This window comes from Pseudomonas sp. Eth.TT006 (assembly GCF_054456575.1).
In genome coordinates, this window is the sequence record NZ_JBTJEN010000001.1 from 227,327 (window position 1) to 284,799 (window position 57,473).

General features: G+C 61.1%; 51 protein-coding genes (2 of these 51 running past the window's edge). 39 read left to right on the forward strand and 12 right to left on the reverse strand.

Annotated features, from left to right (window positions below; all coding sequences use genetic code 11):
* From ACXR0M_RS01050 to aspA, 4 genes are all read right to left on the reverse strand, one after another.
* A protein-coding gene (locus ACXR0M_RS01050; protein WP_458829119.1) for an AraC family transcriptional regulator crosses the window boundary here: on the reverse strand, positions 1-794 show its 5' portion. It extends 199 nt beyond the left edge of the window; the window shows 794 of its 993 coding nt (coding positions 1-794); it begins with the start codon at positions 792-794; the stop codon falls past the left edge of the window.
* 160 nt (positions 795-954) lie between these two features.
* The gene (locus ACXR0M_RS01055) at positions 955-1,959 is read right to left on the reverse strand and encodes an asparaginase (RefSeq protein ID WP_458829121.1); all 1,005 of its coding nucleotides are present in this window, start codon (positions 1,957-1,959) and stop codon (positions 955-957) included.
* Between the two features lie 168 nt (positions 1,960-2,127).
* Entirely contained in the window at positions 2,128-3,573 is a 1,446-nt protein-coding gene (locus ACXR0M_RS01060; protein ID WP_458829123.1) for an alanine/glycine:cation symporter family protein, read from the reverse strand.
* Positions 3,574-4,180: 607 nt separating this feature from the next.
* Positions 4,181-5,605 carry an aspartate ammonia-lyase gene (gene aspA / locus ACXR0M_RS01065; RefSeq protein ID WP_458829125.1) on the reverse strand — a complete coding sequence of 475 codons (1,425 nt, stop codon included), beginning with the start codon at positions 5,603-5,605 and terminating at the stop codon, positions 4,181-4,183.
* A 179-nt stretch (positions 5,606-5,784) separates the two neighbouring features.
* On the opposite strand from aspA, the gene ACXR0M_RS01070 reads away from it, so the two are divergent.
* The 5 genes from ACXR0M_RS01070 (at position 5,785) to ACXR0M_RS01090 (ending at position 9,571) form a co-directional block, all read left to right on the forward strand.
* The gene (locus tag ACXR0M_RS01070) at positions 5,785-6,693 is read left to right on the forward strand and encodes a LysR substrate-binding domain-containing protein (protein WP_458829127.1); all 909 of its coding nucleotides are present in this window, start codon (positions 5,785-5,787) and stop codon (positions 6,691-6,693) included.
* Positions 6,694-6,983: 290 nt separating this feature from the next.
* The gene (gene purE / locus ACXR0M_RS01075; protein WP_019694319.1) at positions 6,984-7,475 is read left to right on the forward strand and encodes a 5-(carboxyamino)imidazole ribonucleotide mutase; all 492 of its coding nucleotides are present in this window, start codon (positions 6,984-6,986) and stop codon (positions 7,473-7,475) included.
* Between the two features lie 10 nt (positions 7,476-7,485).
* The gene (locus ACXR0M_RS01080) at positions 7,486-8,568 is read left to right on the forward strand and encodes a 5-(carboxyamino)imidazole ribonucleotide synthase (RefSeq protein ID WP_458829130.1); all 1,083 of its coding nucleotides are present in this window, start codon (positions 7,486-7,488) and stop codon (positions 8,566-8,568) included.
* 117 nt (positions 8,569-8,685) lie between these two features.
* Positions 8,686-8,931, forward strand: coding sequence for a GlsB/YeaQ/YmgE family stress response membrane protein (locus tag ACXR0M_RS01085; RefSeq protein WP_003229635.1), 246 nt, complete (start codon positions 8,686-8,688; stop codon positions 8,929-8,931).
* Between the two features lie 103 nt (positions 8,932-9,034).
* Positions 9,035-9,571, forward strand: coding sequence for a DUF3299 domain-containing protein (locus tag ACXR0M_RS01090; protein WP_064379774.1), 537 nt, complete (start codon positions 9,035-9,037; stop codon positions 9,569-9,571).
* Positions 9,572-9,696: 125 nt separating this feature from the next.
* On the opposite strand, the gene ACXR0M_RS01095 is transcribed toward ACXR0M_RS01090, so the two are convergent.
* Positions 9,697-10,596 carry a D-hexose-6-phosphate mutarotase gene (locus ACXR0M_RS01095; protein WP_458829133.1) on the reverse strand — a complete coding sequence of 300 codons (900 nt, stop codon included), beginning with the start codon at positions 10,594-10,596 and terminating at the stop codon, positions 9,697-9,699.
* A gap of 58 nt (positions 10,597-10,654) precedes the next feature.
* Complete coding sequence (locus ACXR0M_RS01100; protein WP_003229628.1) at positions 10,655-11,059, reverse strand: acyl-CoA thioesterase; 405 nt, start codon at positions 11,057-11,059, stop codon at positions 10,655-10,657.
* A 374-nt stretch (positions 11,060-11,433) separates the two neighbouring features.
* On the opposite strand from ACXR0M_RS01100, the gene ACXR0M_RS01105 reads away from it, so the two are divergent.
* From ACXR0M_RS01105 to ACXR0M_RS01140, 8 genes are all read left to right on the forward strand, one after another.
* Positions 11,434-12,732: an MFS transporter gene (locus ACXR0M_RS01105; protein ID WP_458829136.1), complete on the forward strand. Its 1,299-nt coding sequence runs from the start codon at positions 11,434-11,436 to the stop codon at positions 12,730-12,732.
* 234 nt (positions 12,733-12,966) lie between these two features.
* A complete protein-coding gene (locus ACXR0M_RS01110) occupies positions 12,967-13,968 on the forward strand; it encodes a phosphate ABC transporter substrate-binding protein PstS (protein ID WP_034152107.1) in 1,002 nt (333 codons plus the stop codon).
* Positions 13,969-14,450: 482 nt separating this feature from the next.
* The gene (locus ACXR0M_RS01115; protein WP_458829838.1) at positions 14,451-16,484 is read left to right on the forward strand and encodes an ABC transporter permease subunit; all 2,034 of its coding nucleotides are present in this window, start codon (positions 14,451-14,453) and stop codon (positions 16,482-16,484) included.
* A gap of 15 nt (positions 16,485-16,499) precedes the next feature.
* On the forward strand, positions 16,500-18,170 hold the full coding sequence (gene pstA, locus ACXR0M_RS01120; protein WP_458829138.1) for a phosphate ABC transporter permease PstA: 1,671 nt from the start codon (positions 16,500-16,502) through the stop codon (positions 18,168-18,170).
* A gap of 185 nt (positions 18,171-18,355) precedes the next feature.
* Complete coding sequence (pstB, locus tag ACXR0M_RS01125) at positions 18,356-19,189, forward strand: phosphate ABC transporter ATP-binding protein PstB (protein ID WP_458829140.1); 834 nt, start codon at positions 18,356-18,358, stop codon at positions 19,187-19,189.
* A gap of 115 nt (positions 19,190-19,304) precedes the next feature.
* Positions 19,305-20,066, forward strand: coding sequence for a phosphate signaling complex protein PhoU (gene phoU, locus ACXR0M_RS01130; protein WP_458829142.1), 762 nt, complete (start codon positions 19,305-19,307; stop codon positions 20,064-20,066).
* Between the two features lie 179 nt (positions 20,067-20,245).
* A complete protein-coding gene (locus ACXR0M_RS01135; RefSeq protein WP_458829144.1) occupies positions 20,246-21,202 on the forward strand; it encodes a response regulator in 957 nt (318 codons plus the stop codon).
* A 183-nt stretch (positions 21,203-21,385) separates the two neighbouring features.
* On the forward strand, positions 21,386-22,282 hold the full coding sequence (locus ACXR0M_RS01140) for a peptidoglycan DD-metalloendopeptidase family protein (RefSeq protein ID WP_458829146.1): 897 nt from the start codon (positions 21,386-21,388) through the stop codon (positions 22,280-22,282).
* A 186-nt stretch (positions 22,283-22,468) separates the two neighbouring features.
* Here ACXR0M_RS01140 and ACXR0M_RS01145 read toward each other — a convergent pair whose 3' ends face one another.
* The 3 genes from ACXR0M_RS01145 to phoB all read right to left on the reverse strand — a co-directional run bounded on the left by ACXR0M_RS01145 (position 22,469) and on the right by phoB (position 26,046).
* Positions 22,469-23,809 (reverse strand): hemolysin family protein, encoded by a 1,341-nt coding sequence (locus ACXR0M_RS01145; protein ID WP_458829148.1) that lies wholly within the window; start codon positions 23,807-23,809, stop codon positions 22,469-22,471.
* Positions 23,810-23,932: 123 nt separating this feature from the next.
* On the reverse strand, positions 23,933-25,219 hold the full coding sequence (phoR, locus tag ACXR0M_RS01150) for a phosphate regulon sensor histidine kinase PhoR (protein WP_458829840.1): 1,287 nt from the start codon (positions 25,217-25,219) through the stop codon (positions 23,933-23,935).
* 137 nt (positions 25,220-25,356) lie between these two features.
* Entirely contained in the window at positions 25,357-26,046 is a 690-nt protein-coding gene (phoB, locus tag ACXR0M_RS01155; protein WP_003229608.1) for a phosphate regulon transcriptional regulator PhoB, read from the reverse strand.
* Between the two features lie 151 nt (positions 26,047-26,197).
* Between phoB and ACXR0M_RS01160 the strand changes: the two genes are divergently transcribed.
* Entirely contained in the window at positions 26,198-26,581 is a 384-nt protein-coding gene (locus ACXR0M_RS01160) for a COG4315 family predicted lipoprotein (RefSeq protein ID WP_096817176.1), read from the forward strand.
* A 111-nt stretch (positions 26,582-26,692) separates the two neighbouring features.
* Here the strand turns inward: ACXR0M_RS01160 and ubiA are convergent, their stop codons facing one another.
* Complete coding sequence (gene ubiA / locus ACXR0M_RS01165; RefSeq protein ID WP_458829151.1) at positions 26,693-27,583, reverse strand: 4-hydroxybenzoate octaprenyltransferase; 891 nt, start codon at positions 27,581-27,583, stop codon at positions 26,693-26,695.
* The gene (locus ACXR0M_RS01170; protein ID WP_458829153.1) at positions 27,583-28,143 is read right to left on the reverse strand and encodes a chorismate--pyruvate lyase family protein; all 561 of its coding nucleotides are present in this window, start codon (positions 28,141-28,143) and stop codon (positions 27,583-27,585) included. The genes ubiA and ACXR0M_RS01170 overlap by 1 nt, the downstream gene beginning before the upstream one ends.
* Before the next feature lie 199 nt (positions 28,144-28,342).
* Between ACXR0M_RS01170 and ACXR0M_RS01175 the strand changes: the two genes are divergently transcribed.
* The 3 genes from ACXR0M_RS01175 (at position 28,343) to ACXR0M_RS01185 (ending at position 30,145) form a co-directional block, all read left to right on the forward strand.
* On the forward strand, positions 28,343-28,510 hold the full coding sequence (locus ACXR0M_RS01175) for a rubredoxin (protein ID WP_458829155.1): 168 nt from the start codon (positions 28,343-28,345) through the stop codon (positions 28,508-28,510).
* Positions 28,511-28,530: 20 nt separating this feature from the next.
* On the forward strand, positions 28,531-29,679 hold the full coding sequence (locus ACXR0M_RS01180; RefSeq protein ID WP_458829157.1) for an NAD(P)/FAD-dependent oxidoreductase: 1,149 nt from the start codon (positions 28,531-28,533) through the stop codon (positions 29,677-29,679).
* Positions 29,680-29,869: 190 nt separating this feature from the next.
* Positions 29,870-30,145, forward strand: coding sequence for an HU family DNA-binding protein (locus tag ACXR0M_RS01185; RefSeq protein ID WP_003213368.1), 276 nt, complete (start codon positions 29,870-29,872; stop codon positions 30,143-30,145).
* A 94-nt stretch (positions 30,146-30,239) separates the two neighbouring features.
* On the opposite strand, the gene ACXR0M_RS01190 is transcribed toward ACXR0M_RS01185, so the two are convergent.
* Complete coding sequence (locus tag ACXR0M_RS01190) at positions 30,240-30,596, reverse strand: hypothetical protein (protein ID WP_458829159.1); 357 nt, start codon at positions 30,594-30,596, stop codon at positions 30,240-30,242.
* 809 nt (positions 30,597-31,405) lie between these two features.
* Here ACXR0M_RS01190 and tssA point away from each other — a divergent pair.
* The 22 genes from tssA to ACXR0M_RS01300 form a co-directional block, all read left to right on the forward strand.
* Positions 31,406-32,968 (forward strand): type VI secretion system protein TssA, encoded by a 1,563-nt coding sequence (gene tssA / locus ACXR0M_RS01195; protein ID WP_458829161.1) that lies wholly within the window; start codon positions 31,406-31,408, stop codon positions 32,966-32,968.
* Positions 32,969-33,000: 32 nt separating this feature from the next.
* Entirely contained in the window at positions 33,001-33,504 is a 504-nt protein-coding gene (gene tssB, locus ACXR0M_RS01200) for a type VI secretion system contractile sheath small subunit (protein ID WP_003229587.1), read from the forward strand.
* 25 nt (positions 33,505-33,529) lie between these two features.
* A complete protein-coding gene (tssC, locus tag ACXR0M_RS01205) occupies positions 33,530-35,005 on the forward strand; it encodes a type VI secretion system contractile sheath large subunit (protein WP_064589845.1) in 1,476 nt (491 codons plus the stop codon).
* 9 nt (positions 35,006-35,014) lie between these two features.
* Positions 35,015-35,422 (forward strand): type VI secretion system baseplate subunit TssE, encoded by a 408-nt coding sequence (gene tssE / locus ACXR0M_RS01210; RefSeq protein WP_458829164.1) that lies wholly within the window; start codon positions 35,015-35,017, stop codon positions 35,420-35,422.
* An 11-nt stretch (positions 35,423-35,433) separates the two neighbouring features.
* Entirely contained in the window at positions 35,434-35,958 is a 525-nt protein-coding gene (locus tag ACXR0M_RS01215; RefSeq protein ID WP_458829166.1) for a PAAR domain-containing protein, read from the forward strand.
* 61 nt (positions 35,959-36,019) lie between these two features.
* On the forward strand, positions 36,020-36,958 hold the full coding sequence (locus ACXR0M_RS01220) for a DUF6402 family protein (RefSeq protein WP_458829168.1): 939 nt from the start codon (positions 36,020-36,022) through the stop codon (positions 36,956-36,958).
* Positions 36,958-37,371 carry a hypothetical protein gene (locus tag ACXR0M_RS01225; RefSeq protein WP_458829170.1) on the forward strand — a complete coding sequence of 138 codons (414 nt, stop codon included), beginning with the start codon at positions 36,958-36,960 and terminating at the stop codon, positions 37,369-37,371. The genes ACXR0M_RS01220 and ACXR0M_RS01225 overlap by 1 nt, the downstream gene beginning before the upstream one ends.
* Positions 37,372-37,463: 92 nt before the next feature.
* Positions 37,464-39,251, forward strand: a complete 1,788-nt coding sequence (gene tssF, locus ACXR0M_RS01230; protein WP_458829172.1) for a type VI secretion system baseplate subunit TssF — start codon at positions 37,464-37,466, stop codon at positions 39,249-39,251.
* Positions 39,215-40,222, forward strand: coding sequence for a type VI secretion system baseplate subunit TssG (gene tssG / locus ACXR0M_RS01235; protein WP_458829174.1), 1,008 nt, complete (start codon positions 39,215-39,217; stop codon positions 40,220-40,222). Before tssF ends, tssG begins: the two co-directional genes overlap by 37 nt.
* Positions 40,223-40,233: 11 nt before the next feature.
* Positions 40,234-42,891 (forward strand): type VI secretion system ATPase TssH, encoded by a 2,658-nt coding sequence (tssH, locus tag ACXR0M_RS01240; protein ID WP_458829176.1) that lies wholly within the window; start codon positions 40,234-40,236, stop codon positions 42,889-42,891.
* Between the two features lie 10 nt (positions 42,892-42,901).
* Positions 42,902-44,422, forward strand: coding sequence for a sigma-54 interaction domain-containing protein (locus ACXR0M_RS01245; protein ID WP_458829178.1), 1,521 nt, complete (start codon positions 42,902-42,904; stop codon positions 44,420-44,422).
* Positions 44,423-44,719: 297 nt separating this feature from the next.
* Complete coding sequence (locus tag ACXR0M_RS01250; protein ID WP_003229566.1) at positions 44,720-44,860, forward strand: hypothetical protein; 141 nt, start codon at positions 44,720-44,722, stop codon at positions 44,858-44,860.
* A gap of 18 nt (positions 44,861-44,878) precedes the next feature.
* Positions 44,879-46,072 (forward strand): type VI secretion system-associated FHA domain protein TagH, encoded by a 1,194-nt coding sequence (tagH, locus tag ACXR0M_RS01255; RefSeq protein ID WP_458829180.1) that lies wholly within the window; start codon positions 44,879-44,881, stop codon positions 46,070-46,072.
* Between the two features lie 5 nt (positions 46,073-46,077).
* Positions 46,078-46,578, forward strand: a complete 501-nt coding sequence (gene tssJ, locus ACXR0M_RS01260; protein WP_458829182.1) for a type VI secretion system lipoprotein TssJ — start codon at positions 46,078-46,080, stop codon at positions 46,576-46,578.
* Between the two features lie 2 nt (positions 46,579-46,580).
* Positions 46,581-47,912, forward strand: coding sequence for a type VI secretion system baseplate subunit TssK (tssK, locus tag ACXR0M_RS01265; protein WP_458829184.1), 1,332 nt, complete (start codon positions 46,581-46,583; stop codon positions 47,910-47,912).
* A gap of 5 nt (positions 47,913-47,917) precedes the next feature.
* The gene (icmH, locus tag ACXR0M_RS01270) at positions 47,918-48,793 is read left to right on the forward strand and encodes a type IVB secretion system protein IcmH/DotU (RefSeq protein WP_458829186.1); all 876 of its coding nucleotides are present in this window, start codon (positions 47,918-47,920) and stop codon (positions 48,791-48,793) included.
* A gap of 12 nt (positions 48,794-48,805) precedes the next feature.
* Positions 48,806-52,345, forward strand: a complete 3,540-nt coding sequence (gene tssM / locus ACXR0M_RS01275; RefSeq protein WP_458829187.1) for a type VI secretion system membrane subunit TssM — start codon at positions 48,806-48,808, stop codon at positions 52,343-52,345.
* Positions 52,345-53,073, forward strand: a complete 729-nt coding sequence (locus tag ACXR0M_RS01280; RefSeq protein WP_458829189.1) for a PP2C family protein-serine/threonine phosphatase — start codon at positions 52,345-52,347, stop codon at positions 53,071-53,073. Before tssM ends, ACXR0M_RS01280 begins: the two co-directional genes overlap by 1 nt.
* The gene (locus tag ACXR0M_RS01285) at positions 53,070-54,071 is read left to right on the forward strand and encodes a serine/threonine-protein kinase (protein WP_458829191.1); all 1,002 of its coding nucleotides are present in this window, start codon (positions 53,070-53,072) and stop codon (positions 54,069-54,071) included. The genes ACXR0M_RS01280 and ACXR0M_RS01285 overlap by 4 nt, the downstream gene beginning before the upstream one ends.
* Positions 54,072-54,099: 28 nt before the next feature.
* Positions 54,100-56,148 carry a type VI secretion system Vgr family protein gene (locus ACXR0M_RS01290; protein WP_458829193.1) on the forward strand — a complete coding sequence of 683 codons (2,049 nt, stop codon included), beginning with the start codon at positions 54,100-54,102 and terminating at the stop codon, positions 56,146-56,148.
* An 11-nt stretch (positions 56,149-56,159) separates the two neighbouring features.
* On the forward strand, positions 56,160-57,188 hold the full coding sequence (locus ACXR0M_RS01295) for an SEL1-like repeat protein (protein ID WP_458829195.1): 1,029 nt from the start codon (positions 56,160-56,162) through the stop codon (positions 57,186-57,188).
* Positions 57,188-57,473: the 5' portion of a pesticin C-terminus-like muramidase gene (locus ACXR0M_RS01300; protein WP_458829197.1), read on the forward strand. Its footprint extends 2,732 nt past the window's final position; 286 of the gene's 3,018 nt are visible here — the first part of the coding sequence; the start codon lies at positions 57,188-57,190; its stop codon lies off the right edge, out of view. Before ACXR0M_RS01295 ends, ACXR0M_RS01300 begins: the two co-directional genes overlap by 1 nt.

Genomic DNA, 57,473 nt, shown 5'->3' on the forward strand with positions numbered 1-57,473 from the left:
CGCAAGGTGCGCGGCGAGCATTTCATCTGTTGCGCCAGACCCTCCAGCCCCGGCGCGGCGTTTAGCTGGGCGCCGAGCAACTGGCGAATCCGCCCGAGCCACGCCTGTCGCCCGGTGAACTCGGTGTTCAGTTTGCGGCAGCGTTCGGCCATGGCCTGATGAGTAATGATGTCGGCCAGCGGCAACGGTTGATCGAGCCAGTGCCTGTCGAAGGCAAAGGCGTTGTTCTTGGCGCCGAAGTGCAGCGGGCTGGCAAAGTGTTCGGCGTAGCTGGCGCGGTAATCCGGCGCGGCGTGTTCGAACCGTGTGGCGCGCAGGGGCAGCGGATGACCGAGCAGGTCGTCGCAAATGACTTTAAGCGACACCAGGCAGAACTCGGCGTTGAACACTGCCATTGCCGGGCTTTCGCGATAGTCGGCGGCGACGAACCAGACGCGCTCGCCATCGTCTTCCAGGCTCAATTCGAAAAGTGTTCCCAACAGCGCCGGATAGCGGATCGCCAGGCGCAAAGCGTCACCGAAGGTGGCACAGGTCAGCAGCGCGTAACCAAGGATGCCGTAGCAGGAGACGTGCATGCGCCGCCCCAGTTCTAGGCCGATATCGTGCTTGAGCGCGACCGCGTTGGCGCAGACCTGCATTTCCTGGTTGGTGGTGATGCGGGTGTCGGCGCGGTTCAGATCGGCGGCACGGATGCCGCTGCCAGCCAGCAACGCATCATCGGCAAGGCCCTCGCTTTTGAACGTGTTGAGAATCAGCGAGACGGCATTGAGGGTGGTGAGGTGGGAGTGCAGCATGGGATCTTCCAGCCTTGAGATGCTGGAAATAGGAGCAAGTTGTGTGCCTATCACCCTACTGTAGGAGCTGCCGAAGGCTGCGATCTTTTGATCCTGAAAAACAAAAGATCGTCCGATCGCGGCCCGAGCCTTCGGCAGCTCCTACAAAAGATATGTGGTGTCAGATCAGCTCGCCACACAGGTCGAGTTCGATCAGCCGGCGCACTTCAGCCGATTCCAGCCCCGCACCGAGCAACGCCTGCAACTTGCCGAACGCCGCTTCGCGGGTCATGCCGCCACCGGAGAGCACGCCGACGCCACGCAGCCGGCTGCCGGCCTCGTACACGTCCAGCTCCACCCCACCTTCATGGCACTGGGTGACCGCGACCACCACCACGCCGTTGTCTCTGGCCCGGCCGAGGCTGGCGAGAAACTCCGGGTTGTCACTCGGGCCGGTGCCGCTGCCGTAGCATTCCAGCACCAGACCTTGAATGCCGCCATCGAGCAAACCGTCGACAATTCCGGCATTGATCCCGGGGAACAGCGGCAGCACGGCGACATTCGCCAATTGCTTGGGCTGGTTGTAGTGCAACGCTGCGGGAATCGCCGTGGCTTTCACGCCGCCGCCCTGACGCTCCAGGCGCTTGAACGGATGGCGGCCGAAGCTGCGCACTTTCGCGCAGTGGGTCGGGTCGAGCCGTTCGCCGTGGAAGTACAGGTGCACGCCCGGCGCCAGGCCCTGGCCGAGGGCAACCAGCGCGCCGCCGAGGTTTTCCCAGGCATCGCTGTCAGCCACGCCCGCCGGCAGCATGGAGCCGGTGAAACACACACGGGCCTGCAGACCGAGCAACTGGAAACTCATCGCCGCCGCGCTATAGGCCAGGGTGTCGGTACCGTGCAGGATCAGCACGCTGTCGCAGCCTTGTACGTCCACGGCGTCGACCACTGCTTCACGCAGTTGCTGCCAATAGGCCGGGGTCATGTTGGCGCTGTCGATCAGCGGCGCCATTTCCCGGAAACGCCACTGTGGCACCACGAGGTCAGGCTGGCTGTGCAGGTAATCGCGCATGCGCGCTTCGAAACCGGACGCCGGGGCCAGGCCGTTGGTGCTGGCCTGCATGCCGATGGTGCCACCGGTGTAGAGGACCATGACGTGTTGGGCGGCGGGGTAGGTCGACGAATTCATCAGGACTCTCCGAAAGGATGGGGACCTGGGGGAGCGGGCTTGCTCGCGAAAGCGCAGTGTCAGTCAGCGTATGTATCAACTGAAAGACTGCATTCGCGAGCAAGCCCGCTCCCACAGTTTTCCGAACTGTAACTGACGGGCGCAGGGGATGCGCCCGTCATTCACCTGTCAGCGTTGCGCTGCAGGGACGCCTTGCGGCGCGGCTTCGCTGTTGCCGGCGGCTGGCGCCTCGGTCGGCCAGGCCTTCAGGTCCAGATCCAGGTCGGCAAACTTGCTCGAGTCGAACACTGGCTGGCTGATACCGGCACGGCGCTGCTCGTCGTAGTCGCGCATCACACGCAGACCGACCTTGAACAACATGGCCAGGGCCATCAGGTTGACGAAGGCCAGGCAAGTCATGGTGATGTCAGCGAAGGCGAACACGGTCGAAAGGTCTTGCGTCGAACCCCACACCACCAGTGCCAGGACCAGACCGCGGAAGATCATCAGCACGGCGCGGTTGCGGCTGAGGAACTGCAGGCTGTTTTCGCCCAGGTAGTAGTTGTAGAGGATGCAGGTAAAGACGAACAGCGACAGCGCGACGCTGACGAAGATCCGGCCCCAGTCACCCACCACGGCAGCCAGCGAGTTCTGGGTCAGGACGATGCCGTCACCTTCGAAGCCCGGGGTGTAGAAGCCCGACAGCAGGATCAGCAGCGCGGTGCAGGTGCAGATCACGAAGGTGTCGAGGAACACGCTGAACGCCTGAACCACGCCCTGTGCGCCCGGGTGTTTCACCGAAGCCACGGCAGCGACGTTGGGTGCACTGCCCAGGCCCGCTTCGTTGGCGAACACGCCACGCTTGACGCCCATGACGATGGCGCTGCCGAGCAGGCCGCCGAAGGCCGGGTCGAGACCGAAGGCGCTCTTGAAGATGGTTTCCAGCATGGCTGGCACGTGTTCGATCTGGGTGCCGATCACGTACAGGGTCACGCCGATGTAGGCCAAGGTCTTGACCGGTACCAGCAGGTCGGACACCGCGGCGATGCGCTTGATGCCACCGATGAAGGTGATGGCCAGCAGCACTGCCAGGACGATACCGGTGTGGCGCGGATCGAAGGCGAAGGCGTTCTGCAGCGAGTGGGTCACGGTGTACGACTGCAGGCCGATGAAGGCAAAGCCGTAGGTGACCAGCAGCAGGATCGAGAACACCACGGCCATGCCTTTGAGTTTCAGGCCGTGCTGAATGTAGTACGCCGGGCCGCCACGGTACATGCCGTCACCGTCGGCGCGCTTGTAGACCTGCGCCAGGGTGCATTCGAAGAAGCTGCTGGACATGCCGACCAGAGCGGTCACCCACATCCAGAACACCGCACCTGGCCCGCCGAGGGTCACGGCGATGCCGACACCGGCGATGTTGCCTGCACCGACACGGCCGGCAAGGCTGAGCATCAGGGCCTGGAACGAACTGAGTTGGCCGCCGCTGCTTTTCAGGCTGTCGCGGAACACCGCGAACATGTGGAGAAAGTGGCGCAATTGAACGAAACGCGAGCGAATCGTGAAGTAGCTACCGAGCCCGACAATGAGCGCGATCAGTACTTTCCCTGAGAGGAAGTCGTTGATGACTTCGAGCATGGATTTTTCCTCGCTGTTTTTTGTGTGAGCAAATACTGGATGGTCGGAAATATCGTGTTACACCGGCTTGCACGCGGCAGTGCAGGTGAGGCGAAGATTTCGTCCCGGATCCATTTCGCGGGTTTGTTATTAGTTCGGGTTTCGCATGGGTTATGGCCTCGTTACCGACGACCGCTCACGCGAAGAGGGGCGGCACTATACCGATCAGTGCGGCGCCCGTCTGCACGCTCGTGGTGCAAGCGACGAAACGAAGCGGTGAAACACCCGGCGTTACCGGCGCCGGGCTTGTGCAGGGACTGCATTTCTGTTGCTGCAAACCGTGTGGCGAGGGGATTCATCCCCGATGGGTCGCGAAGCGGCCCCGAAACCTGCAAGTGCGATGTGTCAGGCACACCGAGTGCAATGATTTTGCGACTGCTTCGCAGCCGATCGGGGATGAATCCCCTCACCACAGGGCTCACCTCTACATTTGATCAGTCCCCAGACATACGGGTCTCAGGGTCAAACAGTTAAAAAAAAGGGCTCGAGGACAAATCCCCAAGCCCTCAAAAGGTGAGAGGTGTCTAGTCCCTCGACCTGGTGAGTGGTGCTACAAGTACGCGTCGGCTCAGGCTTTGAGCGGAACCAGACGTGGAGCGATCATGTTTTCCGGGCGCAGGATGTCGGCGAGCATGGCTTCGTCGAGCAGACCTTCTTCGCGCACCAGTTCCAGCACGCCGCGGCCGCTTTCAAGGGCGATACGGGCGATGCGGGTGGCGTTTTTGTAGCCGATGTACGGGTTCAGCGCGGTGACCAGACCGATCGAGTGTTCGACCAGTTCACGGCAGCGGGCTTCGTTGGCGGTGATGCCGACGATGCAGTGCTCGCGCAGCATGTCCATGGCGCGTTGCAGCAGGCGGATCGAGTCGAGGATCTTGAAGGCGATCAGCGGCTCCATCACGTTCAGTTGCAGTTGGCCGCCTTCGGCTGCCATGGTCAGCGCCAGATCGTTACCGATCACCTGGAACGCCACTTGGTTGACCGCTTCCGGGATCACCGGGTTGACCTTGCCGGGCATGATCGAGCTGCCTGGCTGACGCGCCGGCAGGTTGATCTCGTTGATGCCGGTGCGTGGGCCGCTGGACAGCAGACGCAGGTCGTTGCAGATCTTCGACAGCTTGACCGCGGTGCGCTTGAGCATGCCGGAGAACAGCACGAAGGCGCCCATGTCGGAGGTGGCTTCGATCAGGTCGGCAGCTGGCACCAGCGGCTGACCGCTGATCAGCGCCAGGCGTTGTACGGCCAGGGCCTGATAGCGCGGGTCGGCGTTGATGCCGGTACCGATCGCGGTGCCGCCCAGGTTCACTTCGGTCAGCAGTTCCGGGGCCAGCGACTTCAGGCGGGCCAGGTCTTCGCCCATGGTGGTGGCGAAGGCACGGAATTCTTGACCCAGAGTCATCGGCACGGCGTCCTGCAGCTGGGTACGCCCCATCTTCAGCACGTGGTTGAATTCTTCACCCTTGGCCGCGAAGGCCTGAATCAGGCTGTCGAGGCTGGCCAGCAGCGCGTCGTGACCCAGCAGCAGACCCAGGCGGATCGCGGTCGGGTAGGCGTCGTTGGTCGACTGCGCCATGTTGACGTCGTCGTTCGGGTGCAGGTACTGGTACTCGCCTTTCTGGTGACCCATTGCTTCGAGCGCAATGTTGGCGATCACTTCGTTGGCGTTCATGTTGGTGGAAGTACCGGCGCCACCTTGAATCATGTCGACCACGAACTCTTCGTGGAAATCACCGCGGATCAATCGGGCACAGGCTTCGCTGATGGCAGCGTGCTTGGCTTCGCTCAGATGACCCAACTCACGGTTGGCGTCAGCGGCGGCCTGTTTGACCATCGCCAGACCCACAACCAGTTTCGGGTAATGCGAAATCGGAACGCCGGAGAGACGGAAGTTGTTCACCGCTCGCAGGGTCTGGATGCCGTAATACGCTTGAGCCGGTACTTCGAGGCTGCCAAGCAGGTCGTTTTCTGTGCGGAAAGATGCAGCGGAGGACATGATAGAAATCATCTCGATATGGACCCGGTCTGTGCCGGAACGCTGCGAATGCTAGGCTTGTGGGATTTTTAGGGCCAATGCTGTTAAACACTGCCCTATGCACATTCGGCATAATGCCCATGTGACGCCGCTTGCATGGCGAACGTGTGACCTATTTTGGTGCGCCCGGGGAGGGTGTGATGAACCTGGAAAGCAAATGGCTTGAGGATTTCAGTGCCTTGGCCGCCACCCGCAGCTTCTCGCAGGCGGCCGAACGACGCTTCGTGACTCAGCCGGCGTTCAGTCGGCGGATCCGCAGTCTCGAAGCGGCGCTGGGCCTGACCCTGGTCAACCGCTCGCGCACGCCAATCGAGCTGACGGCGGCCGGGCAACTGTTCCTGGTGACCGCGCGCACCGTGGTCGAACAGCTCGGCGAAGTGCTGCGCCATCTGCATCATCTGGAGGGCGGGCAGGGCGAAGTGATCCAGGTTGCCGCCGCGCACTCACTGGCGCTGGGGTTCTTCCCGCGCTGGATCGCGCAACTGCGCAATGAAGGGCTGAACATCGCCACGCGGCTGGTCGCCACCAACGTTGGCGACGCGGTGCACGCGCTGCGCGAAGGCGGCTGCGACCTGATGCTGGCGTTCTACGACCCGGACGCGGCGATGCAGATGGACCCGGAAATCTTCCCGTCGCTGCACCTGGGCCAGACCGAGATGTTGCCGGTGTGCGCGGCGGATGCCGAGGGCAAGCCGCTGTTCGATCTGGAAGGCGAGGGCAGCGTGCCGTTGCTGGCCTACAGCGCCGGCGCCTTTCTCGGACGTTCGGTGAACGGTTTGTTGCGCCAGCGTCAGCTGCGGTTCACCACGATCTACGAAACCGCGATGGCCGACAGCCTGAAGAGCATGGCCCTGGAAGGCCTGGGGATTGCCTGGGTGCCGCAACTGAGCGCGCGCGCCGAACTCGCCCGGGGCGAACTGGTGGTCTGCGGCGGCCCGCAATGGCATGTGCCGCTGGAGATCCGCCTGTATCGTTGCGCCCTGGTGCGCAAGGCCAATGTGCGGCTGCTATGGCGCAAGCTCGAAGGCGGAGTGGCACAGGCGTCCTGAAAAGATCGCAGCCTTCGGCAGCTCCTACAGGGTGAAATGAGTATCTCTGTAGGAGCTGCCGAAGGCTGCGATCTTTTGATCTTTTCCGCTGACCTTCAGGTCAATAAAACCGGGCCTTTCACTCATTTGACGGATGGTCGTTTCAGGGGCTGTTTATTGAATTCTTTGCGGTATACTGCGCGGCCTTCGGCCGGTTCGTCCGGCCATATTTCCTACAACAAGCCACGCAATCCTGCGTGGCTTGTTGTTTTTGACGCGCCTGCGGGCGCCCAGAGAGAAGAGGCGCGACGATGAGTGCACTGGTTGGCGTGATCATGGGCTCCAAGTCCGATTGGTCCACCCTTAGCCACACCGCCGATATGCTGGAAAAGCTCGGCATCCCGTACGAGGTCAAGGTGGTTTCTGCCCACCGTACCCCGGATCTGCTGTTCCAGTACGCCGAAGAGGCTGAGGCTCGCGGCATCGAGGTGATCATCGCCGGTGCCGGCGGCGCAGCCCACCTGCCAGGCATGTGTGCGGCGAAGACCCACCTGCCGGTGCTGGGCGTTCCGGTGCAGTCGTCGATGCTCTCGGGTGTCGATTCGCTGCTGTCGATCGTGCAGATGCCGGCCGGCATTCCGGTCGCCACCCTGGCCATCGGCAAGGCCGGCGCGATCAACGCCGCGCTGCTCTCGGCGAGCATCCTCGGCGCCAAGCATCCACAGTTCCACGCGGTACTGAAAACCTTCCGTGCCGAGCAGACAGACAGCGTCCTGGACAATCCAGACCCACGTATTGCCTGAGGTTGTTGAGATGAAGATCGGTGTAATCGGTGGCGGCCAGTTGGGTCGCATGTTGGCCCTGGCGGGAACTCCGCTGGGCATGAACTTCGCTTTCCTCGACCCTGCGCCGGACGCGTGTGCCGCGGCACTGGGCGAACACCTGCGGGCCGATTACGGCGATCAGGATCACCTGCGCCAACTGGCCGATGAAGTCGACCTGGTGACCTTCGAGTTCGAAAGCGTCCCGGCCGAAACCGTGGCGTTCCTGTCGCAATTCGTACCGGTCTACCCGAGCGCCGAAGCCCTGCGCATCGCTCGCGACCGCTGGTTCGAGAAGAGCATGTTCAAGGACCTGGGCATTCCTACCCCGGCGTTCGCCGACATTCAGTCGCAAGCCGACCTGGAGGCCGCCGTGGCTTCGATCGGTCTGCCGGCCGTGCTGAAAACCCGCACCCTGGGTTACGACGGCAAGGGCCAGAAGGTCCTGCGCAAGCCGGAAGACGTGGCCGGCACCTTCGACGAGCTGGGCAGCGTTGCCTGTCTGCTCGAAGGCTTCGTGCCGTTCACCGGCGAAGTCTCGCTGATCGCCGTGCGTGCCCGCGATGGCGAAACCAGGTTCTACCCGTTGGTGCACAACACCCACGACAGCGGCATTCTCAAGCTGTCGGTGGCCAGCACCGATCACCCGTTGCAGGCCTTGGCTGAAGACTACTCCAGCCGCGTACTCAAGCAGCTCGACTATGTCGGCGTGATGGCGTTCGAGTTCTTTGAAGTCGACGGTGGCCTCAAGGCCAACGAAATCGCTCCGCGCGTGCATAACTCCGGGCACTGGACCACCGAAGGCGCCGAGTGCAGCCAGTTCGAAAACCATCTGCGTGCCGTGGCCGGCCTGCCGCTGGGTTCGACCGCCAAGGTCGGCGAGAGCGCCATGCTCAACTTCATCGGCGTGGTGCCACCGGTGGAGAAAGTCATCGCCATCGAAGACTGCCATCTGCACCACTATGGCAAAGCCTTCAAGGCTGGGCGCAAGGTCGGTCACGCCAACCTGCGCTGCGCCGACATGGCTACGCTGCAGGCGCAGATCGTCAAGGTCGAAACGCTGATCGCCGAGTAACGACAGTTTCATCTGGCAGCGGCGGAACCATTCAGGTGCCGCCGTTCTCTCATGGCAGGATGCCAAAGTCTGACTAGGCTTTGACATATCTACTATTGAGCGTCAGAGGGAAATGCCATGGGAATTATCGGAACCATCTTTATCGGCTTGATCGTCGGCCTGCTGGCACGCTTCCTGAAACCGGGCGATGACAGCATGGGCTGGATCATGACCATCCTGCTCGGTATCGGCGGTTCGCTGGCAGCCACTTACGGCGGCCAGGCCCTGGGTATCTATCAGGCAGGTCAGGGCGCAGGCTTCATTGGCGCACTGGTCGGCGCGATTGTGCTGCTGGTGATCTACGGCCTGATCAAAAAGAACTGATCCAAAGCGACAAAGCCCTCTCTGCCAACGCGGCCGGGAGGGCTAGAATGCTCGGCGATTCAAAGTCCCTCCTTTATCCGAGCATCTTTTACCGAGCACATCCATGCGCCGTCTTCTGTTGACTCTCCTATTGCTGGGCAGCGGCCTGGCCCACGCCGGCGAACTGCCGGAAACCGACTGGCTGGAACTGATGCCCAAGTCGGACCAGAAAGCCCTCGAGGCCATGCCCGAAATCGACCACAACTCCCCGGAAGCCACCGGCACCTTCACCCAGAAGGGCGGGATGAAACAGGCCAAGGGCCTGCCGGCGGTGATGTATTCAACCAAAACCGTGGCGTCGATGAACGACAAGCACATCCGCATCGGTGGCTACCCGGTGCCGCTGGAATCCGATGCCAAGGGCCGCAGCACGCTGTTCTTCCTCGTGCCGTACCCTGGGGCGTGCATCCACGTGCCGCCACCGCCGCCGAATCAACTGGTGCTGGTGCGTTATCCGAAGGGGTTGAAGCTGGATGACATCTACACGCCGCTGTGGGTAACCGGCACGCTGAAGATCGAGAAGGTCAGCAACGATCTGGCCGACGCAGCGTATGCGCTGGAGGCGGACAAGGTGCGGGTGGTGCAGGAATCGGATCTCTAACCGTCACCGCAAAACAGCTGTGGGAGCGGGCTTGCTCGCGAAAGCGGTGGGTCAGGCACCTGAATGTTGACTGATACAACGCCTTCGCGAGCAAGCCCGCTCCCACATTTTGTTTTTCGTGAGACTTAGAGCGGTTTACTGCCGATGCTCACACCCATGGTATGGCCCGCGCCCGGCGCCAATGTGACAATGTCATCCATCACATTCGCCGTCTCGATGCACAGCATGCGCTGCCAGCCATCGTTGTCCATGTCGGCCAGTGCTGCTGCGCGGTCGATCCACGGGTTCCAGATCACGGCGGTGCGCGAGCCGGTAGCGGTCAGCACAATGCGCCGTTCCCAGACCGGGTCGACGATGCTCAGCTGGGGTGGAGCGTCGAGATAGATGCGGTCGGTTTCCCCGGCAAAATGCAGCTCGCCTTGCTGGTTGTGGATGTTCCAGTCATCCAGCGTCTCGATGTAATCCAGACCTGCCACTCCATCGACGTGCACGTTGCGCACATCACTGACTGCGAAGTAAGTGTGCAGCGCCTGGCTCAGGCTAACGGTGTCAGTGCCACGGTTGTGACTGGTCAGGCTGAAACTCAGTTGCTCGGACAGATGCAGGGTCAGGGTCAGATCGACCTGATGCGGCCAGCCCGGCAAACCACCTTCGGGATAGGGCAGATTGAATTCGACCTTGAGGCCGTCAGCCTCTGATTCGATGCCGCCCAGCTGCCAATCCATCGCTCTTACCAGGCCGTGGGCGGGTGCCGGTTGCTCACCGTTGTACATCGCCTGCACGCGCTGCGGATTGCGCTCGAATTTACCGAACCACGGCCAGCACACCGGCACGCCGGCGCGGATGCTCTTGCCGGTGTTGAACACGGCCTTGTCGTTGAGCCAGATGATCGGCGGCTGGCCATCGACCTGATAACTGAGAATGTGCGCGCCTTGCTGGGCCACCAGCACTTCGGCCTGACCGTGGCGGATACGCCAGCAGTTCAGTTCATCCAGTTTCACGGCTTCAACGTTGGGCGTGTTCATGGGACAGCTCTCGATCAGACACTTGGGACGACTATCGACCGCAAAACCGCGGCGATGTTTAACGCGCGCGTGGCGGCACCGAACGGGTGCGACCGCTGCCGTCGATGGCGACAAAAACGAAGACCGCTTCAGTCACTTTGCGCCACTCGCTGGACAGCGGATCGTCGCTCCACACTTCGACCATCATCTGGATCGAGCTGCGGCCGATTTCCAGGGTCTGGGTATAGAAGGACAATTGCGCACCCACCGCGACCGGTACCAGAAATGCCATGCGGTCGATGGCCACGGTTGCCACACGGCCGCCGGCAACGCGGCTGGCCATGGCGGTGCCCGCCAGGTCCATCTGCGCCACCAGCCAGCCGCCGAAAATATCGCCAAAGCCGTTGGTTTCGCGGGGAAGCGCGGTGATTTGCAGGGCCAGGTCGCCTTGCGGGATCGGATCTTCTTGTTCGAGCTCTATCATGCCGGGGGGCCTCTGACCCGTGACTCTTCGTTGGTATTGCTGGTGGCAGCCGTCTTCAGAAAAACTATTCAGCACCGAACATACTGCGTTCGTCACGTTTTCCATAAGGCGCCTGAAGGAGAAACTCTGCGAAACCGGCTAATCCGAGCAAAGGTCGGGCCAACGACGTTTTCGCACAGCAACCCCCTACAAAGCGGAGCAGGTTGCGAGTATATCGGTCGGTAGACTCCACGACGACCACCGGGTTCTGATTTTGACCGGCAAATACGCGCCTCTATGTGCTTTTTCGAACAATTTGCTATGGTGCCGAACCCGCCCGAGCCACAGCCAGCGTTGTTGTGGCGGCAGATTCGACTATAAGAGAAGCCCTTGCCATGACCACAGCGCCTTCGAGCCTCGCGCAGCCCGAGCAACCCGCACGACCGTTGACCCGCAACGACTACAAGACTCTGTCGCTATCGGCCCTGGGCGGTGCGCTGGAATTCTACGATTTCATCATCTTCGTCTTCTTCGCCACCGTGGTCGGCAAGCTGTTCTTCCCGGCCGACATGCCCGAGTGGCTGCGCCTGATGCAGACCTTCGGCATCTTCGCCGCCGGCTACCTCGCCCGGCCGCTGGGCGGCATCGTCATGGCGCACTTCGGCGACCTGCTGGGGCGCAAGAAGATGTTCACCCTGAGCATTTTCATGATGGCCGTGCCGACGCTGATCATGGGTCTGCTGCCGACTTACGCGCAGATCGGCCTGTGGGCGCCGATCCTGCTGTTGCTGATGCGGGTGATCCAGGGCGCGGCGATTGGCGGGGAAGTGCCGGGGGCGTGGGTCTTCGTTTCCGAACACGTACCGCAAAAGCACATCGGCTACGCCTGCGGCACGCTGACCAGCGGCCTGACGGCGGGCATCCTCCTCGGTTCGCTGGTCGCCACCGCGATCAACAGCATTTACACACCGCTGGAAGTGGCGGATTACGCGTGGCGGATCCCGTTCCTGCTCGGCGGTGTATTCGGCCTGTTCTCGGTCTACCTGCGTCGCTGGCTCCACGAAACCCCGGTGTTCGCCGAGCTGCAACTGCGCAAGGCGTTGGCCGAAGAAGTGCCGCTGCGTGCGGTGCTGCGTGATCATCGCGCAGCGATCGCAATTTCGATGCTGCTGACCTGGCTGCTGTCCGCCGGGATCGTCGTGGTGATCCTGATGACCCCGACCGTGCTGCAGACGGTCTATCACTTCTCGCCGACGGTGGCGTTGCAATCCAACAGCCTGGCGATCGTGTTCCTCAGCTTCGGTTGCATTATCTCCGGCGCTTTGGCCGATCGCTTTGGCGCGGGTCGGGTGTTCGTGTTCGGTAGCCTGGGTTTGCTGATCAGCTCCTGGACCTTCTATCACAGCCTCGCCGATCACCCGGACTGGCTGTTCCCGCTGTACGCCCTGACCGGTCTGCTGGTCGGCACCATCGGTGCGGTGCCGTACGTGATGGTCAAGGCCTTCCCGCCGGTGGTGCGCTTCAGCGGCCTGTCGTTCTCGTACAACGTGGCCTACGCGATCTTCGGTGGTCTGACGCCGATGGTGGTCAGTTTGCTGCTTAAGGAGAGTGCGATGGGCCCGGCTTATTATGTGGCGGTGCTGTGCACAATGGGGATTCTGGTGGGGGCGTGGCTCTGGAAGAGGGGGCGCTGATCCAGGGATTCTCTCCAGTCATACCGGCCCTTTCGCGAGCAAGCTCGCTCCCACATTGGAATGCATTTCAATTGTGGGAGCGAGCTTGCTCGCGAATGGAGGCACCACAAATCATCCAGTAAAAACCCCGATACTGGCCTTTCATCCAATTGTCATATTTCAGCCATAGAGTGTTCACACGGCCTGCTGATACTTGGCCCCGACTTAACACACCCTATCTGCTAGGAGTAAGGCATGAAACTGAAGCGTTTGATGGCGGCAATGACTTTTGTCGCTGCTGGCGTTGCGACTGCCAACGCGTTCGCCGCTGTTGACCCTGCTATCCCGAGCTACACCAAGACCACTGGTGTGTCGGGCAACCTGTCCAGCGTCGGCTCCGATACCCTGGCCAACCTCATGACCCTGTGGGCTGAGAACTACAAGAAAGAATACCCGAACGTAAACATCCAGATTCAGGCCGCTGGCTCCGCCACTGCGCCACCTGCGCTGACTGAAGGCACCTCCAACCTGGGCCCGATGAGCCGCAAGATGAAGGACACCGAACTGGCGGCCTTCGAACAGAAATACGGCTATAAACCAACCGCTATCCCGGTTGCCGTGGACGCTCTGGCGGTGTTCGTGCACAAGGACAACCCGATCCAGCACCTGACCATGGAACAGGTTGACGCGATCTTCTCGTCGACTCGTCTGTGCGGCGCCAAAGCCGACGTGAAAACCTGGGGCGACCTGGGCGTGACCGGCGACCTGGCCAACAAGCCGGTGCAGCTGTTCGGTCGTAACTCGGTTTCCGGCACCTACGGCTACTTCAAGGAAGAAGCCCTGTGCAAAGGCGACTACAAGCCTAACGTCAACGAACAGCCAGGTTCGGCGTCGGTGGTGCAGTCGATCAGCTCCTCGCTGAACGGCATCGGTTACTCGGGCATCGGCTACAAGACCGCCAGCGTGAAGACCGTTGCGCTGTCGAAGAAAGGCAGCACTGATTTCATCGAAGACACCGAAGAAAACGCCCTGAACGGCAAGTACCCACTGTCGCGCTTCCTCTACGTTTACGTGAACAAGGCGCCGAACAAGCCTCTGGCCCCGCTGGAAGCCGAGTTCGTCAAACTGGTTCTGTCGAAACAGGGTCAGGAAGTGGTGGTGAAAGACGGTTACATCCCGCTGCCAGCCAAGGTTGCTGCAAAAGCACTGGCTGACCTCGGTCTGCAGGAAGGCGGCGCTGAAGTCGCAAAAAAGTAACAAACTGAGTCCGGGGTGAACCCCACCGGACTCTCGTGTGGGAGCGGGCTTGCTCGCGAAGGGGCCTTTGGATTCAGCATCTTCATTGACTGAATCAACGCTTTCGCGAGCAAGCCCGCTCCCACACAACCCTCGAATTCTCCGATCCTCCTCCAGCAACCGCTGGCGGTGGATTTGCTGCGTCACTGCACTGTCATCTTTCTGTCATACAGGATCGCTAGGGTGAGCGCATGAATGATCTGGCCAATTCCCCAATGACTACGACTTCCCCTCCCAAGCGCATTGATTTCAATACGCCTGAGCTGCAACGCAAGCGCCGCATTCGCGCGCTCAAGGATCGCTTCACCCGTTGGTACGTCCTCGTTGGCGGGCTGGCGGTGCTGGCAGCCATCACCCTGATCTTCTTCTTTCTCGCCTACGTGGTTGCGCCGCTGTTCCACGGTGCCAGCCTGACCGCGAAAGATGCAATTACCCCGGCCTGGATGCAGGACGCCGGCAAGCCGCTGATGATTTCGCTCGAAGAGCAGAACCAGGTGGCGATGCGCGTTTCCGACAAGGGCCAGGCGCTGTTCTTCGACATCGACAGTGGCGCTGAATTGACGCGCGTCGATCTGCCGCTTCCGGCAGGCAGCAGCGTGACCTCCATCGGCGAAGACCAACCAGGTCATCCACTGGTCGCCGTGGGCCTGTCCAACGGCCAGGCGCTGGTGTTCCGTCACACCTATAAAGTCAGCTATCCCGAAGGCAAGAAAACCATCACTCCGGCCATCGAATACCCGTACGGCAACACGCCGATCGTGGTCAACGAGAGCGGCGGGGCGCTGGAGCACGTCAGCCTCAATGCCAGCGATTCGACGCTGATGCTGGTCGGCTCAACGGGTTCGCAACTCAATGTGCTGTCGCTGACCAGCGAAGAAAACATGATGACCGGCGAAGTCACCAACGAGCAGAAGCGTATCGATCTGCCGCAGATGACTGAACCTGTGAAAAACATCTTCGTCGACCCACGCCAGCAATGGCTGTACGTGGTCAACGGGCGGGCCCAGGCTGACGTGTTCAGCTTGCGCGACAAGAGCCTCAACGGTCGCTACAAACTGCTGGAAAATGCCGACACCGAAGTTACCGCGAGCACTCAACTGGTCGGTGGTATTTCGCTGATCATCGGTGATTCCAAGGGTGGTCTGGCCCAGTGGTTCATGGCCCGTGACACCGATGGCGAGCTGCGCCTGAAGCAGATCCGCACCTTCCAGATGGGCAGCGCGCCGATTGTTGAAATCACTGCCGAAGAGCGCCGCAAAGGTTTCGTAGCCCTTGATGCGTCCGGCAAGCTCGGCGTGTTCCACAGCACCGCGCATCGCACGCTGCTGGTCGAGCCGGTGGCCGAAGGGCAGGGCCTGTTCGGTCTGTCGCCGCGCGCCAATCGGGTGATCGTCGAAGCCGGCGGCAAACTGCATCCGCTGCTGCTGGACAACCCGCACCCGGAAGTGTCGTGGAGTGCGCTGTGGAGCAAGGTCTGGTACGAGAACTACGACGAGCCTAAATACGTCTGGCAATCGACTGCGGCCAACACCGATTTCGAACCGAAACTGAGCCTCTCGCCACTGACCTTCGGCACCCTGAAAGCGGCGTTCTACGCCATGCTGCTGGCCGCGCCACTGGCGGTTGCCGCAGCGATCTACACCGCCTACTTCATGGCCCCGGGCATGCGCCGCAAGGTCAAGCCGGTGATCGAGCTGATGGAAGCGATGCCGACGGTGATCCTCGGGTTCTTCGCCGGTCTGTTCCTCGCGCCGTATGTCGAAGGGCATCTGCCGGGCATCTTCAGCCTGCTGATGCTGCTGCCGATCGGCATTCTGGTCGCCGGCTTCAGCTTCAGCCGCCTGCCTGAGTCGATCCGCCTCAAGGTGCCGGATGGCTGGGAAAGTGCGCTGCTGATTCCGGTGATCCTGTTTGTGGGCTGGCTGTCGCTGTACATGAGTCCGTTCATGGAGAACTGGTTCTTCGGCGGTGACATGCGCATGTGGATCTCCCACGACCTGGGCATCACCTATGACCAGCGCAATGCCCTGGTGGTCGGTCTGGCCATGGGTTTTGCGGTGATCCCGAACATCTACTCGATCGCCGAAGACGCCGTGTTCAGCGTGCCCCGTGGCCTGACCCTCGGCTCTCTGGCCCTGGGCGCCACGCCGTGGCAGACCATGACCCGCGTGGTAATCCTCACCGCCAGCCCGGGGATCTTTTCCGCGCTGATGATCGGCATGGGGCGAGCGGTCGGGGAAACCATGATCGTGCTGATGGCCACCGGTAACACCCCGGTCATGGAAATGAACCTGTTCGAAGGCCTGCGCACCCTGGCCGCCAACGTCGCGGTGGAAATGCCCGAGTCGGAAGTCGGCGGCAGCCACTACCGCGTGCTGTTCCTCTCGGCGCTGGTGCTGCTGTTGTTCACCTTCGTCATGAACACCCTGGCAGAACTGATTCGTCAGCGTCTGCGCAAGAAATACTCGTCGCTTTAAGAAAGGTAGAAGTCTGTGAAACAGAACTCCCTGAATGGATGGTTCAAGAGCGGCGCCCCGGGCGTCTGGATCAGCGGTGGCGCGGTGTCCATCGCGGTCATCATGACCATTGGCCTGCTGGCGGTGATTGCCGTGCGCGGCCTCGGTCACTTCTGGCCGGCGGACCTGATCCACGCCAGCTACGACGTCCCGGGCCAAGGCAATCACCTGGTCATCGGCGAAGTGGTGCAGAAAGAAGAAGTGCCCCGCGCCCGTCTGAAAAGCGCTGGCCTGCCGGTGCCCGATCAAGGCCCGGAATTCATGACCCGCGAGCTGATCAAGGTCGGCAACCGTGACCTGAATGGCAACGACTTCACCTGGATCGTCGGCGAGTGGCTGACCAAGCAAACCACGCCGCCGGAGTTGATGGCGATCGAGCGGCGCGAGTGGGGCAACTTCTACGGCTACCTGGTCAACGTCAAACAGGACGGCAAGGTGATCGCCGAGGGCGAGGCCGCCTGGCCTGAGCTGCAGGCGCGGATCGACCGCGTGAACAAGCTCGCCGCGCAACTGAAGTCGCTGGAAAAGACAGACATCGGCGCGATCAACGCAGGGCTTGAGCGTATCCGTCTGCACGGCCGCAAGCTGGAACTGGAAGGCAAGCTCGACGCCACCGCGCAAGCGGACATGGACTCCGAGCGTGCCGAGCTCAATGCGCGTTATCAGGACATCGAAGCGCGTCTGAGCGATCTGCATGCGCAGTTCAACCGCGACGCGTTGACCGCGCGCGATGCCAACGGCAAAGAGATCGAAATCAGTCTCGGCAAAGTGGTTCACGCCTACCAGCCGAACGCCATGGGCACGATGACCAAGATCGGTTTCTACTTCAACAAGGTCTGGGAGTTCCTGTCCGACGACCCGCGTGAAGCGAACACCGAAGGCGGGATCTTCCCGGCGATCTTCGGCACCGTGATGATGACCCTGATCATGGCGATGATCGTTACTCCGTTCGGCGTGCTGGCGGCGGTGTACCTGCGTGAATACGCCAAACAGAACGCCCTGACCCGGATCATCCGGATCGCGGTGAACAACCTCGCTGGTGTTCCGGCGATCGTTTACGGGGTGTTCGGTCTGGGCTTCTTCGTTTACGTGCTGGGTGGTTCGGTCGACCGACTGTTCTTCCCGGAGGCGCTGCCGGCGCCGACCTTCGGTACCCCGGGCCTGCTCTGGGCCTCGCTGACCCTGGCGCTGCTGGCGGTGCCGGTGGTGATCGTGGCGACCGAGGAAGGTCTGGCGCGCATTCCGCGGACCGTGCGTGAAGGCTCGCTGGCACTGGGCGCGACCAAGGCCGAGACGCTGTGGAAAATCGTTCTGCCGATGGCCAGCCCGGCGATGATGACCGGGATGATCCTCGCCGTGGCTCGCGCCGCCGGTGAAGTGGCGCCGCTGATGCTGGTGGGTGTGGTGAAGCTGGCACCGTCGCTGCCGCTGGACGGCAACTACCCGTATTTGCACCTGGATCAGAAGATCATGCACCTGGGCTTCCACATTTATGACGTCGGCTTCCAGAGCCCCAACGTCGAGGCGGCGCGTCCGCTGGTGTACGCCACGGCGCTGCTGCTGGTGCTGGTGATCGCCACGTTGAACCTGTCGGCGGTGTGGATTCGTAACCACCTGCGCGAAAAATACAAAGCGCTGGACAGTTAACACAAACCCTGTGGGAGCTGGCTTGCCAGCGATGGCATCGCCGCGGTGTTTCAGGCAGATCGAGTTGCCTGCATCGCTGGCAAGCCAGCTCCCACAGAAACCGCGACAGACACAGAATTTGCGTAACCTGCTGGCATCGTCCGGCGGTTCAACGAAACCGAATTTGTCAGCACAGGGAGCCTCCCATGCAGCACGAAACACCTACCCACGGCATCAACATGTCCGCCCTGGGCCGCGATAAACAGAGCCTGAGCCTGGCGCAGGAAACCGTCGCCATCGAGGTCCCGGGCCTGAGCCTGTTCTACGGTGAGAAGCAGGCGCTGTTCGACGTCAGCATGAACATCCCGAAACAGCGCGTGACCGCCTTCATCGGCCCGTCCGGCTGCGGCAAGTCCACGCTGCTGCGCACCTTCAACCGCATGAACGACCTGGTTGACGGCTGCCGTGTCGAAGGCGCGATCAACCTGTACGGCAACAACATCTATCGCAAGGGCGAAGACGTTGCCGAGTTGCGTCGTCGCGTCGGCATGGTGTTCCAGAAGCCCAACCCGTTCCCGAAGACCATTTACGAAAACGTGGTCTACGGTCTGCGCATCCAGGGCATCAACAAGAAGCGCATCCTCGACGAAGCGGTCGAGTGGGCGCTGAAAGGCGCGGCGCTGTGGGACGAGGTCAAGGACCGTCTGCATGACTCGGCGCTCGGCCTGTCCGGTGGTCAGCAGCAGCGTCTGGTGATCGCCCGGACCATCGCGGTAGAGCCGGAAGTGCTGCTGCTCGACGAACCGTGCTCGGCCCTCGACCCGATCTCGACCCTGAAAGTCGAAGAGCTGATCTACGAACTGAAGTCCAAGTTCACCATCGTCATCGTGACCCACAACATGCAGCAGGCCGCGCGGGTGTCCGACTACACGGCGTTCATGTACATGGGCAAACTGGTGGAATTCGGCGACACCGACACCCTGTTCACCAATCCGGCGAAGAAGCAGACCGAAGACTACATCACCGGTCGCTATGGCTGATTGAAGCAGCTGCAAGCCGCAAGCTTCAAGCGGCAAGGAAAGGCAGTTCAGCATAACGACACACATCAGCTTGCAGCTTGTAGCTTGCGGCTCACAGCTTTTGCGGAGCAAACGAATGATTTCCAAAGAAGGCCTCACCCACCACATCTCTGCGCAGTTCAACGCCGAGCTCGAGGAAGTGCGCAGCCACCTCCTGGCCATGGGCGGGCTGGTCGAGAAGCAGGTCAACGACGCGGTCACCGCGCTGATCGAGGCTGACTCCGGCCTGGCCCAGCAGGTGCGCGAGATCGACGACCAGATCAACCAGATGGAACGCAACATCGACGAAGAATGCCTGCGTATTCTCGCCCGGCGTCAGCCGGCGGCGTCCGACCTGCGACTGATCATCAGCATTTCCAAGTCGGTGATCGACCTGGAGCGCATCGGTGACGAAGCGACCAAGATCGCCCGGCGCGCCATCCAGCTGTGCGAGGAAGGCGAAGCGCCGCGTGGTTACGTCGAGGTTCGCCACATTGGCGATCAGGTGCGCAACATGGTGCGTGACGCGCTGGACGCGTTTGCCCGCTTCGACGCCGATCTGGCGCTGTCGGTGGCGCAGTACGACAAAGTCATCGACCGCGAATACAAGACCGCTCTGCGCGAGCTGGCGACCTACATGATGGAAGACCCGCGCTCTATCTCGCGGGTTCTGAGCATCATCTGGGTTCTGCGTTCGCTGGAGCGCATCGGCGACCACGCACGCAATATCTCGGAACTGGTGATCTATCTGGTGCGCGGCACCGACGTGCGCCACATGGGCCTCAAGCGCATGAAAGAAGAAGTTGAAGGCACAAGCGGCGAAACCGCTAATGTTCCGGGCGATGCTGACGATAAGTAAGATTGCCTGAGAAAAGCGCCCGGCCTTTTGGCCGGGCGTTTTTGTTTGGGCGCCTGAATCAGGAAATCAATTGAAAAAGCAGCACCCGCGAACGAAAAGTCCCGGCGTGACTGAAGATTGTTGGCAATGTGCCATCAGCAAAAGCGGTATGCTTGCCGGGATTTTTATAGGGGTGTTGGATGAGCAAGATCAGTGTGTTGGTTGTGGACGACGCTTCGTTCATTCGCGACCTGGTGAAAAAGTGCCTGCGTAACTACTTCCCGGGGATTCGCACCGAGGACGCCGTCAACGGCAAAAAGGCCCAGGCGATGCTGGCCAAGGAAGCGTTCGACCTGGTCCTGTGCGACTGGGAAATGCCGGAAATGTCCGGCCTTGAACTGCTGACCTGGTGCCGCGAGCAGGACAATCTGAAGACCATGCCGTTTGTCATGGTCACCAGCCGGGGCGACAAGGAAAACGTCGTTCAGGCGATCCAGGCCGGCGTTTCCGGCTACGTCAGCAAGCCGTTCACCAACGAACAGCTGCTGACCAAGGTCAAGCAGGCGCTGAACAAGGTCGGCAAGCTCGACACTCTGATGAACAGCGCACCGACCAAGATGAACTCGGCCTTCGGCAACGACTCCCTGAGCGCACTGACCGGTGGCAAGGCAGCCGTGGTGGGCGGCGCTCCGGCTGCCGCTGCGGTCAACCCGTTCGCCAAGCCAGCCGCGGCGGCTGCGACACCTGCGGCGGCGCCATCGCGCGGCTTGCTCAACAGCCCGCCGGTCCAGGCTCCGGCCGCGTCGAAAGCGCCGGCCGGCGGTCGTGGCCAAGGCCAGTTGCGCCTGCCGAGCGGCACCCAGCAATGCGTGATCAAGGCGCTGAGCATCAAGGAAGCGCTGTTGGTGGTGAAACGCACCGAGACCCTGCCGCAGATTCTCGACAGCGCCGTGCTCGATCTGGAGCAGGGCGACAATGCCGAGGTCGCCCGCCTCAACGGTTACCTGCACGCCATCGTGGCTCACGAGCAGAAAGCTGACAGCGACTGGCTGCAACTGACTTTCCGCTTCGTCGACCAGGACGCGCAGAAGCTCGACTACATCTCCCGCCTGATCGCCCGCGGCACGGCGCAGAAGCACTTCGTTCCGGGCGCTTAAAGCAGCGCCTCGAAAAGATCGCAGCCTGCGGCAGCTCCTACAGGGATCGCATTCCCATGCAGGAGCTGCCGAAGGCTGCGATCTTTTGCTTTGTGCTGCCCATTCTGAAACATCTGTCGACTAGCCTGGTCTGTCTCAGCTGCTAGGCTCATTTTCAGGCCTTCCTTCGACAGACTTTTGCCCATGCTCGCGCGCCTGCTGTTTTTCTGTGGTCTTTTTCTGGCCGCCACCTCGGCTGTGGCCATGACCATTTACAAATCCACCGATGCCAACGGCGTGGTTTCGTACAGCGACCGGCCGAGCAAAGGCTCGCAGGTGTTCGTGTTTCAGGACCGCATGGTCGAGCACCTGGAGCGGCAGGTGTATCTCGATATCAAAAAGCAGAAGGGCAGCGACATCGTCTTCGTGCGTAACGATCTGTATGCGCCGGTCGAAATTGCCCTGGCGTTTACCGGGGTCAGCAATGTGCGGGGTGTGCCGGCGCAGACGATCCGTCGGGTGCTGCCGGCGCGCAGCAATACGCGTCTGGCGCTGCTGACGGCGATCAGCGGCCGGCAGCCGTTGGTGTATTCGCCGCAGTTCCAGTATGCGCTGGGCGACCCTGGCGGCGCCGCGCAGAGCTATCGTTATCCGTTGCCGTGGCGGGGTGGGCCGTTCCGCCTCAGTCAGGGCGCGAACGGCCAGTACAGCCACTACGGGCCGAAGAACAAATACGCAATGGACATCGCCATGCCCGTCGGTACGCCGATCATCGCGGCGCGGGCGGGTGTGGTGGTGAAGACCGAAAACTCGCAGAGCGGGCGCGGTAATGATGCGTCGGGCAATTTCGTGCGGATCCTGCACGATGACGGCACGATGGGCGTGTACCTGCATCTCAAGCAAGGTTCGGTGAGTGTCCGCGAAGGGCAGCGGGTGGCGGTCGGTAGCCCGTTGGCACTGTCGGGCAACACCGGTAACAGCAGCGGCCCGCACCTGCACTTTGTGGTGCAGCGCAATACCGGGCAGGGGCTGGTGTCGATTCCGTATCAGTTCAACCAGCCGCTGGGGGCATTGCCCAACTTTGCGTTGGGCAAGCAGTAGAAGTGGTGAAGGGCCGCTGTGGAGGGGCTTTTGTGGTGAGGGGATTTATCCCCGATGGGCGGCGCAGCCGTCCCAAAATCATTGAAGGCATTGAGTCAGGAGTTACGCGATTGCAGATTACAGGGCCGCTCCGCGACCCATCGGGGATAAATCCCCTCACCACAGAAGCGTCCCCCAAAACACCCATCAATCCAGCATCAACACCTTCGCCAGCACAATCTTCGGCCCTTTCATCTTCTTGATGATAATCCGCAGGCCTTCGACTTCCAGCACTTCTTCCTCTTCCGGCACCCGTTTCAGGGTCTCGTAGACCAGCCCGGCGAGGGTTTCCGCCTCGATGTGGTCAAGGTCGATCCCCAGCAGGCGCTCCACCTTGAACAGCGGCGTGTCGCCACGCACCAGCAGTTTGCCCGGCTGGTACGCGAGGATCCCGCGTTCGGCCTTGCGGTGTTCGTCCTGGATGTCGCCGACCAGCACTTCCAGCACGTCTTCCATGGTCAGGTAGCCGATGATGTTGCCATCGGCTTCTTCAACCACGGCGAAGTGCGAGCCGCCCTTGCGGAACTGCTCCAGCAACTGCGACAGCGGCATGTGCCGCGACACGCGCTCCAGCGGCCGGGTCAGTTCCGCCAGGTTGAACGACTCGGGAATGTGGTCCAGCGCAGCCAGCTCCAGCAGCAGGTCCTTGATGTGCAGCAGGCCGACGAACTCCTGGCGCTCACTGTCGTACACCGGATAACGGCTGAACTTGTGGCGACGGAACATCGCGAGGATTTCTTTCAGCGGCGCGTTGAATTCCAGGGTGATCAGGTCTTCCCGGGAGTTGGCCCAGTCGACCACTTCCAGCTCGCCCATTTCCACCGCCGAAGCCAATACGCGCATGCCTTGGTCGCTCGGGTCCTGACCACGGCTGGAGTGCAGGATCAGTTTCAGTTCTTCACGGCTGTAATGGTGTTCGTGGTGCGGGCCGGGTTCACCCTGGCCAGCGATGCGCAGAATCGCGTTGGCGCTGGCGTTGAGCAGGTAGATCGCCGGGTACATCGCCCAGTAGAACAGGTACAGCGGCACCGCCGTCCACAGCGACAGCAGCTCGGGCTTGCGGATCGCCCACGACTTGGGCGCCAGCTCGCCGACCACGATGTGCAGGTAGGAAATGATGAAGAACGCGGTGAAGAACGAAATGCCTTTGACCACTTCCGGCGCCTGCACGCCGACCGCGCTCAGCAGCGGCTCGAGAATGTGTGCGAACGCCGGCTCACCGACCCAGCCCAGGCCCAGCGAGGCGAGGGTGATACCCAGCTGACAGGCCGAGAGGTACGCATCGAGCTGACTGTGCACGGTGCGCAGGATGTGCCCGCGCCAGCCGTTCTGGTCGGCGATGGCCTCGACCCGGGTCGAGCGCAGTTTGACCATGGCGAATTCCGCCGCAACGAAAAAACCGTTGAGCAAAACCAGGATCAGAGCAAAAAGAATCATGCCGAAATCGGCGAACAGGGTTGCGAGGGACAAGCCAGGGGAAGGGTCCATGATGGAGTTTTGCGGGTTCCGTGTGATTCGTAAGAGAGAAAAAATCGCGCCTGAAAGGCAGACGCAAGTCCGCCAATGTAGCGGCTGACTTGGCGATTGCCTAGTGGCGCGTGCTGGCCGGTATCACTCGGCGGTGCTGATCGCCCGTGCCTGGGCCACCTGGGCCGGGGCGAAATGGCAGGTGAACGTGCTGCCGTGGCCGGGTACGCTGCTGATCTCCATCCGTGCGCGGTGGCGCAGCAACACGTGTTTGACGATCGCCAGACCGAGCCCGGTGCCGCCGGTATTGGAGTTGCGGCTGGAGTCGACGCGGTAGAAACGTTCGGTCAGACGCGGCAGGTGTTTGCTGTCGATGCCGATCCCCGAATCCTGCACGCTCAGGTGCGCACCTTGTTCGTCGCCCCACCAGCGAATGCGGATGTTGCCCTCGGCCGGGGTGTATTTCACTGCGTTGAACACCAGGTTGGAGAATGCGCTGCGCAGTTCCGCCTCGCTGCCCTTGAGCAGGATTTTGCCGTCCGCCTCCAAGGTGATGCGCTGGTTTTTCTGCCCCGACAACTGCTGCGCATCGCTCTTGATCGATTGCAGCAGGGTGTCGATCTGCACCGGCTGATTGTCCGAGGGGTAATCGGTGGCTTCCAGTTTCGCCAACAGCAACAGGTCGTTGAGCAGCGTCTGCATGCGCCCGCCCTGTTGTTGCATCTGCTGCAGCGCACGGCTCCAGCGTGGGTTCACCTCCTCGACGTTGTCGAGCAGGGTTTCCAGATAGCCGCAGATCACCGTCAGCGGCGTGCGCAGTTCGTGGGAGACGTTGGCGATGAAGTCTTTGCGCATCTGCTCCAGTTGATGAATGCGCGTGACGTCGCGCACCAGCATCAGGTGTTCGTTGTTGCCGTAACGCGTGAGGTACAGCTGAATGCGCACGCGGTCGTTGGTCGGCGAGGGGATTTCCAGCGGTTCGGCGTAGCTGTCCTGCTCGAAGTATTCCTTGAAGCGCGGATGCCGCACCAGATTGGTCACCGGCTGGCCGCTGTCTTGCGGGGTCTTGAGGCCGAGCAGGGTTTCCGCGGCGCGGTTCCACCACTCCAGATTGCCGTCGCTGTCGAGCATGATCACCGCGTCTTTCAGTGCGGCGGTGGACTCCTGAACCCGGTCGATCACCGCTTGCAGGCGCCCGCGCACTCGTTGGTCGCGGCGTTGCAGGTGATAGATGCTGTCGAACACCTCGCCCCACAGGCCATAGCCGTCGGGCGGTGCGTCATCGGGTTGGTGCAGGCGCAGCCATTCGTGCAGGCGCAGCAGTTGCCTGAGCGTCCAGGTCAGGTAAAGACCCAGGCCGGCAGCGAGGCTCCAGCCGTAATAGCCGCTGATCAGACCGATCACCAGACAGGCGGTGACCAGCAACAGCATGTGGCGAATCAGGGTGCCATGCCAGTTTTGATTCACGGGGCGTCCTTAGCCGCAGCTTCAAGTTCCAGGCCGCAAGCTCCAAGCCAAAGCGGATCGGCTTTCGCTTGCCGCTTGCAGCTAAAAGCTTGCCGCTGTTTTCAAGCTTTTGTGGAAAACCGGTAGCCGGTGCCGCGCACGGTTTGTACCAGATTTTCGTAAGCATCGCCGAGGGCCTTGCGTAGGCGCCGGATGTGCACGTCGACGGTGCGCTCTTCCACATAAACGTTGCCGCCCCAGACCTGATCCAGCAACTGCCCGCGGGTGTAGGCGCGTTCCTGGTGGGTCATGAAAAATTGCAGCAGACGGTATTCGGTCGGGCCCATCTCCGCCGGACGACCGTCGATGGTCACCCGATGGCTGATCGGATCAAGCAACAGGCCACCCACTTCGATCGGCGCTTCGCCATCGGTCGGGCCGGCGCGGCGCAGCACAGCCTTGAGGCGGGCCACCAGTTCGCGGGGCGAAAACGGCTTGGTGATGTAGTCGTCGGCGCCGACTTCCAGGCCCTGGATCTTGTTGTCCTCTTCGCCCTTGGCGGTGAGCATGATGATCGGGATGTCCCCGGTCAGCTCATCGCGCTTGAGGCGGCGGGCCAGTTCGATGCCGGAGGTGCCGGGCAGCATCCAGTCGAGCAGGATCAGGTCCGGTTTGCGGTCAACGATAATGGCGTGTGCCTGCTGCGAGTTCTCTGCCTCGAGGCAGTCATAGCCGGCCATTTCCAACGCAACGGCGATCATTTCGCGAATGGGCGCTTCGTCGTCGACGATCAGAATGCTCCTGCCAACCATGCCTTAATCCTCTTGTCATTTAACTGTCTTGCGCCGCATTAGATAACGGAATTATTGCAGTCGTGTGACAGTATTTTAGTCGCCCGGCGAATGGCGGAATCCTCGACTAAGCTCTAAGTCCGAATCCTGACAACCACAAAAGAAGGTTTCCATGACGCAAATGACTGCTTCTTTCAAAGCTCTGCTGATGGCTGCTGCCCTGACTCTGCCCGGGCTGGCGATGGCAGCCGAACCGGCCATGATGAAAGACGGCATGATGGTCGACCACAAAGGCATGACCGTGTACACGTTCGACAAGGATGCTGGTGGCAAGTCGATGTGCAACGGTGATTGTGCGAAAAACTGGCCACCGATGATGGCGCCCGCGGGGGCCAAGGCTGAGGGCAAATGGACGGTGATCAAGCGCGATGACGGCATGATGCAGTACGCCTACGACGGCAAGCCGCTGTACACCTTCATGAAGGATGAAAAGCCTGGGGAAATGAAAGGCGATGGCATGAAGGACGTCTGGCACGTGGTGCACGAGCACAAGTAACGCAAACCCCTGTGGGAGCGGGCTTGCTCGCGAAGGCGGTGTACCAGTTGACACATTTGCTGACTGACACGACGCCTTCGCGAGCAAGCCCGCTCCCACGGGTTCCGATCCTCAGCGCAATGCGTAATCCAGCACGATTCCGACGAAAATCGCCAACCCTGCCCAATGGTTGTGCAAAAACGCCTTGAAGCAGCGCATCCGGTCGCGATCACGGGTGTACCAGAATTCCCACGCATAACATCCCGCCGCCACCAGCAGACCGAGGTTGAACCAGGTCCCCAGTTCGAACTTCGACCCGGCCAGCAATAGGCAACCCAATGACAGCGCCTGCAAGCTCAGGATGATCACCCGATCCGCATCACCAAACAGAATCGCCGTGGATTTCACCCCGATCTTCAAATCGTCGTCACGATCAGTCATCGCGTAATACGTGTCGTAACCCACCGTCCACAGCAGATTGGCGATCCACAGCAGCCAGGCGGCGGCGGGCAGTTCGCCGGTTTCGGCGGTGAACGCCATCGGCATGCCCCAAGAGAACGCCGCGCCGAGCACCACTTGCGGGTAATAGGTGTAGCGCTTCATGAACGGGTAGGTGAACGCCAGCGCCAAACCACCTAGCGACAGCCAGATGGTCGGCGCGTTGGTGCACAGCACCAGCAGGAAGCTCACGCCCATCAGCAGCGCGAAGAACACCAGCGCCTCTTTCGAACTGATCTTGCCGCTGGCCAGCGGTCGTTGTGCGGTGCGTTTGACGTGGCCGTCGACCTTGCGGTCCGCCCAGTCGTTGATCACGCAACCGCCGGCGCGGGTCAGTACTACGCCGAGCACGAAAATCACGATATTGGCCAGTGATGGCGAACCCTTGCCGGCAATCCACAGCGCCCACAGCGTCGGCCACAGCAGCAGGTAAATGCCGATCGGCTTGTCCATGCGTGTCAGCTGGATAAAGTCCCAGGCGCGTGGATTCAAGCGGTTCAGGGACTTGAGCAGGCTCTGGTACATCAGCAGTTCTCCGGATGGGCGCGGGCGGCGGTCCACAGGCTCGGCAGGAAAATCTCCGCCACCAGCACGCTCAGCGCGCCACGATCAAAACGCGAACGACGGCCCCATAGTTCGGGCGCGCGGCAGGCTGGCGGCAACCAGTCTGGCGGGTAGTGACAGACTTCGATGGCGCGGCGCTGGAAGGCCTGATCGCAGAACAGCAGTTCGCCCAGCGAGCGGCTGCCCAGCTCATCCATGTGCAGGCCGTCGCCTTGCAGAGCGGCACGCGACGCCACGCTGCGGGCAAACACCCAGGCCTCGCCATGACCGCGCAGATACACCTCGCGCACCCAGCCTTCGCTGCCTTCGGCCAGTTCCAGCGCTGCGCATTCGTCGCTGCGCAGGGTGGCCCAGCCTTCGAATAACGGCGTAACACTGAAACCGTCATTGGACAGCCGGGTCAGGCGGCGGGTCAGCGAGCCTTCGCCGAACAACCAGTCGAGGGTCAGCGCGTCGGGAAGGGGCGTCAGTCGGCTTTGAGTCAGCCAGAGCGGGGCCGGGCAGGCATTTGAATGGTGCACAATGAGTCATTATTGGCCGCAAATGAGGCGGCGAGCTTACCATGGCGTGCTGCGATTTTGAGGGATCCGGGTCGCCGTTGCGCCGAACAGGCTTGCATCTGCCCGGCACCCTCAGTACAAAACGCCCTGAGCCGGATGGCAGCGCACCACCATCGACCCTCCGCGCCGACTTTAGCCTGAACTCCGAGGAAGTACCTGAATGAAAAAGTGGCAATGCATCGTCTGCGGCCTGATCTACAACGAAGCCGACGGTTGGCCGGATGACGGCATCGCGCCGGGCACGCCGTGGCAGGACGTGCCGGAAGACTGGCTATGCCCGGATTGCGGTGTCGGCAAGTCGGACTTCGAAATGATCGAAATCAACTGAGAAAAACCTGGGAGTAAGGCATGAACGCACCTGTCGTAATCGTTGGCACCGGGCTGGCGGGCTACAACCTGGCCCGGGAGTTTCGCAAACTCGATGGCGAAACCCCGCTGCTGCTGATTACCGCCGATGACGGGCGCTCTTACTCCAAACCGATGCTCTCCACCGGGTTCGGCAAGAACAAGGACGCCGATGGCCTGAGCATGGCCGAACCCGGCGCCATGGCCGAGCAGTTGAAGGCCGAAGTGCGCACCCACACGCGCATCAGTGGCATCGACGCCGGCCACAAGCGCCTGTGGATCGGCGAGGAAGCGGTGTACTACCGCGACCTGATCCTCGCATGGGGCGCGGAAACCGTGCGCGTGCCGATCGAGGGCGATGGCGCCGAGCTGGTGTTCCCGATCAACGATCTCGAAGATTACGCGCGCTTTCGTGCCGCGGCGGCGGGCAAGCGCCGGGTATTGCTGCTCGGTGCCGGGCTGATCGGCTGCGAATTCGCCAACGACCTGATCCTCGGTGGCTACGAGGTGCAATTGGTCGCGCCGTGCGAGCAGGTCATGCCGACCTTGCTGCATCCGGCTGCGGCGGCAGCCGTACAAGCCGGGCTGGAAAGCCTGGGCGCCAAATTCCATCTCGGCCCGGTGCTGACCCGTCTGCAAAAAGTCGCTGACGGGCTGGAGGCGCATCTGTCCGACGGTCAGGTGATCGCCTGCGATGTGGTGGTGTCGGCCATCGGCCTGCGCCCACGCATCGATCTGGCGGCGGCAGCCGGGGTGCAGGTCAACCGTGGCGTCGTTGTCGATCGCTACCTTAAAACCTCCCACGCCAATATTTACGCGCTGGGCGACTGCGCCGAGGTCGATGGGCTGAATCTGTTGTACGTGATGCCCCTCATGAACTGTGCGCGTGCGCTGGCGCAAACCCTGGCGGGCAACCCGACGGCGGTGAGCTACGGCGCGATGCCGATTACCGTGAAAACCCCGGTGTGCCCGTTGGTCGTTTCGCCGCCGCCACGGGGCCGCGAAGGGGTCTGGAGCGTCGAAGGGCAGGGCGCCGACATCAAGGCCTTGTGTCACAGCGCCGACGGCCAGTTGCTCGGTTATGCGCTGACCGGCGCAGCGGTGATGGAAAAACTCGCCCTGAACAAACAGCTTCCGGCGCTGCTGGCGTAAATACCGGTCGTTCTGTCGGAATCACCCCGCTTTTGCCCCTACAAAGGTCGCGGGGAGACTGGCGCCGCCGGTATCCGCGTGCCATTCTCACTCCCGTCTGCCGCAGAGTAGAGCCTGCGGCGCCTTGGGCGCTGTTCCAACGAGAACAGCACGGACATAACAACAAAAAACCGTCAAAGGGGCTTCACTAATGCGTAAACCAGAACTCGCCGCTGCAATCGCTGAAAAAGCGGATCTGACCAAAGAACAGGCCAACCGCGTGCTCAACGCCGTCCTCGAAGAAATCACCGGCGCTCTGCACCGCAAGGACAGCGTAACGCTGGTGGGCTTCGGCACCTTCCTGCAACGTCACCGCGGCGCCCGCACCGGCAAAAACCCGCAAACCGGCGAACCGGTCAAGATCAAGGCCAGCAACACCGTGGCATTCAAGCCAGGCAAGTCGTTGAAAGACAGCGTCAATCCGTAATAGCGGTGCGCTCCCCGAATGACGGGGAGCAGCGCAATGAAAATGGGCACACCGATTGCGGTCGGGTGCCCATTTTTTGTGGCTGCAAGCCAGGTTATTGGCGGCGGAAGCAGGCTTTGCCATTGCCAAAGTCTACGGCCAGGCAGTTTGGCTCGATCGCCAGTTGCAGATCCTGAAACAAGGCGGACAAATCGCTGTTTGAAGCGGCCTTCGTTTCGCTCTTCAACGTCAAAGTGTTTTTATCCACCTGCCAGGTGCCCCTGGCAAAACCGTCAGCACTGCCATATGCCACGCCCGCGTCAAACGTGCCGTCTTTGCGCAGCAGCAACTCGGCGCCCATTTCCATTGCGCCCGTCAGGTAGTAGTGACCTTCCAGTGTCTGCGTATCGGCAGAGGCTTGAGTGACGGGGAGCCACATCAGTGCGGTGAACAACAGGGGGCTCAATTCCATGAGTAATACTCCTGACCAGCTCTCGTACGGGAGGTTGAATTTTCCAGACGGCTTTATATTGCCTGGGCGCGGCCAGTATGCCCGAGCCTTACAGGAAAGGCTTGATGCCGACGGGGGCAAAAACGCCGGAATTGATGCTCGTCCCTGGCCGCCAAACCAAGAGGATTGCCCAGGCACCCAGCATCACGGGTAACACTTAATGTAAGAAGTATCCCTGTCATTTGTCAGAGTATTTCCGGTGCAGAGGAGTTGCGTAAGCCTACGCTCCTGAGAGTAAGGAAGTGCTTCATAGTTGTTGATCTGGCACTGAAGTACAGTATTCACAAGATGAATAAAGTTTCAGAAAGATGAATTGCCATCAAATTGATGGCACTTTTATTGTTGAATGTTGTCGCCGGCGAATTGTTTGTAAAATCCAGCGTTTTTTCGGAAGGGTCCTACTTCCATTTCTTTCGAGAGTTGTCATGCTTGCCGCCGTGTAATGGGGCAGGCGTTTGCAGGGCGACGCGGTCAGTCGGACCGGGGCCGCTCTGGGGCGAGGGTTACGAGGAAACCGGGCGGATTCGCCCAATATACTTGGGCATCAGGGATTCCCCTGCGACATATAGGGCAATCTCCTACACGGCCCAATGAACACTTCGTCTTGTTGTTTAATCAGATGCTTGCTAGTGGCCATCATAGTGATTACGATGCGCCCACTTGAAAGAGCACATCTCAATTGGATGAGTCGCTGTACTGCTCTTCGATACTGTCCCGCGCCGTGGCAACTCCAATAGGCGCACGACTGTAATCCTTAATAAAGGCCATGGATGTCCTACTCAAGCAAACTTTCCGCCCATTACCTCGAACTCGCAAAAGCCTCTGTTTCCAAAGAGAATTTTGCGGGCGAAGACGTTCGTTTTTCGAGCGAGTTCGAGGCCCTGGAAAGCGAGCTGGCCAAAGCCACGTCGATGCACGAAAGCGGGCAGATCGACTGGCTGAAAATCCGTGAAAACAGCGAAAACCTGCTGCGTACCCAATCCAAGGATTTGCGCGTCGGCGCCTGGCTGACCTGGTCGCTGTACCAGCGTGAATCGTTCCCCGGGCTGCTCGCCGGCCTCGGTCTGCTGCACCATCTGTCGGAAAACCACTGGGCCGACGTTCACCCGCTTAAACCCCGCACCCGTGCCGCCGCGATCGGTTGGCTGGTGCCGCGTCTGGAGCAGGTGATCACCGAAAACATTGCGATCAAGGAACAGCTGCCGATGTTCCGGCAGCTGTCCGAGCATCTGGCCGGCCTCGATGCCGCGTGCACCGAGCACTTGGGCGACGACGCGCCGCTGCTGTTGCCTCTCTCCCGCCGCCTGAAAACCATGATCCAGCGTGCGGCCGACAACCAGCCGGCCCCCGGCGTGGTCGGTGCGGCGGTGGCGCAGGTCAAACAGGCCGCCAGCCAGTTGATGACCCCCGGCGCGCCGATCGACAACGAGAAAGACGCCTACAAGGCCCTGCGCGCCCAGCAGGAAAGCGCGCGTCCGTTGTGCGCCTGGTGGCTCAAGCAGAAAGCCACCGACCTGCGCGCCCTGCGCCTGAACCGCACCTTGCTCTGGCTGCCGATCGATGCGGTGCCCGAGCGCAACGCCGAGCAGATCACCGTGCTGCGCGGCTTGCCGGCCGACAAGCTCAAGCAGTACCAGGACCGTTTCGATCAAGGCAAATACGCCGATCTGCTGGTGGAATTGGAGGCGAGCCTGGCGAAGGCGCCGTTCTGGTTCGACGGACAGAGGATGGTCTGGGAATGTCTGCAGAACCTCAACGCCGAGATGGCAATGCGCGAAGTGGAAATCCACTTCGCGCTTTTGGTTCAGCGCCTGCCCGGCATCATCGAATGCCACTTCCATGACGGCGCGCCATTTGCCGATCCGGCCACCCGGGCGTGGATCGCCGGCAACGTCATGCCGCACCTGCAAAGCGCCAGTGCGCCGCGCAAGGTTGAAAGCGAGGACGTCGAAACCCAGCCGGCCTGGGAAAAGGCCCTGCAGGACGTGCTGCCGTTGCTGCGCAAGGAAGGCCTCAAACCGGCCGTGCAGATTCTCAAGCAGGGACTGCAATCGGCCCACGGCGGGCGCGAGCGGTTCTTCTGGCAGTTCGCTCTGGCCCGGCTGTGCTTCATGGCCAAGAAGTACGAACTGGCCAAAAACCAGCTCGAAACCCTCGATCAGACATTACAGGACTCAGGCCTGCACGCCTGGGAGCCCGATCTTGCATTGGAAGTGCTGCACCTGCTGCACAGTTGCTGCGAGTTGTTGCCGCAGAACCATGCAGTGCGTGAACGCAAGGAAGAGATTTATCGCAGGCTGTGCCACCTCGATCTCGAAGTGGTACTCGAATAGGCCCCAGGGCCACAACCGCAAGGAGAAAAGCCATGGCCAAAGAAGGCTCGGTAGCCCCCAAGGAACGCATCAACGTCACCTTCAAACCCGCCACCGGCGGTGCTCAGGAAGAGATTGAACTGCCGCTGAAACTGCTGGCAATCGGTGACTACACCCACCGCAAGGACGATCGCAAAATCGAAGATCGCAAGCCGATCAGCATCGACAAGATGACCTTCGACGAAGTGTTGGCCAAGCAAGAACTGGGTCTGACGCTGAGCGTGCCGAACCGTCTGCAGGAAGATGGCGAGGCCGACGAGCTGGCTGTGCAACTGCGCGTCAATTCGATGAAGGACTTCAACCCGGCCAGCTTGGTCGAGCAAGTGCCTGAGCTGAAAAAACTGATGGAACTGCGCGATGCGCTGGTGGCCCTCAAAGGCCCGCTGGGTAACGCACCTGCGTTCCGTAAAGCGATCGAAGGCGTGCTCGCCGACGACGAATCCCGCGGTCGCGTACTCGGTGAGCTGGGCCTGAACGCCGCAGCCCCGGACGCCTGAGACTCCAGCCAAGGAAGCCAACACAATGAGCACTAGCGCAGCACAAGAGAAGAGCGCCGCCAGCGGCGAGTACAGCATTCTCGACAGCATCATCGCCGAAACCCGTCTGACTCCGGACGACGAAGCCTACGACATCGCCAAGCGTGGCGTGTCGGCGTTCATCGAAGAACTGCTCAAGCCGCAGAACAACGGTGAGCCGGTCAAGAAGGCCATGGTTGACCGCATGATCGCCGAGATCGATGCCAAGCTCAGCCGTCAGATGGACGAAATCCTGCACCACCCGGACTTCCAGGCACTGGAATCGTCGTGGCGTGGTCTGCAGTTGCTGGTCGACCGCACCAACTTCCGCGAAAACATCAAGATCGAAATCCTCAACGTCTCCAAAGAAGACCTGCTGGACGATTTCGAAGACTCGCCGGAAGTCATGCAGTCGGGCCTGTACAAGCACATCTACACCGCTGAATACGGCCAGTTCGGTGGTCAGCCTGTGGGCGCGATCATCGCCAACTACTACATGTCGCCAAGCTCGCCAGACGTCAAGCTGATGCAGTACGTGGCCAGCGTTTCGTGCATGTCCCACGCGCCGTTCATCGCCGCTGCCGGTCCGAAATTCTTCGGTCTGGAAAGCTTCACCGGCCTGCCCGATCTGAAAGATCTGAAAGACCACTTCGAAGGCCCGCAATTCGCCAAATGGCAGAGCTTCCGTACTTCGGAAGACTCCCGCTACGTTGGCCTGACCGTGCCGCGTTTCCTGCTGCGTAACCCGTACGACCCGGAAGAAAACCCGGTCAAGTCGTTCGTGTACAAGGAAACCGTTGCCAACAGCCACGAGCACTACCTGTGGGGCAACACCGCGTTCGCGTTCGGCACCAAGCTGACCGACAGCTTCGCCAAATTCCGCTGGTGCCCGAACATCATCGGCCCGCAGAGCGGTGGCGCGGTTGAAGATCTGCCGCTGCACCACTTCGAAAGCATGGGCGAAATCGAAACCAAGATTCCGACCGAAGTACTGGTCAGCGACCGTCGTGAATACGAACTGGCCGAGGAAGGCTTCATTTCCCTGACCATGCGCAAAGGCTCCGACAACGCGGCGTTCTTCTCCGCAAGCTCGGTGCAGAAGCCGAAGTTCTTCGGCATCAGCGCAGAAGGCAAGGCTGCAGAGCTGAACTACAAGCTCGGCACCCAGCTGCCGTACATGATGATCGTCAACCGCCTGGCTCACTACTTGAAAGTGCTGCAGCGCGAGCAACTCGGTTCGTGGAAAGAGCGCACCGACCTCGAGCTGGAACTGAACAAGTGGATCCGCCAGTACGTGGCCGACCAGGAAAACCCGAGCGCCGAAGTGCGTGGCCGTCGTCCGCTGCGCGCTGCGCAAGTGATCGTCAGCGACGTTGAAGGCGAGCCGGGCTGGTACCGCGTCAGCCTGAACGTGCGTCCGCACTTCAAGTACATGGGTGCCGATTTCACTCTGTCGCTGGTTGGCAAGCTGGACAAAGAGTAAGAGCGACTCATGGACGGATACGGCAGCCTGTTCGAACGCCTCAACGGCGACGCGCAACTACGCAAGGGCAACAGCCTCGAGGCTTGTGCCATGGCGTCGGTGGCTGCCCATCTGGCCAAAATGCTCAGCACCCGGGCGGGCAGCGTGCAAACGCTGTCCGACTACGGGTTGCCCGATCTCAATGACATGCGTCTGAGCCTGCACGACTCCCTGAGTCAGGCCCGTCTGGCCATCGAAAACTTCATCGAAGCCTACGAGCCGCGCCTGAGCAACGTGCGTGTCATTTCCCTGCCGCGTGACAACGACCAACTGCGTCTGGCCTTCAGTATCGAAGGTCTGCTCGAGGTCGAGGGTTTCAAGCGTCAGGTCAGTTTTTCCGCGCGCCTGGATGGCAGCGGTCAAGTGAAGGTCACTTAAGGAGATTCCCGATGTCTGGCAAACCTGCAGCACGCGTATCCGACCCCACCGCTTGCCCACTTCCCGGCCACGGTACCAACCCGATCGCCGCCGGTTCCGGCGACGTGTTCTTCGACGGCCTCGCGGCCGCCCGCCAAGGCGATGCCTCGGCGTGTGGTGGTGCGATGTCGGGAGGTTTGGCGACCACTGTGTTGATCAACGGCAAACCTGCCGCGACGGTTGATTCGGTGGGTACGCATGGCAACAAGGTCACTGCTGGATCCGGGACGGTGATTATCGGCAATTCGCATTCGCCGGCGCCGTTTGTGCCGCCGTTGCCGGTGGAGATCAAGTGGCCGTTCGACGAACACTTCACGATCAATTGTCAGGACACCGGCAAGCCATTAGCGGGTGTGGCCTACACATTGAAAACCGCCTCGGGGAAGATCATCAACGGTATTACCAGTGCTGATGGAAAAACTCAGAAAATTTCTTCCGCTCAGGCTGAGGCGGTGGAGTTGGTGATTGAACAACAAACCGAAGTGATGATTGGCTAGGTATTGGATTGTATTTTAAACGCAAGCTTCTGTTTCTGAGCTTTAAAGTAAGGACGTTGAAATGGCAGACACGGTAGTAGCATCCAGCCTTACCCCGGCGAGTAATAAAGCCGGGCAGTCTACTGTTGTGCGTCTTTTTAAGGTTAGCGATATCCCTGCTGCCATGGACAAAATGAAGTGGCCGGTCGCCGCCGCATTGATGCGTCATTGGTTTAATGGTGCCCCTTGGCAGAATGCCAGTGGGGGAATGGAAAAAGAAGAGAAAGACCGTGTCAGGCCGGTGCCCGATCAATATATTGAAGAAAATATAGTCAAGATGGACTGGGTGCTTAAGTTCAAGAAGCCTGAAGAGACGCGGAAAGTTTTAAAGGCGGCATGGAATAATGAGAAAGCCATGCCTGAAATCAGCACCAAAATACTTCGGGCTTTTGGCAAGTCGGCGCCGGGTTGCTATCCAGTCCAGTTTAACGGCAAAGGGCGTGCGGCCGAAAAGTTCGGTTATTTCAACTCCCGTGCAGTTAATTTCAGTCAGCTCGGTGGCGGTGAACTTGATGAACTGCGCGGAGCCTTGGCGAATTTCAACATGCGGGTTATCGCAGAAGGCGTAGTCAACGTCTTTGACAAGAAAGTCGTGTTTGTCGCTGATCGCCTGGGCTACTACGTCGAAGATAACTATGATTTTAACGACGGCGACGATTACATCAGTCAACCACTTGGATACTGGAATTTTGATGGTGTTGCCGGGGTGATGGACGCTAACGCGCAAAACATGGCAATCGATCAGGAAACTGCGGGCATCATGCAGTCATCCATATTCGGAATGAGCGAATCAGCAGAAAAGCGCTTTGTCGAAGCTGCGAACAAGCGATACTTTTTTATCCAAAACAAACATTTTGTTGAGTACAGGAAGCTTTACTCCAAGGGTGGGGACTTCAAACTGTTCTCTGATATTTTTTATGAAAGCATTAGTCCTGTGACTATTGAGTTGGGAAAAAAATGATGCGCACCAAAAAGATATTTTTTTTCCTGTTTTTGTTAGTGGTTGTAATCGCAGTTTTTGCGGTGTCTGTGAACAGTGTTGTTAATCGCCAGGCCAGCAGCTTCGTAATCAGCGAGTCAGGAAACTATCTGATTGAAAATGTGCCTGTTAGAGGTTTGCTGGTGCCTTTCGATGATTTGGCATACCTGCGAATTATTGACAAAAGAGATTCCAATGCAGTGTTTCGATCGCCTTTGTATTCGCGAAGTGCTGTGGATATGACTGCTCACGAGGACGATGTAATTGTAGGGATCGTCTGGATTGATTTTTACAAGCGCGATCAACATTTTGGTATCAGAGTTCCGGAATGGAAAAACCATTGGCTCAATAGCTTTATCAGTAACACTCCCTATGAAGTTGCTGGAGGGGATTAGGGGGGTGTCATGTCGCCGCCATGAAGAGCGTCATCCGTCCGAGTTCCAGAGTACGTTTTTGATGAGTTCCACTACCAGGCAGGTAACCCAGCGTGTCCTTTAACCACTACTACCAAAGCGAACTCACCGCACTGCGCCAGCTCGGTCGCCGTTTCGCCGAGCGTAGTCCGGCGTTGGCGCCGTTTCTGGGCCAGGCCGGGCGGGATCCGGATGTGGAGCGATTGCTGGAAGGCTTTGCGTTCCTCACCGGGCGTCTGCGCCAGAAGCTCGATGACGAGTTGCCGGAGCTCAGCCATTCGCTGATGCAACTGCTGTGGCCGAACTACATGCGCCCGCTGCCGGCGTTCAGCATTTTGCAGTTCGATCCGCTCAAGCGTTCCGGCCCGGCACTGTTGGTCGAGCGTGACACGCCGATTGAGAGCAAGCCGATCGAAGACGTACGTTGCCGCTTCCGCACCTGCTACCCGACCGAGGTCCTGCCGCTGGATCTGGCGGCTCTGAACTACTCGGTGAAGGGCGACGGTTCGCTGCTCAGCCTGCGTCTGGAAATGAGCGCCGACGGCCACCTCGGTGAGCTGGAACTGAGCAAGCTGCGTCTGCACTTTGCCGGCGAGCGCTATATCAGCCAGATGCTCTACCTGAGCCTGTTGCGCAACCTCGAAGGCATCGAGCTGATCCCGCTCGATGGCGCCGGCAAGCCGATCGATGGTGTCAGCGGCAAGCCGATGGCGTTCAAGATTCCCGGTGACCGGGTCAAGCCGGTGGGCTTTGCCGAAGAAGAAGCGTTGATCCCGTATCCGCTGAACACCTTCCGTGGCTATCGCTACCTGCAGGAATACTTCGCCTTCCAGGACAAGTTCCTGTTCGTCGACGTCAGCGGCCTGGACATCCTCAACGCGCTGCCGGAAGACACGCTCAAGCAGATGCGCGGCCTGGAGTTGCGGTTCGACATTCGCAAGAGCGGCATCATGCGCATGCGCCCGACCCTGGATAACGTGAAGCTGTTCTGCACGCCGATTGCCAACCTGTTCGCCCACGATGCGCTGCCGATCCGTCTCGACGGCAAGCAGGACGAATATCTGCTGCTGCCGGCCGAATACGATCTGGAAAACTGCGGCGTGTTCTCGGTGGAAACCGTGACCGGCTGGAAGCCCGGCGGCCTCGGTTATCAAGAGTACGTGCCGTTCGAATCGTTTGAGCACGACCCGAGTTTCGACGTACCCAACAGCCGCCCGCATTACAGCATCCGCCAGCGTTCCTCGCTGCTGCACGACGGCCTCGACACTTACCTGAGCTTCGGCATCCGCCACACCGAAGCCCACGAAACCCTGTCGATCGAGCTGATGTGCACCAACCAGAACCTGCCGCGCAAGCTCAAGCTCGGCGACATCTGCATGGCCTGCGAAGAGACCCCGGAGTTCCTGAGTTTCCGCAACATCACCCCGGCCACCTCGAGTTTTGCGCCACCGCTGAACCGTGACTTCCTGTGGAAGCTGATCAGCAACATGTCGCTCAACTACCTGTCGCTGGCCGACGTCAATGCGTTGAAGGTGATTCTCGAAACCTACGACCTGCCGCGCTACTACGACCAGCACGCGGAGAAGGTCAGCAAACGCCTGCTCGGCGGCCTCAAGCACATCAAGCATCACCACGTCGACCGACTGCACCGTGGCTTGCCGGTGCGCGGTCTGCGCACCGAACTGACCATCGACCCGGAAGGGTATATCGGCGAGGGCGACCTGTTCGTTTTCGCCTCGGTTCTCAACGAGTTTTTCGCGCTTTACGCCAGTCTCAATTCGTACCACGAGCTGCGAGTAAAAAGCACACAGGGAGAGGTGTACCAATGGACACCACGTATGGGCCTGCAGCCCCTGCTTTAAGCGGGCTGACCAAGGCGATACGCGAGTACTCGCTGTTTCAGGCCGTGCTGCTGGTGATCGACCGGCTGCGCGAAGCACACCCGTACCTGAGCGAAGACGATCTGTACGATCAGGTCGAGTTTCAGGCCAACCCGAGCCTGGGCTTTCCGCGCAGCGACGTCGATCGCGTGGAGTTTTTCGAAGAGCACGGGCAGATGCGCGCGCGCATGCGTTTCAACCTGATCGGCCTGGTCGGTTCCGGTTCGCCGCTGCCGGCGTTCTACGGCGAGCAGGCGCTGGGTGACAGCGAGGACGGCAACCCGACGCGCAACTTCCTCGACCTGTTCCATCACCGCCTGCAACGGCTGATGCTGCCGATCTGGCGCAAGTACCGCTATCGCGCGAGCTTCCAGAGTGGCGCGGTCGATCCGTTCTCGTCGCAGCTGTTTGCGCTGATCGGGCTGGGCGGCGACGAGATCCGCAAGGCCAAGGAGCTGAACTGGAAACGCCTGCTGCCGTACCTCGGCCTGCTCAGCTTGCGCGCGCACTCGGCGGCGTTGATCGAGGCCGTGCTGCGTTACTACTTCAAGCACGAAGACCTGGTGATCGAGCAATGTATCGAGCGCCGCGTGGAGATCCTCGACGAGCAGCGCAACCGCCTCGGTCGCGCCAACAGCCTGCTCGGCGAAGACTTGGTCCTCGGTGAACGAGTACGCGACCGCAGCGGCAAATTCCGCATTCACATCACCGAACTCGACTGGGCGCGATTCCACGAATTCCTGCCGATCGGTTTCGGTTATCAGCCGCTGTGTGCGCTGGTGCGGTTCACCTTGCGTGACCCGCTTGATTACGACATTCGCCTGGTGCTGCGCCCGGAAGAAATCCGCGAGCTGCGCATTGGCGAGAAGAACGACTGTCGCCTGGGGTGGACCAGTTGGCTGGGCTGCGAGAAAGCAGACGGCGTAGTGACCCTGGGCAGCAAAATTCATTAAGGACGTGAGCCATGATCAACGTAGACCTGCAACAACTCATCCAGGCGCTGGACGCCGAAACCCGTCGAGACCTCGAGCGTTCGGCCGAACGTTGCGTGGCCCGTGGCGGCAGCAAGATCCTCGTCGAAGACCTGTTGCTGGGTCTGCTCGAGCGTCCGAACGGCTTGCTGTCGCGCGCGCTGCAGGATGCCGACGTTGACGCCAGCGAACTGAGCGCCGCGCTGCAAACCCGGGTTGAACACAGCGCTTCGCGCAACCCGGTGTTCGCCCCGGAACTGGTGCAGTGGCTGCAGGACGCGCTGCTGGTGGCCAACCTCGAACTGGGCCAGACCCAGGTCGAAGACGCCGCGCTGATCCTCGCCCTGCTGCGCAACCCGATGCGCTACGCCGGCAGCCGTTATCAGCCGCTGCTCGCCAAATTGAATATCGAGCGCCTGAAAGAATTCGCTCTGTCGCAACAGGAGCAACCGGCCGCCAATGGCAAACCAGCCGCGCAGGGCGAATCGCTGTTGCAGCGCTTCACCCACAACCTGACCCAACAGGCCCGCGACGGCAAACTCGACCCGGTGCTGTGCCGCGATGGCGCGATCCGCCAGATGGTCGACATCCTCGCGCGTCGTCGCAAGAACAACCCGATCGTGGTCGGTGAAGCCGGTGTCGGTAAAACTGCCATCGTCGAAGGCCTGGCCTCGCGCATCGCAGCCGGTGAAGTGCCGCAAGTGCTCAAAGGCGTGGAACTGCTGTCGCTGGACATGGGCCTGCTGCAGGCCGGCGCCAGCGTCAAAGGTGAATTCGAACGTCGTTTGAAAGGCGTGATCGACGAAGTCAAAGCTTCGCCAAAACCGATCATTCTGTTCATCGACGAAGCCCACACCCTGATCGGCGCGGGCGGCAATGCCGGCGGTTCCGATGCAGCCAACCTGCTCAAGCCAGCATTGGCCCGTGGCGAACTGCGTACCATCGCCGCCACCACCTGGGCCGAGTACAAGAAATACTTCGAGAAAGACCCGGCGCTGGCCCGGCGTTTCCAGCCGGTGCAACTGCACGAACCGACCGTCAGCGAAGCGGTGACCATTCTGCGTGGCCTGGCGCAGGTCTACGAGAAGAGCCACGGCATCTACCTGCGCGATGACGCGGTGGTGTCCGCCGCCGAGCTGTCCGCGCGTTATCTGGCCGGTCGCCAACTGCCGGACAAAGCCGTCGACGTCCTCGACACGGCCTGCGCCCGCGTGCGCATCAGTCTGGCTGCCGCCCCGGAGAGCCTGGAGCGCCTGCGCGGCGAACTGGCCGAAGGTGGCCGTCAGCGTCAGGCCCTGCGCCGCGATGCCGAGGCCGGTCTGCTGATCGACCACGAAGCACTGGACGCACTGGAAGCGCGACTGGACGAAGCCGAAAGCGAAATGGTTGCGCTGGAAGCCCTGTGGACTGAACAGAAGCAACTCGCCGAGCGCCTGCTGGAACTGCGTCAGCAACTGGCCAAGGCCCGCGAAGCCGCTGCCGTTGAACCCACTGTCAGCGTTGAAGAAGACGCCGAAGGCACCGTAATCGAAACCCACGTGGCCGAGGTCGAGGAAGGCCGGAGCGTCGAAGCGCTGGAAGCCGAACTCCACGAAACCCACAGCGCCTTGACTGCCGCGCAGACCAAGGAACGTCTGGTCAGCTTCGAAGTGTGCCCGCGTCTGGTGGCTGAAGTGATCAGCGCCTGGACCGGTGTGCCACTGGCGCAACTGGCTCGTGAGCACAACGCCAAGGTCGCGAGTTTCGCCAGCGACCTGCGCACGCGCATCCGTGGTCAGGAACAAGCCGTGCACGCTCTGGATCGCTCGATGCGCGCCACGGCTGCCGGTCTGAACAAGCCGGATGCTCCAGTCGGGGTGTTCCTGCTGGTCGGTCCGAGCGGCGTCGGCAAGACCGAAACCGCGCTGGCCCTGGCTGACCTGCTGTACGGCGGCGACCGTTTCATCACCACCATCAACATGTCCGAATTCCAGGAGAAGCACACCGTCTCGCGTCTGATCGGTGCGCCGCCGGGCTACGTCGGTTACGGCGAGGGCGGCATGCTCACTGAAGCGGTGCGCCAGAAGCCGTACTCGGTAGTCCTGCTTGATGAGGTCGAGAAGGCTGACCCGGACGTGCTCAACCTGTTCTACCAGATCTTCGACAAGGGCGTGGCCAACGACGGCGAAGGTCGCGAGATCGACTTCCGCAATACCTTGATCCTGATGACCTCGAACCTTGGCAGCGACAAGATCAGCGACCTTTGCGAAGACGGCGCGCGGCCGACTGCCGAAGTGCTCGAAGAAACCATTCGCCCGGTGCTGAGCAAACACTTCAAACCGGCGCTGCTGGCGCGGATGAAAGTGGTGCCGTACTACCCGGTCGGCGGCCCAGTGCTGCGCGAACTGATCGAGATCAAACTCGGCCGTCTCGGCGAGCGCCTCAACCGTCGTCAACTGGATTTCAGCTGGTGCCAGAACCTTGTCGATCACCTCGCCGAGCGTTGCACGCAGAGCGAAAGCGGCGCGCGCCTGATCGACCATCTGCTCGATCAGCACGTGCTGCCATTGGTGGCCGACCGCTTGCTCGATGCGATGGCCAGCGGTGAAACCCTCAAGCGTGTGCATGCCACGCTCGATGGCAACGCCAGCGTGATGTGCGAGTTCGCCTGAGGTGGGTGTGATGTTCACTCAAGTGCCGCAGCCACTGGTCTACGCCGAAGCGTTGCTGGCGCAGTTCGCCAGTCTGTCGCGCGCGGCGGACGGTGCTGCGCTGCTGGGTGACTTCGTGCGTGGCCTGGCCGAGCTGAGCGGTTGCGAACTGACGCAGCTGTATCTACTCGACGCCACCCACACCTGCCTGGGAATGAACGCCGAGTACCTCGACGGCGCCCTGCAACCGCGTGAAGCGGCGAGCCTGCCGGCGGATTACAACGGTGAGCAATTGCTGCAGTTTGCCCTGTGCCAGAACCGCGTGGTGTGCCTCGACGACTTGAGCGGCAGCCTGCACGAAACCAGTTTCCTGCCGGCCGCTTCGACGCCTTGGCAATCGCTGCTGTGCGTGCCGCTGGTCAATCAGCACCAAGCGGTCGAAGGCCTGTTGCTGTGCGCCAGTCGTCGTCGCGTCGACCTGCATGGCTTTGCCGATTCGCTCGGTCAGCTCGGCTCGTTCGTGCTCGGCCAACTGCACTTGCTGCAGCGTCTGCGCCAGCCGCTGGCGGAATCGGCTACGGCCACGCGCAGCGTGCCGAGCATCAGCGGCTATGGCCTGATCGGCAAAAGCGCGGCGATGCGCAAGACCCACTCGCTGATCAGCAAAGTCCTGCACAGCCCGTACACCGTGCTGTTGCGTGGCGAAACCGGCACCGGCAAGGAGGTCGTGGCCCGGGCGATTCACGATTGCGGTCCGCGTCGCTCGCAGGCGTTTATCGTGCAGAACTGCGCGGCGGTCCCGGAAAACCTGCTGGAAAGCGAGCTGTTCGGCTATCGCAAAGGTGCGTTCACTGGCGCCGACCGCGACCGTGCGGGGCTGTTCGATGCGGCCAACGGTGGCACGCTGTTGCTCGACGAGATCGGCGACATGCCGCTGTCGTTGCAGGCGAAGATCCTGCGTGTGCTGCAGGAAGGCGAGATTCGTCCGCTGGGTTCCAACGACACGCACAAGATCGACGTGCGCATCATCGCCGCGACCCACCGCGATCTGTCGACGCTGGTCAGCGAAGGCAAATTCCGCGAAGACCTGTATTACCGCCTCGCGCAGTTTCCGATCGAGCTGCCGGCGCTGCGTCAGCGCGAAGGCGACATCCTCGAACTGGCCGAGCATTTCGCCGAGAAGACTTGCGCCTATTTGCAGCGCGATCCGGTGCGCTGGTCGAGCGCGGCGCTGGAGCATCTGTCCGGCTACAACTTCCCCGGCAACGTGCGTGAACTCAAGGCACTGGTCGAACGCGCGGTGCTGTTGTGCGAAGGCGGCGAGTTGCTGGCCGAGCATTTCTCGCTGCGCATGGAGCCGATCCCCGAAGACCACAGCGGCCTGAATCTGCGCGAACGCCTGGAAAAGGTCGAGCGCACCTTGTTGCTCGATTGCCTGCGCAAGAACGACGGCAACCAGACCCTCGCCGCCCGCGAACTGGGCCTGCCGCGGCGCACGCTGCTGTACCGCCTCGGGCGGTTGAACATCAACCTGGGTGACTTCGATGGTTGATCTGAAGAAGCATCCGGAATTGGAGCTTTCCCCTGTGGCGAGGGGATTCATCCCCGATCGGCTGCGCAGCAGTCGCAGTCCGGTAGCCGCGGTTTTCCTGAAAGAACCGAAACACAGGTTTTGGGGGCGCTGCGCACCCCATCGGGGACAAGTCCCCTCACCACAGGGTACGCGTATACCTCGGTGGTCTGGCTCAAGGCCGCGACCCAGAGCCCTCGCGCCCACCGCAAAAACTTATTTCAGCGCCGCCCGCAAGGGTCGGCGCTTTGTGCTTTGTCTACCCCTGGAGACCCTCTGATGTCTGTTCGTCACTGGCACGCTGTCCTGCTGACCCTCGTCGTTCTATGCGGCCTTGGCGGCTGTAGCGGCAATTACAAATTCAACGACAACGACTATCGCCCGTTGGGTGATCCGCAAGCGGTCAATCGCGGCAAGTGACCGCAAGGAGCATCAAACATGGAACTGGTTTTCGAAATGCTGAACACCAAGCAGTTCGTGCCCACCGAGTTGTGCCAGAAGACCTTCAAACAGGCTGGCGGCGTGATCGGGCGGGGCGAGGACTGCGACTGGATCATTCCTGACCGCAAGCGTCATCTGTCCAATCACCACGCGATTGTCAGCTACCGCGAAGGCACGTTTTTCCTCACCGACACCAGCAGCAACGGTGTCCAGGACGGCGGCAGCGGCGCACGCCTGCACAAGGGCGAACCGGTGCGCATCGAACACGGCAGCACCTACGTGCTCGGCGACTTCGAAATTCGCGCGCGCCTGGTGCGCGACCCGGCGACCTTCGACGGTGAGGTCGGCCGTCCGCGTGCCGCCGGCAGCATCATTCCGGACGACGCGTTCCTCGACCTCGACCCGTTGAACGCGATCGAACAGCAAGAGCGCGTCTATTCGGAAATCGACGAGCTGCTGGCGCCGACCGCCAAGCCCGAGGATTCGCGGCAGCGTGCCGATTACGCGCGCATCGACATGGAAAGCCTGCTGGTGCCGGAACTGGTGGCTCCGGTTGAACCCGAGCCAGCTCCGGCGCCAAAAGCCGTCGAGCGTCAGAGCGAAGGTTTCTGGGAGCAGTTCGGCGCGGCGCTGGGGGTGAACGTCAAAGGCCTCGATCACGACGCCCGCGAAGCGTTGGCGCTGAACGCCGCGCGCCTGCTGCGCCAGAGCGTCGGCGGTCTGCAGCAGAGCCTGCGCACCCGCTCCGAGCTGAAAAACGAGCTGCGTCTGGCCCAGACCACCGTGCAAGGCACCAACAAGAACCCGCTGAAATTCGCCGTCGATCCGAGCGAAGCACTGGAGATTCTGTTGCAGCCGCACAAGCCCGGGCACCTGCCGGCCGATCAGGCGATCTCCCGTGCGTTCCGCGATCTGCAGGCGCATCAGGTGGCGCTGCTGACCGCTAGCCGCGCCGCCGTTCGCGGCACGCTGGAGCACTTCTCGCCAGAGCAACTGACCCTGCGTTTCGAGCGCGACAACAAGCCGTTGATCGCCACCTCGGGCGGGCGCTGGAGAGCGTTCGGCCGTTACCACCAGGCCCTGCGGCAGGACGATGACTGGAGCGAGCGTCTGCTGGCCCGCGACTTCGCCCAGGCCTACGAAGAACAGATCCGCCTGATCTCCACCCTCCACACCGACCACCAAGGATGATGCGCATGTCTCGCCGCTCGACCGCTTTTTTCAAGACGCTGACTGCGCTCACCCTGCTGGCGCTGCTCGCCGGTTGCTCGTCGCTGTCGCCGTACTCGAAAGTGACCAAGATCAACCTGAAGCTGACCGGCAGCGATCAGCTCAACCCGGACCTCAACGGACGTCCGTCGCCGATCGTCGTGCGCCTGTTCGAACTCAAGCACCCGGTGACCTTCGAGAACGCTGATTTCTTCAGCCTCTACGAGCGCGCCAAGGAATCCCTCAACCCGGATCTGGTGGCCAGCGAAGAACTCGAACTGCGCCCGGGTGAAACCGTGGAAATGAAGCTCAGCGTGGAGGAGGGCAGCCGCTACGTCGGCGTGCTCGCCGCGTATCGCGATCTGCCGGAAACCAAGTGGCGCTACACCGTGCAGGTCACGCCGCTGGAGCTGACCGAGGCCGATCTGACCCTGGATCAGGGCGGTATTCGCAACACCCATGAAGCGCTCGCCAAGGCGGATGACTGAACATGAATACCCATAAAGTCATTTGGCAGGAAGGCATGTTGCTGCGCCCGCAGCACTTCCAGCACAACGATCGCTATTACGATCACCAGATGAAAACCCGCACCCAGTTGCTGGGTGGCTACACCTGGGGTTTCCTCAATCTGGAGATCGACCTGCAGTTCCTCAACATGGGCAAACTGGTGATCAGTGCCGCGTCGGGGATTCTGCCGGACGGCAGCCTGTTCGAACTCGGCGGCAACACCGAGCCGCTGGCGCTGGACGTACCGCCGAACACCGGCAACACGCCGATCTATCTGGCGTTGCCGCTGGTCACCGGTAACCACATCGAGGCGCGCCGCCCGGAGCAGTCCGACGTGCTCGCGCGTTACACCGCGTATGACGCCGAAGTCGCCGACTCCAACGCCGGCGACGACTCCGCCAGCCAGGTCACCTGTGGCCGCCCGGATTTCAAACTGCTGCTCGGCGAGCAACAGAGCGATCAGGCCTACGTGAAGCTGAAGATCTGCGACGTGCTCGACACCACGCCGGACGGCGTGATCAGCCTCGATCCGGATTTCGTGCCGACCTACATTCAGGCCCACGCCTCGAGCTACCTGCTGTCGTGCCTGAAAGAAGTCATCAGCATGCTCAACCACCGGGGCGACACGATTGCCGAGCGGATTCGCTCCAACGGCAAGGTCGGCGGTGCGGAAGTCGGCGACTTCATGATGCTGCAGCTGATCAACCGCACTGAACTGCTGCTGCGCCATTACCTGGGCCTGGAGCAGGTACACCCGGAAGAGTTGTACCGCACGCTGCTGACCATGCTCGGCGATCTGGCGACCTTCTCCAGCGACAGCAAACGCCCGCGTCTGGACAGCCGCTATTCCCACGCCGACCAGGGTGCAAGCTTCCGCAAACTGATGGAAGCGATTCGTCAGGTGCTGTCGATGGTGCTGGAACAGCACGCCATCGAGCTGATCCTGCAGGCACGTCAGTACGGCATCATCGTGTCGCCGTTGCACGACCATAAACTGCTGGGCTCGGCATCGTTCGTGCTCGCGGCCAGCGCCAACTGCGACTCCGAAGAACTGCGTCACCGCTTGCCGGCGCACCTCAAGGTCGGCCCGGTGGAGCGCATCCGCCAACTGGTCAACCTGCACTTGCCGGGGATCAAGGTCAAACCGTTGCCGGTGGCCCCGCGGCAGATCGCGTTCCACTCGAACAAAACCTACTTCATCCTCGAACTCAGTTCCGAAGACCTGGCGCAACTCGAGCGCTCCGGCGGCTTCGCGTTCCACGTGTCCGGCGAATTCGCCGAGCTTGAACTGAAATTCTGGGCCATCAGGAACTGACCGACATGATCAAGGATACGGATTACAACCAGGACGACAAAACCGTCCTGCTCGATCGTCAGGGCCACGGACCGGCAGCGAGTCCGCTGACCGACTTCGCCGCGCCGCCGCGCTTCGAGCAACTGGAAGAACGGATGATCTACGCCGCGCGCCTGCGTCCGGCGGAGGCCTTCAACATCAGCCTCAACTCGCTGGTGGCGGCGTCGTCCGAACTGCTTTCGGAAGTGGTGCGCCTCAAGCACAGCGAAACCCGCGAAGACCTCTACGCGCTCAACGAGCGCCTGACCGCCGGGCTCAAACTGTTTGAAGTGCGCGCGCTGCACAACGGCGCCGAAAGCAGCCAGGTGATGGCCGCGCGTTACGTGCTCTGCACCGTGGTCGACGAAGCCGTGGTGACCACGCCGTGGGGCAACGAAAGCGAGTGGTCGCAGATGAGCCTGCTCAGCAGCTTCCACAACGAGACGTTCGGTGGCGAGAAGTTCTTCCAGCTGCTCGATCGCCTGTCGAAAAACCCGGTCAAGCACTTGCCGATGCTCGAGCTGATGTACCTGTGCCTGTCCCTCGGTTTCGAGGGCAAGTACCGCGTGCAGGCACGTGGCATGCTCGAACTCGAAGGCATCCGCGACGCCCTGTACCGGCAGATCCGTCAGTTGCGCGGCGACGTGCCGCGTGAGCTGTCGCCGCACTGGGAAGGCCTCAACGATCAGCGCCGCAATTTGGTGCGCATCGTGCCGGCGTGGATGGTGGTGCTGTTCACCCTGGTCTGCCTGGTGGTGATGTATTCGGGCTTCGCCTGGGTCCTGGGCGAGCAGCGCGACACCGTTCTGCAACCATATCAGCCGCTTGATCCGGCCGCGGTCCAACCGCAGTCGCAGCCGTAACAGGGACGTGTGATGAAAAAGTTCTTCAAGAAAGTCGGCGCCTTCCTGCGCCAGACCTGGGTCTGGACTCTGCTGCTGGTGCTGTTCGTGGCACTGCTGGTGTGGTTCGTCGGTCCGTTGTTGGCGGTGGATGACTACAAGTTCTGGGAAAGCGCGACCTCGCGTCTGCTGACCATCAGCGTGCTCTTCCTGATCTGGGGCCTGACCATGGTCTTCGTCAGCTGGCGCGCGGGTGTGCGCAAGAAAGCCATGGAGGAAACCGAAGACGGTCAGGATCGCATCCGTCGTGACGAGATGATCGAAGACGAGCAGAAAGAGTTGAAGGCGCGTTTCAAGGACGCGCTGAAAACCTTGAAGACCTCGAGCCTGTATCGCGGCCGCAGCGAGCGCTGGCGCAACGACTTGCCGTGGTACCTGCTGATCGGTCCGCAGGCTTCCGGCAAGACCAGCCTGCTGGACTTCTCCGGGCTGGAGTTCCCGATCAACAAGATCGACCGCAAGCTGACCCGCGACACCCTCGGCACCCGGCATTGCGACTGGTACTTCGCCGACCACGGTGTGCTGATCGACACCGCCGGGCGTTACACCACCCAGCCGGATGCGGAAGTTGACGGCAGCGCCTGGACCACCTTGCTCGAGTTGCTGCGCAAGCGTCGTCGCGGGCGTCCGTTGAACGGCGTGCTGGTGACCATTCCGGTGGAGTCGCTGATCGGTGGCAGCGAGCAGGACATCGACACCCTGGCTCGTCAGGTGCGCGGTCGTCTGCAAGACGTCTATCAGAAACTGCACGTCGATGTGCCGGTGTATCTGGTGCTGAGCAAAGCCGACAAGCTGCTCGGTTTCGACGAGTTCTTCGATCAACTGACCCGCGAAGAAAGCGATCAGGTGCTGGGCACCAGTTTCCGCAAGGATCAGGTCGGCACCGACGTTGCGGTCCTGCGCGGCGAGTTCGAAGAGCTGCTGCGTCGCCTGAACAATCAGGTGATCATGCGCATGCACTCCGAGCGCGATACCCAGCGCCGTGGCCGCATCCTCGACTTCCCGCATCAACTGGGGCAGATCGGCGAGCGCCTGTGCCTGTTCGTCGACATGGCGTTCACCGGCAACCGCTACCAGCGCGCCTCGCTGCTGCGTGGTTTCTACCTGACCAGCGCACCGCACCTGACTCAGGAAATGGATCCGGCCACCGCCGGCATCGGCGCCAGCCTCGGCATGAGTGCCGGTGTGCTGCCGACCCTGCGCAGCGGCCGTTCGCGCTTCATCCATCACCTGTTCAGCCGGGTGATCTTCCCGGAATCGGATCTGGCCGGCCTCGACAAGCGCGAGCGCAGCCGCATCCATTGGGGCCAGCGCGCGCTGTACGTTGGCGCACTGGCAGCCCTGGCGCTGTTCGGCGTGCTCTGGGCCGGCGGTTTCTCAGCCAACTACGAGCGTCTGGAAAACCTGCGCACCCTGGCGCAGAACTGGGGGCAGCAGCGCTCGGCGCTGACCCCGCGTGATGACGCGATGGGCGTGCTGAAAACCCTCGACACCAGCTATGCCGCGACTCAGGTGTTCCCGAAAAAAGGCGACGTCTCGTATCACGAGCGCGGCGGCCTGTACCAAGGCGAAGACGTCAATCCGGTGGTCAAGCAAGCCTACGAGCACGAGCTCGAAGCGCAACTGCTGCCACGGGTGGCGACCATGCTTGAAGGGCAGATCCGCGCCAACATGAAGGACCGCGACAAGCTGCTCAACAGCCTGCGTGCGTACCTGATGCTGAACATGAAGGACCGTCGCGACGCGGCGTGGCTCAAGGACTGGGTCGCCACCGACTGGTCGCAGCGCTACACCGGCAACACCGCGGTGCAGAACGGTCTGAACACCCACCTCGAACGCTTGCTGAAGCAGCCGTTCATCTACCCGCTGAACGATCAGTTGGTAACGCAGGCGCGTCAGGTGCTGCGTGCCGAATCGCTGGCCACCGTGGTCTACCGCATGCTCCGCGAGCAGGCGCGCAACCTGCCGGAATACCGTTTCAGCCAACACCTCGGCCCGCAGGCCTCGCTGTTCATCGGCACCGAATACGTGATCCCGGGGTTCTACACCCAGCAGGGTTATCAGCAGTATTTCTCGGTGCAGGGTTCGGCGCTGGTTACCGACATCCTGCGTGACAACTGGGTGCTGGGCGAAGGCGCGGGCATCAGCGACATGGACTTGCGTCGTCTGATGGTCGAGCTGGAGCAACTGTACTTCCGCGACTACGCCAACTACTGGAGCGAAGCCGTTGGCCAGGTGGCCCTGCCACCGATCGCCGACGCCGGTGAAGGCGCCGAGCAACTGGCGGGCCTGACGTCGGCCAACTCGCCGGTGCTGGCATTGCTCACGGAAGTGCGCGAGAACACGCGCTTCCCGGCGGCTGCCGATCCGGTGGATGAAGCCGGTGAGGCTGCCGATGCACTGGCCGGGCAGAAGGGCAAACTGGGCAAGGTCGGCAAACTGGCTTCGGCGGTGGCGGACAAGGCCTCGGCGATGGCCGTGGCGAAAAGCCTGCCGGACACCGCGAAGAAGTCCTTGCAACGGCGCTTCGAGCCGCTGCATCGCTTGCTCGATGACAACAACGGCCCGGCCGCTGACCTGACCCCGGCACTGAGCGCGCTCAACGACCTGCAACTGCAACTGTCCGGTCTGGCCCGTTCCAGCACGCCGGAACAAGCCGCGTTCGAAATGGCGAAAACCCGCATGAGCGGCCAGCGTGATGCGCTGACCAACCTGCGCACCGCCTCGGCCCGTCTGCCGCGTCCGCTGAGCGTGTGGTTCAACGTGCTGGCCGAAGACTCGTGGCGCCTGGTGCTGAACGATGCCTACCAATACCTGAACGGCCGTTATCAGAACGAGCTGTACAGCGTGTATGGCAAAACCATCAGCAAGCGTTATCCGTTCAGCGCCACCAGCACCAGTGATGTGGCGATCAGCGACTTCCGCGAGTTCTTCCGCGCTCAAGGCACCATCGACCGCTTCTTCGACAGCTACATGCGGCCGTTTGTCAGCGGTGATCCGGGCAACTACCGCATGCGCAGCGTCGACGGTCACAGCCTGCCGGTATCGAAGATGTACCTGGACCAGATGGCCGCCGCGCTGACCATTCGCCAGAGCTTCTTCTCGATCAACCCGGCCGAGCCGACCGTGCAGTTCAAACTGGAGCCGTACACCCTCGATCCGGCGGTCAGCCGTTCCGAGTTCAAGTTCGGCGACAAGACCATGGAATACCGCCACGGTCCGATCCTGCCGATGACGTTCAAGTGGCCGACCGATGCTGAAGACGGGCGCACCAGTCTGGTGATGGACAAGATGGCCGGACGCCCGATCGGCATCGAGAAGAACTCCGGCCCATGGTCGCTGTTCCGTCTGTTCGACCTGATGCAGACCGAGTACCTGACCGGTCGCGACGTGCTGGTGCTGAAAGCCGATGTGGGTGGCCTGCGCGCCAACTACCTGCTGACCAGCCAGCGCACGCCGAACCCGTTCGACATGGGCGTGCTGCGTACCTTCCGTATGCCGGTGCAGCTCTGATGCTGGTGGCCAGTCCCTGGCGCAGCGCGGCGCGTACCGACCCGGGCAAGGTACGGGCGCGCAACGAAGATGCCTTCCTCGACAATCCGCAGCAGGGGCTGTGGGTGGTCGCGGACGGCATGGGCGGTCATCAGGGCGGCGACATCGCCAGCCAGATGATCGTCGCCAGCCTGGCTGAACTGCCGCAGCACGAGGACTTCGACGAACGCCTCAAAGCCATCCGCCAGTGCCTGCACTGGCTGAACCGGCGTCTGGGGCAGGAGTTGACGGTCACCGCCGGACGTCACGACAGCATCATGGGCAGCACCGTCGTGGCGCTGCTGGTGGAAGGCAATCGCGCGGCCTGCATCTGGGCCGGCGACAGCCGTTGCTACATGTGGCGCGGGCAGCGGCTGTATCAGCTGTCCAAGGATCATTCGCTGCAGCAGCAACTGATCGACGAGCAACAGATGAGCGTCGAACAGGCTGCCGCGCATCCGGCCGCTCAGGCCTTGACCCGAGCGGTGGGCGCAGCCGAACAGCTGACCCTGGATGTCCTCGAACTCGAGGTCTATCCGGGCGATGCGTTCTTGTTATGCAGCGACGGTTTGTATCAGGGCCTGAGCAGCGATGCCCTCGGCAACGCCCTCAGCCTGAGTGCGCCGCACGTGGCCCTGGAACGTCTGTTCGACGGCGCCCTGCGTGGCGCCGCCCGGGACAACCTGACTGCCGTGGTGATCCGCCAATGAGCAATATCGAATCGCCAATCGATGACGTGCTGATGAGCGAAGAGCAGGCCAATAACCTGACCTACTTCGCCTTCGCCAAGGCCAACCAGGCAGAACCGTTGCTGGCGCCAAGCAAGGCCAGCATCGGTGCACTGCCGGACATACTCGCCGGTCGCTACCACCTCGAGCGTCTGCTCGGGGCCGGTGGCATGGGCGCCGTCTACCGGGCGCGGGACCTGCTGCACGAGCAGTTCGGCGATCCCGATCCGTACATCGCGCTGAAAATCCTCAGCGAAGAATTTGCCGAGTCGCCGGACGCCAGTGCCTTGCTCTACAGCGAGTTCGCCCTGACCCGACGCCTGCGCCACGACAACGTCGTGCGCGCCCACACCTTTGAAGTCGACACCGCCTGCCAGCGGGCCTTCATCACCATGGAATACATGCGTGGCCTGACCCTGGACAAATTGCTCTGCGAGCGGCCCCTCGGCCTGCCGTGGAAAGAAACCCGCGACATCGCGTTGCCGCTGCTCGAGACGCTGGCCTATGCCCACCGTCGCGGCGTGCTGCACGGTGACATGAAACCGAGCAACGTCATGCTCAGCGAAGACGGCCTGCGCCTGTTCGACTTCGGCCTCGGCCAGGCCGACGAAAGCGTAATGCCCGGTCTGCCGCACCTGAGCCGCGAGCGTTTCAACGCCTGGACCCCGGGCTACGCCGCTCCCGAACTGCTTGAGGGCCAACCGTTGTCGGCCAGCGCGGACGTGTACGGCGTAGCCTGCGTGATTTATGAACTGGCGAGCGGCAAACACCCGTTCCGCCGCTTGCCCTCGACCCAGGCCCGCGACGAGCATCTGGAACGCGAGCTGCGAGCCCCGACCAATTTGCCGAAACACGCCTGGCCAGCGCTGCGCACCGCGCTGAGCTTCAATCCGGCACAACGCAGCATCACTGCCGATCAATTGCGTGACGCCATGGGCGCCACTTCGTCCTGGCTGCAACGGTTGCGACTTCGGGCGTAACGGACGACATTCGAACAGGGAGCACTTTATGTTCAACCCAGCTAACGAAACCCACTTCAGCCTCAAGGTCGAAGACTACGTGGGCGACCTGCAAGTGCTGTCGTTCACCGGCACTGAAGGCATCAGCCAGCCGTATCGCTTCGACCTCGAACTGGTCAGTGAAAATCCCGATCTGGACCTGGAAAAACTCCTGCACAAGCAGGCGTTTCTCGCGTTCGATCCGCAGGGCTCGGGCATTCACGGGCAGATCTACCGCGTTGCCCAGGGTGATGCCGGCAAACGCCTGACCCGCTACAAAGTGTCGCTGGTGCCGCAGTTGCAATACCTGCATCACCGCACCAACCAGCGCATCTACCAGCAGATGTCGGCGCCGAAAATCATCGCGCTGATCCTCGACGAACACGGGATCAAGGGCAACGCCTACCGATTCCAGCTGAGCCAGCCGTGCCCGGATCGCGACTACTGCGTGCAGTACGACGAAACCGACCTGCATTTTGTCCAGCGCCTGTGCGAGGAGGAGGGCATTCACTACCACTTCCAGCACAGCGACAAGGGCCACCTGCTGGTATTCGGCGACGACCAGACCGTGTTCCCCGACCTCGGCCAGCCGACGGCCTACATCCAGGGCAGCGGCATGGTGGCCGAAGAGCCGGTGATCAAAGGCTTCAAGCTGCGCCTGGAAACCCGCACCAGCCGCACCACGCGCCGCGACTACGACTTCGAAAAACCGCGCCTGCAAATGGAAGCGGCGTACAAGCCTGATGGCGCTCTCGATAGCAAAGACGCCGAACCGGATCTCGAAGACTACGACTACCCCGGCCGCTTCATCGACCGCGCGCGCGGCAAGTTCCTCAGCCAGCGCGCCCTCGAACGCCACCGCGCCGACTACCGCCAAGCCGAGGGCCGCAGCGACCAGACCAAACTGGTCAGCGGCCACTTCATGGCCATGTCCGACCACCCGCGCAGCGAGTGGAACGATCTGTGGCTGCTCACCGAAATCTTCCACGAAGGCAAGCAGCCGCAAGTCCTCGAAGAAGGCGTGACCAGCGACACCACCGACAACAAGGACGACTTCCACCAGGGCTACCGCAACACCTTCCTCGCCACCCCGTGGGACGTGTTCTACCGCCCGGCCCTCGAACACCCGAAACCGCGCGTGCTCGGCAGCCAGACCGCCCTGGTCACCGGCCCCAAAGGCGAAGAAATCCACTGCGACCAATACGGCCGCATCAAAGTGCAATTCCACTGGGACCGCGAAGGCCTGGCCGACGACAAAACCAGCTGCTGGCTGCGCGTCTCCAGCTCCTGGGCCGGCGACCGCTACGGTGCGATCAGCATCCCGCGCATCGGCATGGAAGTCCTCGTCACCTTCCTCGAAGGCGACCCCGACCAACCCCTCGTTACCGGCTGCCTGTACCACAAGGAAAACCCGGTGCCGTACGCCCTGCCGGCCAACAAGACCCGCAGCGTGTTCAAAACCCTCAGCTCGCCGGGCGGCGGTGGCTACAACGAACTGCGCATCGAAGACAAGAAAGGTGCGGAGCAGATCTACATCCACGCCCAACGCGACTGGGACGAAAACGTTGAGCACGACCAGAAGATTCGGGTCGGTAATGAACGTCACGATACGGTGGTGAAGAACACCTACACCGAGCTGAAGGCTGAAGAACACCGCACCACCATCAGCGATCGCAAGATTGAAGCGAAGCTCGATGATCACCTGACGATTGGGCAGAACCAGCATGTGAAGTTGGGGACTGCGCAACTGACCAGCGTGGGGAAAGAGATTCACCTCAAGGCTGGGGACAAGATTGTTATCGAGGCGGGGACGGAGCTGACCATTCTTGGCGGTGGGAGCTTCATCAAGCTCGATGGCGGTGGGGTGACGGTGGTTGGGCCGGTGATCAAGATCAATGCGGGTGGCTCGGCTGGGTCGGGCACTGGGATCGGGATCAAACCGCCAGAGCTGCCGGGGGCGGCGGATAAGGATAAGGCGGGGAGTTTGATGGATCAGGCGTTGGCGAATTCGCCGCCTGAGAAGGTTAAGCCGAAGGCTTTTTTTGTGTTTTCTGAGTGATGAGTTTCGTGATGATAACCAACAAGTACGTAAGGCAGATGAAGTGGTTTTCCATTGCACTGCTGACCTTGGGGATGAATTCGAGTGCCTTTGCCTCTTCGTCCAGCACTGCCCAATGCCCAAGCAGCAATTTTGGTGATTTCGTCAAAGCTTTTTCATCTAAGCCAGAGATACAGAAAGCCTTTATTGCCTCGCCTGTGAAATATGTTCACGTAACCGCTGATGGGAAAATACCGAAGGTCGTCGAGCGGAGCTTAGGCGTTATTGCCGCCGATGAGTTGAAGGTATTGCTTCCGGTAAATGCTGCCGAATCTGATCTCACTATTGAAATCAAAGAGCCTAACAGAGTAGTCGTCCGTGATGAGGCGGGCCATTTTTTGAAGATTTTCGTCTTCAACCATACTGGTTGCTGGGCTCTGGATCGAGTAGAGGATTGGTCAATCGATGCGGTCATGGAAGAGATCACTCAGACTGAGAAACTAACGCCCGGTGAGATAGAGCTCAAAAAAGGCGTCATTTTTGACAGACTGGTCAATAAAGCGTCTCCCGAATCAGGAATCTCTTTATACGCCGCGGTATTGGATAGCTATTTAGATGGTGCCCGGAAGGGTTCGGCGCAAGCAGCTTTTGCTGCTGCGGGAATCAGCCTTTCTGGGCAGGCGCCACGCTTGGAGAATTCCAGAATCCTGGCGTTATTGATTCAAGCTTCAGAACAAGTGCCGGATGCTGGCTTGACTCTCGCAGATTTTTATTGCGATGAAGGTGAATACGACGAAAATCACGGCTGTATTAACCCCAAAGAATCAATAGCGTCATTGGAGCGTTCCGCCCGTCTAGGTTCGACTAATGCACTGATTCGATTAGGTGAAATGTACGAAGCGGGAGCCCTCGTAGCGGCTGACTTGCCTCGCGCGATGGCGTGTTACCGGAATATTCAGAAAACCGATCCTAAGACGGCTACCGTTTTGGTTGAGCGCTTGGCAGCCCGAGGCGTCGTCAGCAATAACTCTATTCAATGTTTTGAAGCAGGAAGCTTTTGATGAGCACTGGACTACTTGAGCAAAGGCAGCAATATCGCACTGGTTATGAGTATGGCCCTTTCAAGGGCGAGACTGACCATGATAACGATGGCAAGAAGGAAATTGACTGCTCCGGGCTACTGTATCGAATGCTTAAGGATGCGGGATATACGATCCCTTACCTCACAACATCAGGGTTAAATACCGACACTACTTATTTTGACGTGATCCCGCTCGCGGAAGTACAGCCTGGCGATATTGCGCTGTGGATAAACTTTCATGGACACACAGGGGTTATCGAAGACA

Excerpts from the sequence above, each read along its gene's own strand:
- ACXR0M_RS01070 (WP_458829127.1), top strand. The coding sequence starts at position 5,785 with ATGAACCTGGAAAGCAAATGGCTTGAGGATTTCAGTGCCTTGGCCGCC.
- aspA (WP_458829125.1), bottom strand. The coding sequence starts at position 5,605 with ATGTCCTCCGCTGCATCTTTCCGCACAGAAAACGACCTGCTTGGCAGC.
- phoU (WP_458829142.1), top strand. The coding sequence starts at position 19,305 with ATGATTTCCAAAGAAGGCCTCACCCACCACATCTCTGCGCAGTTCAAC.
- ACXR0M_RS01215 (WP_458829166.1), top strand. The coding sequence starts at position 35,434 with ATGTCTGGCAAACCTGCAGCACGCGTATCCGACCCCACCGCTTGCCCA.
- tagH (WP_458829180.1), top strand. The coding sequence starts at position 44,879 with ATGGAACTGGTTTTCGAAATGCTGAACACCAAGCAGTTCGTGCCCACC.
- ACXR0M_RS01245 (WP_458829178.1), top strand. The coding sequence starts at position 42,902 with ATGTTCACTCAAGTGCCGCAGCCACTGGTCTACGCCGAAGCGTTGCTG.
- pstB (WP_458829140.1), top strand. The coding sequence starts at position 18,356 with ATGCAGCACGAAACACCTACCCACGGCATCAACATGTCCGCCCTGGGC.
- ACXR0M_RS01225 (WP_458829170.1), top strand. The coding sequence starts at position 36,958 with ATGCGCACCAAAAAGATATTTTTTTTCCTGTTTTTGTTAGTGGTTGTA.
- ACXR0M_RS01175 (WP_458829155.1), top strand. The coding sequence starts at position 28,343 with ATGAAAAAGTGGCAATGCATCGTCTGCGGCCTGATCTACAACGAAGCC.
- tssB (WP_003229587.1), top strand. The coding sequence starts at position 33,001 with ATGGCCAAAGAAGGCTCGGTAGCCCCCAAGGAACGCATCAACGTCACC.
- tssE (WP_458829164.1), top strand. The coding sequence starts at position 35,015 with ATGGACGGATACGGCAGCCTGTTCGAACGCCTCAACGGCGACGCGCAA.
- ACXR0M_RS01085 (WP_003229635.1), top strand. The coding sequence starts at position 8,686 with ATGGGAATTATCGGAACCATCTTTATCGGCTTGATCGTCGGCCTGCTG.
- ACXR0M_RS01055 (WP_458829121.1), bottom strand. The coding sequence starts at position 1,959 with ATGAATTCGTCGACCTACCCCGCCGCCCAACACGTCATGGTCCTCTAC.
- ACXR0M_RS01100 (WP_003229628.1), bottom strand. The coding sequence starts at position 11,059 with ATGATAGAGCTCGAACAAGAAGATCCGATCCCGCAAGGCGACCTGGCC.
- ACXR0M_RS01295 (WP_458829195.1), top strand. The coding sequence starts at position 56,160 with ATGATAACCAACAAGTACGTAAGGCAGATGAAGTGGTTTTCCATTGCA.
- ACXR0M_RS01250 (WP_003229566.1), top strand. The coding sequence starts at position 44,720 with ATGTCTGTTCGTCACTGGCACGCTGTCCTGCTGACCCTCGTCGTTCTA.
- phoR (WP_458829840.1), bottom strand. The coding sequence starts at position 25,219 with ATGCTGTTGCTGGTCACCGCCTGTCTGGTGATCGGTCTGATCAGCGGC.
- ACXR0M_RS01095 (WP_458829133.1), bottom strand. The coding sequence starts at position 10,596 with ATGAACACGCCCAACGTTGAAGCCGTGAAACTGGATGAACTGAACTGC.
- tssM (WP_458829187.1), top strand. The coding sequence starts at position 48,806 with ATGAAAAAGTTCTTCAAGAAAGTCGGCGCCTTCCTGCGCCAGACCTGG.
- ACXR0M_RS01285 (WP_458829191.1), top strand. The coding sequence starts at position 53,070 with ATGAGCAATATCGAATCGCCAATCGATGACGTGCTGATGAGCGAAGAG.
- ACXR0M_RS01135 (WP_458829144.1), top strand. The coding sequence starts at position 20,246 with ATGAGCAAGATCAGTGTGTTGGTTGTGGACGACGCTTCGTTCATTCGC.
- ACXR0M_RS01190 (WP_458829159.1), bottom strand. The coding sequence starts at position 30,596 with ATGGAATTGAGCCCCCTGTTGTTCACCGCACTGATGTGGCTCCCCGTC.
- ACXR0M_RS01160 (WP_096817176.1), top strand. The coding sequence starts at position 26,198 with ATGACGCAAATGACTGCTTCTTTCAAAGCTCTGCTGATGGCTGCTGCC.
- icmH (WP_458829186.1), top strand. The coding sequence starts at position 47,918 with ATGATCAAGGATACGGATTACAACCAGGACGACAAAACCGTCCTGCTC.
- ACXR0M_RS01060 (WP_458829123.1), bottom strand. The coding sequence starts at position 3,573 with ATGCTCGAAGTCATCAACGACTTCCTCTCAGGGAAAGTACTGATCGCG.
- purE (WP_019694319.1), top strand. The coding sequence starts at position 6,984 with ATGAGTGCACTGGTTGGCGTGATCATGGGCTCCAAGTCCGATTGGTCC.
- ACXR0M_RS01080 (WP_458829130.1), top strand. The coding sequence starts at position 7,486 with ATGAAGATCGGTGTAATCGGTGGCGGCCAGTTGGGTCGCATGTTGGCC.
- tssK (WP_458829184.1), top strand. The coding sequence starts at position 46,581 with ATGAATACCCATAAAGTCATTTGGCAGGAAGGCATGTTGCTGCGCCCG.
- ubiA (WP_458829151.1), bottom strand. The coding sequence starts at position 27,583 with ATGTACCAGAGCCTGCTCAAGTCCCTGAACCGCTTGAATCCACGCGCC.
- ACXR0M_RS01090 (WP_064379774.1), top strand. The coding sequence starts at position 9,035 with ATGCGCCGTCTTCTGTTGACTCTCCTATTGCTGGGCAGCGGCCTGGCC.
- ACXR0M_RS01115 (WP_458829838.1), top strand. The coding sequence starts at position 14,451 with ATGCAGGACGCCGGCAAGCCGCTGATGATTTCGCTCGAAGAGCAGAAC.
- ACXR0M_RS01105 (WP_458829136.1), top strand. The coding sequence starts at position 11,434 with ATGACCACAGCGCCTTCGAGCCTCGCGCAGCCCGAGCAACCCGCACGA.
- ACXR0M_RS01145 (WP_458829148.1), bottom strand. The coding sequence starts at position 23,809 with ATGGACCCTTCCCCTGGCTTGTCCCTCGCAACCCTGTTCGCCGATTTC.
- tssH (WP_458829176.1), top strand. The coding sequence starts at position 40,234 with ATGATCAACGTAGACCTGCAACAACTCATCCAGGCGCTGGACGCCGAA.
- tssC (WP_064589845.1), top strand. The coding sequence starts at position 33,530 with ATGAGCACTAGCGCAGCACAAGAGAAGAGCGCCGCCAGCGGCGAGTAC.
- ACXR0M_RS01110 (WP_034152107.1), top strand. The coding sequence starts at position 12,967 with ATGAAACTGAAGCGTTTGATGGCGGCAATGACTTTTGTCGCTGCTGGC.
- tssG (WP_458829174.1), top strand. The coding sequence starts at position 39,215 with ATGGACACCACGTATGGGCCTGCAGCCCCTGCTTTAAGCGGGCTGACC.
- phoB (WP_003229608.1), bottom strand. The coding sequence starts at position 26,046 with ATGGTTGGCAGGAGCATTCTGATCGTCGACGACGAAGCGCCCATTCGC.
- ACXR0M_RS01290 (WP_458829193.1), top strand. The coding sequence starts at position 54,100 with ATGTTCAACCCAGCTAACGAAACCCACTTCAGCCTCAAGGTCGAAGAC.
- ACXR0M_RS01220 (WP_458829168.1), top strand. The coding sequence starts at position 36,020 with ATGGCAGACACGGTAGTAGCATCCAGCCTTACCCCGGCGAGTAATAAA.
- ACXR0M_RS01140 (WP_458829146.1), top strand. The coding sequence starts at position 21,386 with ATGCTCGCGCGCCTGCTGTTTTTCTGTGGTCTTTTTCTGGCCGCCACC.
- tssA (WP_458829161.1), top strand. The coding sequence starts at position 31,406 with ATGTCCTACTCAAGCAAACTTTCCGCCCATTACCTCGAACTCGCAAAA.
- ACXR0M_RS01280 (WP_458829189.1), top strand. The coding sequence starts at position 52,345 with ATGCTGGTGGCCAGTCCCTGGCGCAGCGCGGCGCGTACCGACCCGGGC.
- ACXR0M_RS01185 (WP_003213368.1), top strand. The coding sequence starts at position 29,870 with ATGCGTAAACCAGAACTCGCCGCTGCAATCGCTGAAAAAGCGGATCTG.
- tssJ (WP_458829182.1), top strand. The coding sequence starts at position 46,078 with ATGTCTCGCCGCTCGACCGCTTTTTTCAAGACGCTGACTGCGCTCACC.
- ACXR0M_RS01180 (WP_458829157.1), top strand. The coding sequence starts at position 28,531 with ATGAACGCACCTGTCGTAATCGTTGGCACCGGGCTGGCGGGCTACAAC.